Origin of the sequence: Corynebacterium sp. UMB10119B (assembly GCF_030228125.1) — a bacterium.
Taxonomy (GTDB): Bacteria; Actinomycetota; Actinomycetes; order Mycobacteriales; family Mycobacteriaceae; genus Corynebacterium; species Corynebacterium pseudogenitalium.
The window spans coordinates 1-51253 of record NZ_JASPBG010000014.1 but is presented as its reverse complement, the minus strand read 5'-3'; the positions used below and the strand labels follow the sequence as shown (position 1 = coordinate 51253).

General features: G+C 62.1%; 46 protein-coding genes. 26 read left to right on the top strand and 20 right to left on the bottom strand.

Annotated features, from left to right (window positions below; all coding sequences use genetic code 11):
• Window positions 1-366 precede the first annotated feature (366 nt).
• From QP802_RS09900 to QP802_RS09890, 3 genes are all read left to right on the top strand, one after another.
• Complete coding sequence (locus tag QP802_RS09900) at window positions 367-1068, top strand: DUF3800 domain-containing protein (protein ID WP_256021583.1); 702 nt, start codon at window positions 367-369, stop codon at window positions 1066-1068.
• A 713-nt stretch (window positions 1069-1781) separates the two neighbouring features.
• The gene (locus QP802_RS09895) at window positions 1782-8006 is read left to right on the top strand and encodes a G5 domain-containing protein (RefSeq protein WP_284818613.1); all 6225 of its coding nucleotides are present in this window, start codon (window positions 1782-1784) and stop codon (window positions 8004-8006) included.
• Window positions 8007-8210: 204 nt separating this feature from the next.
• On the top strand, window positions 8211-9773 hold the full coding sequence (locus QP802_RS09890; protein ID WP_284818611.1) for an alkaline phosphatase: 1563 nt from the start codon (window positions 8211-8213) through the stop codon (window positions 9771-9773).
• Between the two features lie 14 nt (window positions 9774-9787).
• Here QP802_RS09890 and QP802_RS09885 read toward each other — a convergent pair whose 3' ends face one another.
• Window positions 9788-10447, bottom strand: coding sequence for a hypothetical protein (locus QP802_RS09885; RefSeq protein ID WP_284818609.1), 660 nt, complete (start codon window positions 10445-10447; stop codon window positions 9788-9790).
• Window positions 10448-10865: 418 nt separating this feature from the next.
• Here QP802_RS09885 and QP802_RS09880 point away from each other — a divergent pair, with 418 nt between their 5' ends.
• Window positions 10866-11312, top strand: a complete 447-nt coding sequence (locus QP802_RS09880) for a Panacea domain-containing protein (protein ID WP_284818607.1) — start codon at window positions 10866-10868, stop codon at window positions 11310-11312.
• Window positions 11313-11760: 448 nt separating this feature from the next.
• Here QP802_RS09880 and QP802_RS09875 read toward each other — a convergent pair whose 3' ends face one another.
• Window positions 11761-13308, bottom strand: coding sequence for an AMP-binding protein (locus QP802_RS09875; protein ID WP_284818606.1), 1548 nt, complete (start codon window positions 13306-13308; stop codon window positions 11761-11763).
• Window positions 13309-13374: 66 nt separating this feature from the next.
• Between QP802_RS09875 and QP802_RS09870 the strand changes: the two genes are divergently transcribed.
• The gene (locus QP802_RS09870; RefSeq protein WP_284818604.1) at window positions 13375-14187 is read left to right on the top strand and encodes a GDSL-type esterase/lipase family protein; all 813 of its coding nucleotides are present in this window, start codon (window positions 13375-13377) and stop codon (window positions 14185-14187) included.
• 7 nt (window positions 14188-14194) lie between these two features.
• Here the strand turns inward: QP802_RS09870 and QP802_RS09865 are convergent, their stop codons facing one another.
• From QP802_RS09865 to QP802_RS09815, 11 genes are all read right to left on the bottom strand, one after another.
• Complete coding sequence (locus tag QP802_RS09865; RefSeq protein ID WP_256000698.1) at window positions 14195-14926, bottom strand: DsbA family protein; 732 nt, start codon at window positions 14924-14926, stop codon at window positions 14195-14197.
• Window positions 14919-15260 (bottom strand): DUF2304 domain-containing protein, encoded by a 342-nt coding sequence (locus QP802_RS09860; RefSeq protein WP_256060129.1) that lies wholly within the window; start codon window positions 15258-15260, stop codon window positions 14919-14921. The genes QP802_RS09865 and QP802_RS09860 overlap by 8 nt, the downstream gene beginning before the upstream one ends.
• The gene (locus QP802_RS09855; protein ID WP_256021601.1) at window positions 15257-15940 is read right to left on the bottom strand and encodes a glycosyltransferase family 2 protein; all 684 of its coding nucleotides are present in this window, start codon (window positions 15938-15940) and stop codon (window positions 15257-15259) included. Before QP802_RS09855 ends, QP802_RS09860 begins: the two co-directional genes overlap by 4 nt.
• Window positions 15941-15953: 13 nt before the next feature.
• Window positions 15954-16745 (bottom strand): glycosyltransferase, encoded by a 792-nt coding sequence (locus tag QP802_RS09850; protein WP_256021604.1) that lies wholly within the window; start codon window positions 16743-16745, stop codon window positions 15954-15956.
• Between the two features lie 11 nt (window positions 16746-16756).
• Window positions 16757-17605, bottom strand: a complete 849-nt coding sequence (gene rfbA, locus QP802_RS09845) for a glucose-1-phosphate thymidylyltransferase RfbA (RefSeq protein WP_070975181.1) — start codon at window positions 17603-17605, stop codon at window positions 16757-16759.
• Window positions 17606-17609: 4 nt separating this feature from the next.
• The gene (locus QP802_RS09840) at window positions 17610-17939 is read right to left on the bottom strand and encodes a hypothetical protein (protein ID WP_256021606.1); all 330 of its coding nucleotides are present in this window, start codon (window positions 17937-17939) and stop codon (window positions 17610-17612) included.
• Window positions 17940-17949: 10 nt separating this feature from the next.
• Window positions 17950-19242, bottom strand: a complete 1293-nt coding sequence (gene rfbD, locus QP802_RS09835; protein WP_252931926.1) for a dTDP-4-dehydrorhamnose reductase — start codon at window positions 19240-19242, stop codon at window positions 17950-17952.
• Complete coding sequence (rfbB, locus tag QP802_RS09830) at window positions 19242-20228, bottom strand: dTDP-glucose 4,6-dehydratase (protein ID WP_252931924.1); 987 nt, start codon at window positions 20226-20228, stop codon at window positions 19242-19244. Before rfbB ends, rfbD begins: the two co-directional genes overlap by 1 nt.
• Before the next feature lie 6 nt (window positions 20229-20234).
• Entirely contained in the window at window positions 20235-21416 is a 1182-nt protein-coding gene (locus tag QP802_RS09825) for a hypothetical protein (RefSeq protein WP_256021608.1), read from the bottom strand.
• 16 nt (window positions 21417-21432) lie between these two features.
• A complete protein-coding gene (locus QP802_RS09820) occupies window positions 21433-22572 on the bottom strand; it encodes an alpha/beta hydrolase (protein ID WP_284818601.1) in 1140 nt (379 codons plus the stop codon).
• A 604-nt stretch (window positions 22573-23176) separates the two neighbouring features.
• On the bottom strand, window positions 23177-24451 hold the full coding sequence (locus QP802_RS09815; RefSeq protein ID WP_252931920.1) for an alpha/beta hydrolase: 1275 nt from the start codon (window positions 24449-24451) through the stop codon (window positions 23177-23179).
• Between the two features lie 107 nt (window positions 24452-24558).
• On the opposite strand from QP802_RS09815, the gene lpdA reads away from it, so the two are divergent.
• From lpdA to QP802_RS09775, 8 genes are all read left to right on the top strand, one after another.
• Entirely contained in the window at window positions 24559-25971 is a 1413-nt protein-coding gene (gene lpdA, locus QP802_RS09810; protein ID WP_205634835.1) for a dihydrolipoyl dehydrogenase, read from the top strand.
• A gap of 541 nt (window positions 25972-26512) precedes the next feature.
• Complete coding sequence (locus QP802_RS09805; protein ID WP_070363223.1) at window positions 26513-27286, top strand: succinate dehydrogenase cytochrome b subunit; 774 nt, start codon at window positions 26513-26515, stop codon at window positions 27284-27286.
• A gap of 22 nt (window positions 27287-27308) precedes the next feature.
• Window positions 27309-29327, top strand: a complete 2019-nt coding sequence (locus tag QP802_RS09800; RefSeq protein ID WP_256007633.1) for a fumarate reductase/succinate dehydrogenase flavoprotein subunit — start codon at window positions 27309-27311, stop codon at window positions 29325-29327.
• Entirely contained in the window at window positions 29327-30076 is a 750-nt protein-coding gene (locus tag QP802_RS09795) for a succinate dehydrogenase/fumarate reductase iron-sulfur subunit (RefSeq protein WP_284818599.1), read from the top strand. The genes QP802_RS09800 and QP802_RS09795 overlap by 1 nt, the downstream gene beginning before the upstream one ends.
• A gap of 30 nt (window positions 30077-30106) precedes the next feature.
• The gene (locus QP802_RS09790) at window positions 30107-30475 is read left to right on the top strand and encodes a hypothetical protein (protein ID WP_256021612.1); all 369 of its coding nucleotides are present in this window, start codon (window positions 30107-30109) and stop codon (window positions 30473-30475) included.
• A 71-nt stretch (window positions 30476-30546) separates the two neighbouring features.
• The gene (locus tag QP802_RS09785) at window positions 30547-31827 is read left to right on the top strand and encodes a DUF445 domain-containing protein (protein WP_284818597.1); all 1281 of its coding nucleotides are present in this window, start codon (window positions 30547-30549) and stop codon (window positions 31825-31827) included.
• Window positions 31828-31840: 13 nt separating this feature from the next.
• Window positions 31841-32230 carry a CGLAU_01105 family protein gene (locus QP802_RS09780; protein WP_145945274.1) on the top strand — a complete coding sequence of 130 codons (390 nt, stop codon included), beginning with the start codon at window positions 31841-31843 and terminating at the stop codon, window positions 32228-32230.
• Entirely contained in the window at window positions 32230-32535 is a 306-nt protein-coding gene (locus QP802_RS09775) for a DUF2516 family protein (RefSeq protein ID WP_256472911.1), read from the top strand. Before QP802_RS09780 ends, QP802_RS09775 begins: the two co-directional genes overlap by 1 nt.
• A gap of 6 nt (window positions 32536-32541) precedes the next feature.
• Here QP802_RS09775 and QP802_RS09770 read toward each other — a convergent pair whose 3' ends face one another.
• The 3 genes from QP802_RS09770 to QP802_RS09760 are packed head-to-tail and all read right to left on the bottom strand — an operon-like array spanning window position 32542 to window position 34563.
• The gene (locus QP802_RS09770) at window positions 32542-33270 is read right to left on the bottom strand and encodes an LmeA family phospholipid-binding protein (RefSeq protein WP_256021616.1); all 729 of its coding nucleotides are present in this window, start codon (window positions 33268-33270) and stop codon (window positions 32542-32544) included.
• A gap of 5 nt (window positions 33271-33275) precedes the next feature.
• Complete coding sequence (locus QP802_RS09765; protein WP_071573648.1) at window positions 33276-34094, bottom strand: class I SAM-dependent methyltransferase; 819 nt, start codon at window positions 34092-34094, stop codon at window positions 33276-33278.
• Window positions 34087-34563 (bottom strand): DUF2505 domain-containing protein, encoded by a 477-nt coding sequence (locus tag QP802_RS09760; RefSeq protein ID WP_070975192.1) that lies wholly within the window; start codon window positions 34561-34563, stop codon window positions 34087-34089. Before QP802_RS09760 ends, QP802_RS09765 begins: the two co-directional genes overlap by 8 nt.
• Here QP802_RS09760 and QP802_RS09755 point away from each other — a divergent pair.
• Window positions 34525-35583 (top strand): UDP-N-acetylmuramate dehydrogenase, encoded by a 1059-nt coding sequence (locus tag QP802_RS09755; protein ID WP_284818592.1) that lies wholly within the window; start codon window positions 34525-34527, stop codon window positions 35581-35583. The two genes, QP802_RS09760 and QP802_RS09755, sit on opposite strands and share 39 nt — an antisense overlap.
• Before the next feature lie 4 nt (window positions 35584-35587).
• Here the strand turns inward: QP802_RS09755 and QP802_RS09750 are convergent, their stop codons facing one another.
• Window positions 35588-37303 carry a long-chain-fatty-acid--CoA ligase gene (locus tag QP802_RS09750; protein ID WP_370687326.1) on the bottom strand — a complete coding sequence of 572 codons (1716 nt, stop codon included), beginning with the start codon at window positions 37301-37303 and terminating at the stop codon, window positions 35588-35590.
• Between the two features lie 30 nt (window positions 37304-37333).
• On the bottom strand, window positions 37334-39031 hold the full coding sequence (locus tag QP802_RS09745) for a long-chain-fatty-acid--CoA ligase (protein ID WP_284818590.1): 1698 nt from the start codon (window positions 39029-39031) through the stop codon (window positions 37334-37336).
• Window positions 39032-39158: 127 nt separating this feature from the next.
• On the opposite strand from QP802_RS09745, the gene QP802_RS09740 reads away from it, so the two are divergent.
• From QP802_RS09740 to QP802_RS09725, 4 genes are all read left to right on the top strand, one after another.
• The gene (locus QP802_RS09740) at window positions 39159-40127 is read left to right on the top strand and encodes a MinD/ParA family ATP-binding protein (RefSeq protein ID WP_070363214.1); all 969 of its coding nucleotides are present in this window, start codon (window positions 39159-39161) and stop codon (window positions 40125-40127) included.
• A 13-nt stretch (window positions 40128-40140) separates the two neighbouring features.
• Window positions 40141-41406, top strand: a complete 1266-nt coding sequence (gene mshA, locus QP802_RS09735) for a D-inositol-3-phosphate glycosyltransferase (RefSeq protein WP_284818588.1) — start codon at window positions 40141-40143, stop codon at window positions 41404-41406.
• 226 nt (window positions 41407-41632) lie between these two features.
• Window positions 41633-42598: a S1 family peptidase gene (locus tag QP802_RS09730; RefSeq protein ID WP_256007640.1), complete on the top strand. Its 966-nt coding sequence runs from the start codon at window positions 41633-41635 to the stop codon at window positions 42596-42598.
• Window positions 42599-42630: 32 nt separating this feature from the next.
• Window positions 42631-43083, top strand: coding sequence for a hypothetical protein (locus QP802_RS09725; protein WP_143000818.1), 453 nt, complete (start codon window positions 42631-42633; stop codon window positions 43081-43083).
• 93 nt (window positions 43084-43176) lie between these two features.
• Here the strand turns inward: QP802_RS09725 and QP802_RS09720 are convergent, their stop codons facing one another.
• Window positions 43177-44292 (bottom strand): chymotrypsin family serine protease, encoded by a 1116-nt coding sequence (locus QP802_RS09720; RefSeq protein WP_284818585.1) that lies wholly within the window; start codon window positions 44290-44292, stop codon window positions 43177-43179.
• A 50-nt stretch (window positions 44293-44342) separates the two neighbouring features.
• Between QP802_RS09720 and QP802_RS09715 the strand changes: the two genes are divergently transcribed.
• Genes QP802_RS09715 through QP802_RS09705 form a run of 3 tightly spaced genes read left to right on the top strand, consistent with a single transcriptional unit; the run spans window position 44343 to window position 46962 of the window.
• Window positions 44343-45089, top strand: a complete 747-nt coding sequence (locus QP802_RS09715; protein WP_070363602.1) for a phosphoglyceromutase — start codon at window positions 44343-44345, stop codon at window positions 45087-45089.
• Window positions 45090-45098: 9 nt separating this feature from the next.
• The gene (locus tag QP802_RS09710; RefSeq protein WP_083290798.1) at window positions 45099-46238 is read left to right on the top strand and encodes a sensor histidine kinase; all 1140 of its coding nucleotides are present in this window, start codon (window positions 45099-45101) and stop codon (window positions 46236-46238) included.
• 25 nt (window positions 46239-46263) lie between these two features.
• Window positions 46264-46962: a response regulator transcription factor gene (locus tag QP802_RS09705; protein WP_070477372.1), complete on the top strand. Its 699-nt coding sequence runs from the start codon at window positions 46264-46266 to the stop codon at window positions 46960-46962.
• On the opposite strand, the gene QP802_RS09700 is transcribed toward QP802_RS09705, so the two are convergent.
• Entirely contained in the window at window positions 46944-47819 is an 876-nt protein-coding gene (locus tag QP802_RS09700) for a DUF3109 family protein (protein WP_070363207.1), read from the bottom strand. The two genes, QP802_RS09705 and QP802_RS09700, sit on opposite strands and share 19 nt — an antisense overlap.
• A 33-nt stretch (window positions 47820-47852) precedes the next feature.
• On the opposite strand from QP802_RS09700, the gene QP802_RS09695 reads away from it, so the two are divergent.
• The 5 genes from QP802_RS09695 (at window position 47853) to QP802_RS09675 (ending at window position 51019) form a co-directional block, all read left to right on the top strand.
• Complete coding sequence (locus QP802_RS09695) at window positions 47853-48809, top strand: Ppx/GppA family phosphatase (protein WP_284818582.1); 957 nt, start codon at window positions 47853-47855, stop codon at window positions 48807-48809.
• Window positions 48809-49540: a hypothetical protein gene (locus tag QP802_RS09690; RefSeq protein WP_284818580.1), complete on the top strand. Its 732-nt coding sequence runs from the start codon at window positions 48809-48811 to the stop codon at window positions 49538-49540. Before QP802_RS09695 ends, QP802_RS09690 begins: the two co-directional genes overlap by 1 nt.
• A 45-nt stretch (window positions 49541-49585) precedes the next feature.
• A complete protein-coding gene (gene proC / locus QP802_RS09685; RefSeq protein WP_256000721.1) occupies window positions 49586-50389 on the top strand; it encodes a pyrroline-5-carboxylate reductase in 804 nt (267 codons plus the stop codon).
• Window positions 50390-50598: 209 nt separating this feature from the next.
• Window positions 50599-50790: a helix-turn-helix domain-containing protein gene (locus tag QP802_RS09680; RefSeq protein WP_070363204.1), complete on the top strand. Its 192-nt coding sequence runs from the start codon at window positions 50599-50601 to the stop codon at window positions 50788-50790.
• 127 nt (window positions 50791-50917) lie between these two features.
• Window positions 50918-51019 carry a 30S ribosomal protein bS22 gene (locus QP802_RS09675; RefSeq protein WP_003855542.1) on the top strand — a complete coding sequence of 34 codons (102 nt, stop codon included), beginning with the start codon at window positions 50918-50920 and terminating at the stop codon, window positions 51017-51019.
• Window positions 51020-51253: the final 234 nt, after the last annotated feature.

The following is a 51253-nucleotide window of genomic DNA, read 5'->3' as shown; positions in this document are numbered from 1 at the left end:
ACGAGCACTTTCCCGCCGTAGGCCCAGGCAGGGCCGGGAATCCATATGCAAAAAGCACACATTTTGTCGCTTAACCCGTACACACCAGCTTGGATGGCGGGCTTCTCCGCGCCCCGTCAGAATAGTTCCCCGAGATTCGCGGTCGCCGGAACTATTTTAGGCGACCATTCCGACGACCTGGGGAAACACCGCAGTTGAGCGCCGAAAACCGGGGCTGAGGCCAAAGTAGTTCCCGAGCCCGGGAACTATCTCGGACGTGCACAGACAATCGACCACGTGCGTATTGTCAGGCGTAGACCGAGCACAGACCGAGCAGATTACGGCGCAGAAAGGGGACTAGCGTGACGGATTGCTAGGGTGATCCATGTGTTGCATGCATTTATTGATGAATCCGAGCACAAGGATAAATACTTCACCCTCACCGTCTTGATCGTGGAGGACGAAAACCTTTTACGCCTTGAGCAAGAATTGGATGCCTTGCTTGCGGACTATGCCGAGACCACCGGCTGCGTCAATATCGATGCTGAGTTGCATGGATACGACATGATGCAGCAAAAACGAGATTGGGATGGGGTTCCAATCAGAATCGCGAGATCGATTTATCTACGCGCTCTTGGGACAATAAACATGCTTGCATCTGCCATGTTCGTGGAGACCATTGACCGACATGAGCAAGCAAAGAAATATCGAAATGCTTACAATCCACGAACGGTAGCAATCGGCTACATATTGGAGCGCGTGAATGAGTATGCCTCAAAAAGAAACGAGATTGCGAAGTGTTACCTCGATGACCACTACACCGCTCCGGAAGGGCGTAAAGAATTCATCGAGTATAAAGCCAAGGGGACATTCGGCTACCGAAGCTCCAAACTTGCCAATATAGAAGAAATGGAATTCTATGACTCACGGTCGGAGCGGGGGTTACAAGCCGCTGACCTCTGCTGTTATGTTTATCAGCGGCGTCTCAACGTGAAAGTCGGTAACCCAAAAATGCTCGCAACCCAAGAAAAGATGTGGGGGGCGATTGAAAACATTGTTAAAAGCGGTAGGCAACGAATTTGGCCGTAGACGCACAAAAACCCCGCACGGCGGGGTTTCTGGCAATGTGGAGTTGCGCACGGCGCGCAATCTCTACAATCAAAATGCTAGCTAGTCGGTGATGGAAAAACAAGATTCAGCGCGGTAAAAGCACGCAAGATGTAAAAAACTGCCGGGTGTCTCGTAGAGCGGCGTTCAGCCTGCTAGCGCATTATGGGGTGGGGAGATTCAGCGAGCAGACGCTGGGGTGGGCATGCCTGTCGGTTCAGGACGAAACGGAGATCAACAAATGGGCACGTCGAAAGGGATCGTACAGGTTCCATGGCGAGCTGTGGCAATGAAGTAGCAGCTTCACGACGTCCCCGGTGAAAACTTAACTTCACTTATATTCATAAGGCGTAGGACGCAGGCAGCGCTTCACGATGCATCGCAGGGCCCGCCCCACTTATCGACGCCCACTTCGCCACACTCCCCGTTCCCACCACTACAGACGCGTGTTTGGCGAGCCAAACAAAACTCACCCCCGCCCGTGCAAAAACGCGAATACTCAGGGTGTTTTCCGGTCTCATGGGCGTTCGCGGTGGGGGTGCTGTGAACTCTATATCGACATGCGTTATACCAATTTACTAGAATAGACGCTTATCTGCTGCTTGAAATACCATGTCAGTGGCACTTTTACACCAAATTCAGGAACCTGGTTGTTTTTATCAGTTTCTTCTGAAGTATTTATGAGGAGTAAATTAATGGCCGAATCATCTCGGCGTTTACGTAAGTCAACGTCTACTAGCATCGCGGCAACATCTGCGATTGCGCTCGCGCTTGGTGGCCTGAGCGTCGTCGGACCGGGCCCGCTGGCACCGTACGCTGCGGCGGAAGAGAGCGCGGAAGGCGGCGATGGGACCACGTTCACCGGCGGTATTCGTGACAAGTCTGGCGCGGTGGAGAAGGACACCCAGAAAGCATCTGACCTGCCTGCCGGATCATGTGTTGTTTCAGAGGCCGACACCGCTGAACACAGCCAGGCTGGTTTCAGCTGGAACACCCACGAGCCGGGTACAGACAGCACCGACAAGACCTTGTGGGGGCTGAGCGTCTCCTTTGATAACTCGAAGGACCGCACGTTCGCCGATTGGTCCTTCACCAATGGGGGGAACCTTGGCAAGTTCTTGGGTACCGACAATGTGCCTTCCATGGAGGCCGGACAGACCTTCCTTGACGAGAGCGTCACGCACAAGGCTGACGAAAGCATCGACATTACTGGTTCTCGCGACCAACGAAACCTGAATCTCTACGCAGCGCTGACCGATGCGAAAGTCAAGCAGTTCGCTTCGGCCACTGCCGACAATCCCGTGCGCTATGCCTGGCAGGGCAACTACACGAAGGACCATACTTCGGGCCTGAGAGCCACGCGAGGTGGCAGCGCGGCATTCAGCGCTGTTGTAAACCCGTGGCCGAGCGAAAATATCGAATGTAACCCGATTACGGTGTCGTGGGAGAACTGGGAGAAGCACGTCATCGTCCCCGGGCCTGAGGGCGAAACCAAGGTCGGCAAGATCAACATCCCGACTGTGACCGGCCAGGGCACGGATGACTCCATGTCCCGCATGGTCGTGGAGGCCTACGACGGCAACGGCAAGTTCATCGGCACCACGGACCCGGCAGTCTCTGGCGGTGAGCAGCTCCTGCGCGTCGATAAAAAGACCGGTGAAATCTTCTTCACCTGGCCGGAGTACCGCGGTACTGACCTGGCGACCGACAAGAACGTCACCTTCTCCGTTCTGGCAAAGCCGCGTAGCGTGGATCAGCTCAAGGCTGCAGCTAAGAACAACAATGAGTACCTCGAACATGATGGAGCCTTCGACAGCTCCAACTCGTTGGATCGCTACAGCAAGGCGAACGTCATCGGCTCGAAGGCGTTCTCGCTGGACGACACCGAGTACCACGACCCGAAGTACGACAAGACGGACGCGTCGATCATCTCCGGCGTCGATAGTGCTACCGGTCCTCTTGCTACCGAGCCGCAGAAGGTCACCTTCACCCAGACCCCTGACCTGATCAAGGACCTGGCGAAGAAGAAGGATCAGAAGGGGTTCGAAGCCAAGGCCACTCTGGACGAGAAGTACGTCTACGAGGGCTGGAGTGTCGAGATGGACGAGGACTACAACGTCACCGTCACCGCTCCGGAGGAGCCACGCCCGGGCACCTTTGCGCGCCCTGTGGTGACGGTCGAGTACTCCAACGGCTCCACGGACGAGCTGGAACTCCTCGTGGTTGTCGACCCGAACAACACCCAGGTCACCGACCTGGTGCGTCCGGGTCTGACGAAGGGCACCATCGGTAAGGAGCTCACCGCCCAGGTGGGTACCAAGTCGATCATGAAGGGCCACAAGCCGGTTCACCCGGCTAAGTTCGAAATCGATGAGTCCACCGTGCCTGAAGGCTGGAAGGTGACGGTCGATGAGACCGGCAAGGTCACCGCGAAGGCGGACGACACTGTGGCGCCGGGCACCATCATCACCCCAACGGTGAAGGCGACGTACCCTGACCAGACCACGGATGAGATCGAGACCCAGTTCCAGGCGATCGTCGACATCAAGATCCCCGAGTACGACACGGTGACGAACAAGCCGAACGCTAAGGTCAGCCTTACGCCGAACGTCCCTGAGCGTGGTTTGAGCGGTAACACGACCGATGAGGCACCGGAGCGATACACCTTCGAGGACGAGAAGACCGAGATCACCCTCACGAGTAAAGAGGGCAAGACGTGGACCGTAAAGATCGACGAAAAGACCGGTAAGATCACCACGACGATCCCGAAGGATGCACCGGAAGGTGACATCCTTGACGTGCCGGTTCTCGCGCACTACGAGAATGCGGATAAGCCGCAGAACGTCAAAGGCACCGTCGTTGTGATCAAGGGCGACGTTGCTCCGGTGTATGACGTGCAGGTCACCGGCCCGAACCAGGCTATTGATCACCAGGTGACGGGTGCGCCGGAAGGCTCTACGTACTCCTTCGGTAACGACGAGGACGGCAATCCGGTCACGGAGCAGGAAGTCGACGGCTGGAAGTACACCATCGACCCGAAGACCGGTGTTGTGTCTTCCACCCCGCCGGCAACCGCTAAGCCGGGTGACAAGAAGACCATCACGGTTACGGTCCAGACTCCGGACGGTTCCCGCCCAGAGGTCCCCGTCACCACTGTGGTGAAGCACACCAACAGCTGGGAAGCTGAGCCGGTATACCCCGTGGAAACCGTCTACCCGGGTGAAGCTGCAACGTTGCCAGTTGATCTTCAAAAGCCGGAGGACGTCAACGTCGCGAAGGAAAACCCCTACAAGCTGGGCGATGTTCCGGCTGGTTGGAATGTCAGCATTGACGACAATGGCCGGATCACTGCAACCGCACCTGCGGATGCAAAGCCGGGCACGCAAGTCAAGATTCCGGTCACCGTGACTTACGAAGACGGTTCTACGGATATTGCATACGCTGTCGTCAATGTCCTCGGACTTCCGGAGCGTGAGGAACCGTTCGAGGTCGAGTACAAGTTCGACGAGTCCCTCCCTGCTGGTGAGTACAAGGTCGAAACCAAGGGTGAGCCGGGTGCAGCCAAGATGCACAAGGACGGTACCTGGGAGCGTACCAAGGCACCGAAGAACGAGGTCGTCGTTATCGGCACCAAGCCTGCCGAGAGCGCCAAGAACGTGACCTGGAAGTTCCCGATTCCGTACCCGACTGAGGTTCGCGAGAACCCGGAGCTCAAGCCTGGCGAGATGAAGACCGTCCAGGAAGGCGTGAACGGCGAGAAGATCTACACCGCTAAGTTCACCTCCAAGGGCTCTGAGGCTCAGGTTGCTGAGGATGAGACCATCAAGGAAGCCAAGCCGCGCATCATCGAGGTCGGCCCGGGCATCCCTGATCAGGAACTGACGAGCAAGAAGACCCAAGAGGTCCCGTTCGAGATCGAGTACGTCTACGACGACACCCTCGAGTCCGGCAAGCAAGTTGTCGACGAAGAGGGCGTCCCGGGTGAGCAGACGATCACCTCCACCCAGAAGATCAAGGACGGCAAGCCGGACGGCGAGCCGAGCATCAACATCGAGCAGACCAAGGCCCCGAAGAAGGCCAAGATTCGCATCGGTACCAAGACCGCCGGTGAAACCAAGAAGACCGTTGAGTCTGAGGTTCCGTTCGGCGTGAAGATCGAGTACGACCCGAACATGCCTGCTGGCACGTCCGAGGTTGTTACTGAGGGCAAGCCGGGTAAGAAGACCACCACGGTCACCCAGAAGGTCACCAACTCCCAGCCGGATGGCGAGGCCACCGTAGAGGAGAAGGTCACCGAGCAACCTGTCGATCAGGTGATCAAGGTCGGCACCAAGCCGTCCGAGACCTCTGAGAAGGTCGAGTGGAAGGCACCAGTTCCGTTCGAGGTTGAGACCCGTCCGAACAAGGATCTGAAGCCGGGTGAGATCAAGGTCGTCCAGAAGGGCGAGCCGGGTGAGAAGACCTACACGGCCAACTTCACCTCCAAGGGCGACGATTCTTCCGTGAAGCCTGAGGAGAAGCAGACCAAGGACCCGGTCAAGGAGATCATCGAGTACGGTCCGACCACTCCTGACCAGACGCTGACGTCGACAAAGACACGCGAGGTCAACTACGAGACCGAGTTCATCGTGGACAACACGGTGCCGGTCGGCCAGACCAAGGTCGAGCAGGAAGGCGAGAAGGGCGAGGAGCTGATCACCTCGACCCAGAAGATCAAGGATGGCAAGCCAGACGGCGAGCCGAACATCACCGTCGAGCAGACCAAGGCACCGAAGAAGAAGATCGTCCGTGTCGGTTCCATGACCAATGGCACGTACGAGCTGGAAGAGAAGCTGCCGATCCCGTTCGACACCGTCGTTGAGTACGACCCAGAGATTCCTGCTGGCGAGTACAAGATCGTCACCAAGGGCCAGCCTGGTGAGAAGACCACCAAGATCACCCAGAAGATCGAGAACAGCAAGGTTGTTGATGCCAAGCGCGGCGAGACGACCAACTCTGAGCCGGTCACCGAGGTCATCAAGGTCGGTACCAAGCAGGCAACTGCGTCCGACAAGGTCGAGTGGAAGGAACCAATTCCGTACCCGACGGAGCTGCGCCCGAACTTGAACCTTGCCCCGGGTGAGGTGCGAGTCGTCCAGCAGGGTAAGGACGGCGAGGCAACGTACACCGCGACATTCACCGGCACTAACGGCGAGGCCGCCAAGACGGAGGAGACGGCTCGCACCGAGCCGACTCCGCGGATCGTCGAGTTCGGCCCGGGCCTTGAGGACGACAGCGTCGTCTCCAAGACCACCCGCCTGGTCGAGTTCGAAACTGAAATCGTCGAAGACCCGAACCTTGAAGAAGGCAAGCAGGTCATCGAGCAGGGCGAGTTCGGCGAGGAGGTCGTCACCTCCACGCAGAAGCTTGTCGATGGCAAGCCATCCGGCGAGCCTGAGGTGAAGACCGAGCGCACGAAGGAGCCGAAGAAGGCGATCATCCGCGTTGGCACCAAGAAGCCTGCGGATCCAACTCCGCCGACGCCTCCGACCGATGAGCCGGAGCAACCGACGCCTCCGACCGATGAACCAGGGCCGTCGATCGATCCAAAGGAAGTCAAGCTTCCATTCACCACGAAGATCATCTACGACGAGACCCTCGAGCCTGGTCAGGAAATCGTGGACCAGGAAGGCGCAAACGGCAAGGTTGAGGTGACCGTCGAAAAGGGTCAGCCTTCCGTGAAGGTCGTCAAGGAGCCAGTCGAGAGGATCATCCGTGTTGGCACCAAGCCACCTGCGGATATCGAGTGGAACGAGCGAATCCCGTTCGAGGTGAAAGTCAAACTTGACCCAACCATCGAGGCTGGCAAGCACAAGGTCGAGCAGGAAGGCAAGCCAGGCCTGGTTCACCACAAGTCTGACGGCACCGAAGAAACGCTCGTAGAGAAGCAAGATCACGTCATCCTCATCGGCACCAAGAAGCCGGGCGATGATCCGGAGAACCCGGAGCAGCCTGAGCAGCCGACGCCTGGTGGCGACCTGGAGATCAAGGTCCGCTACACCACCCGGATTGTCTACGACCCGAACCTGAAGCCAGGCGAGGAAGTCGAAGACGTTGCGGGTAAGGACGGCCGCTACACCATCAAGGTTGTCGACGGCAGCCCCGTCGCCGAAATGGTAGAGAAGCCAGTTGAGCGCGTTGTTCGCGTTGGCACCAAGCCACCTGCGGGCACCAGCTGGACTGAGGAAGTCGCCTACGACTACGAGGTCGTTGAGGACCCGAACCTCGAATCGGGCAAGCACGAGGTTGTGCAGCCGGGTAAGCCTGGTCAGCGCATCCATAAGGAAGACGGCAGTGTCGTCGAGGTTGCTCCGCAGAAGCTGATCATCAAGGTCGGCACGAAGAAGAGCCCAGCTGACCCGACCGATCCGTCGAAGCCAACCGAGCCTTCGACGCCTGCTGAGCCAGGTGCCAACGGTTCCTCGGAGAAGGCAAAGCGCTGTGCGGCGAACGCGTTCGCGGTCAACAGCCCGTTGCTGTGGCTGCTGCCAATCGGCCTCCTTGCTGGTATTGGCTACGGCGTGAACGAAGCGTTCGGTCCGCAGCTGCAGCAGGCTGGCGCTGAGCTGAACGCCCGCTTCCAGGAGTCCATGCCGAAGCGTGACTGGGGCCACGGTCAGCAGGGTCGCCGGCACGAAGACCCAGAATGGGTCCGTGAGCTGCGCGTGAAGGCAGACGCCGTCAACCGCCAGTTCGCTGGCTACGGCGAGCAGCTGCGCCCGCTGGGTATCGCGCTCGGCGCGATTGCTGCGGTCAGCATGCTGGGCGTCCTGATCGCCCAGGCGTGTGAGGAGGACGGGTTCAATAATGGCCTGACCATCCTCGGTTCGTCGAAGGGCGACACGCCTGCCGACAAGGCCGGTTCTTCTGAGCAGAAGTAAACCGCGCAGAGCCGAATGAAAGGCGCCACCCACACCGGGTGGCGCCTTTTGGCGTTCCACAACCGTTGAGGGTTTGCTCAGCGTTCACCCAAAATTGCGCCAAACATAACCGGAATGTCTCCGGAAACTCACATTGCTTTCGCAGAATCGATACGTCGCCAACCCGGCGGCTCGAACCAAGTACTGAATCTGTGAAGGAAACTCATGGCTTTTACCAACCCACGTGTCGCCGCTGCAGCAACGTCCGCAGTGGTGGCGCTCGCTGTCGTCGCAACGCCTGCAAACGCCGCTGAACCAAAGGCACCGAAGAACATCATCTACATGGTCGGCGACGGCATGGGCTACAACCACGTCGCAGCAGCCAACCTGTGGCAGACTGGCCAGTCCAAGTGGATGCTCAACGGCGAAAACAGCATCAACAGCATCTCCAACGTCGACGGCAAACCAGTCCAGGCCTTCGAGCAGGAGGACAAGGGCTGGAAGCACACTTCCATGACCACCTTCCAGTACGGCAACGAGTACGACGAAATCAAGGCGTGGAGCGACCGCGACTGGATTAACAAGAACTTCACCGACTCCGCCGCAGCCGCCACCGCCATGGGCACCGGCGTCAAGACGGACAACGGCAAGATCGGCGTCGACCACAAGGGTGAGAAGCTGGAGAACACCTCCCAGCGCGCCGTGAAGCAGGGCAAGGCCGCCGGCGTCGTGTCCTCCGTGCCGTTCAACCACGCCACCCCGGCAGGCTGGGGCGGCCACAACGAGAACCGCAGCAACTACACCCAGCTCGCCGACGAAATGCTCGGGCCCGACAGCCCGCTGTCCGTGATCATGGGTGCTGGCCACCCACTCTACGACGACAACGCCCAAAAGACCGACAAGTTCAACCCGAAGTACATCACCGAGGAGACCTACAACAAGGTCGCCAACGGCGAAACCGACTGGAGCCTCGTCACCGACCAGGCGGACTTCGAGTCCCTCGCCAAAGCCGCCAACAAGGACGCCAAGAAGGTCTTCGGCCTCGCACCTGTGGCGAACACGCTGCAGCAGGGCCGCGCAGGCTCCGACGGCGAAGACAAGGCAAATGTCGGCCCGTACCTGACCGAGTTCAACAAGGGCGTGCCAACCCTGGCCACCATGTCGCTCGGCGCCCTGAACACCCTCAACCAGGACAAAGACGGCTTCCACCTCATGATCGAAGGCGGCGCCATCGACTGGACCGGCCACGCCAACACCATCGGACGCTCCATCGAAGAGACCATCGACTTCTTTGACGCGGTAGAGGCCGTCGAAAAGTGGGTCGAGGCGAACTCCTCCTGGGAAGACACCCTGCTCATCGTCACCGCCGACCACGAAACCGGCTACCTCGCAGGCCCGCAGGACCCGTCCAAGTACAGCGAGCTCAGCGGCGAAAAGGGCGCCAAGCCGGAGCACACCTACAACTCCGACAACCACACCAACCAGCTCGTCGGCTTCTGGTACAAGGGCGCAGGCTCCGACGACATCTACGAAGAGGCCACCAAGCACACCGACAAGATCCGCGGCTCCTACATCGACAACACCACCGTCGCCCGCCTCACCCTGGACAAGTGGTGGAACGGCGAAAAGCCAGCAGACAACAAGAAGCCTGCCGACGGCTCCTCCGCCGACTCCCCGTGGCTCATCGCCATCCTGTCCATCCTCGGAGTCGCCGGTCTGCTGGCTGTGATCGCACAGGCAGCACCATCCCTGGTGGACAACCTGCGCACGCAGCTGCCTAAGTTCTAGCAGCTACTACCTGTCTACATAGGAAGCATCGGCAACTTCACGCCGAGCTTCGGCAACGCGGCAATCAGGCCAATGATCGCGAGCACCGCCGCGATCACGCCACCAACAATCGCCGCCACGTTCAGCTCCGGCTCCGCCGTCGGGTACGCAACATCCGCCTGGGCGCCCTTCGCGCAGGCAGCGGCCGCGGCGGAGTCGGCGTCGTCAAGCATTGCCTGCTTCTCGGCGACCTTCCCAGCTGGCGTGGCGGCCCACGCCTTATACAGCGCCTCATCACTCTTCTCGACGCCAAACGGCACCTCAGCGCGCTTCATCTCCGGACCGACCTGGCGCTTGGCCGGGTCGATGCCCTCGAGCGTGCGTTCCTTCGTCGGCTTCGTCTCCTTCACCGTCTTCTGTGCCTCGGCGTACTTCTCGGCGAGCTTGGTTGGGCGCTTCGTGGCGTCCGGGTAAGCAGTATCCACGGCGGCCACGAAGTCGCGTGCCTGCTCATGCAGCCCAATCGCCTTCGACGCTTCGAACCAGGCCCTCACGAAGCGCTGCTCGGCGAGTGAAAGCTGCACCGTGCACATGCCGTCCTTGTCCTTCACGTTCACCGTCGCTGCGTGGGCAGGTGCGGCAATGGTGCCGAGCGCGATCGCGGTCGCTGCGGCACAGGTAACGATTCGTTTCATGGTGTCCTCCTTGAGGTCGAGTGGGTGTACTGGGCGTACGTGTTTAGTTTCCGACACCGCATGTTGCGACAGCGTTAACGTGGGAATCCGGGGGTAGGTGGGGGTGGTTTGCGGCTGGTCTCCGGGCGGTTCTCGCTCCGGTCGAGGTGTTCAAGGAGTGCGATGCAGGTCGCCCATTTTCGCGTCGCCTGGCTGATTTCCGGCGACCAGCATCGCACGCTTCTAAGACCTCGACCGGAACGAAAACAAAGCAAGTGAGTATCGAGATTGCAGGCGTGAGCGACTAGGATGAACGCAATTCTGAATTTGGACGCTGTAACGAGAACGGCCTGGTATTACTGGTCACCGTGTTCATGTCTGAACGCTGAGTACAGTTGATCAGTAATACAGTAATGACCAAGCTGTGAGGGGAACGAACGTGGGTACAAGGACAGCACTTGAGATCGCACACTGGTTTGTAGCGTGGGCAGAACAGATGGATGCGGATTTGTCGCAGCTCAAACTCCAGAAGCTCCTGTACTATGCGCAGGGCGAACACATCGGATCGACTGGTACCAAACTGTTTTCTGATGAGATCCAGGCATGGCAGCATGGTCCCGTCGTTGCTGACGTCTACAAGGCGACCAAGCAGTATGGGCGTAACCCCATTGATCCTGACGCGTTCATTCCTGAGGACTTTAATTGGGATGATTACGCTGATATCCAGGATGAGCTGGTAGCTGTGTGGCGCAAATACGGTATCTACTCTGCGTGGGCCTTGCGTGAAAAGACGCACTCGGAAAAACCTTGGCGCGAAGCGTTCTATGCTGGTAAAAATGTCGAGATTACCGAAGCTGCCCTGAAAGAATTCTTCAGCGCGGATTAAAGCAATGGGGAAGAAGAAAAAGCGGAGGGGGACGCCGCCAAAAGACAATCCTGGGATTCGGCCAAGTACTGCGCCAGAGAACCCCGGGTACCCGGCTCTTAGTCTCCGGTTACTTGAGCGTGGGTGGGGAATCGACACCATTTCTGCAGAGATGGCGCGTTCGTTCCTACAAAAATGGGAGAAGAGAAGCACTATGCTCTGGGACGAGCTACGAGGTGCTGACCGGCATGGGCTAGGATCCGAAAGCTTGCCTGCATCAGCGATCATCCCAGCGCTTCCGGCCTGGATGGATCCGGCTTCCAAGTTGATCGTCTTCCGACATCATGAACGCTTACCGCAGGTCGGGGTTCGTATTGCAAACACCTTTGAAGTGATCTGGATTGAGTCGAAGTTCAACACGCTGTATTCCCATGATGGGAAGAACAGGCGTTAGCCAACACCGCCTCCCTTACAGCTCCCGCGGCACCACTTTGCCGATGGCGTTGCGTGGCAGCGCGTCGACGAAGTGGACGTCGCGGGGGATGGAATGCTCGGCGAGGTGGTCGCGGACCCAAGCCTGGACGCTGGCAGCCGTCAACGCCTGGCCGTCTGGATCGTCAGCGCGGACGACCCAGACGGCGACGCGTTTGAACGTGTCGGGGTCGTCGACGCTGCCGACGTAGAGGTCGTCGATACCTGGCATGCGCTCGAGGACTGCTGCGACGGATTGGGGGTGGACGTTTTCTCCGCCGACGATGATCATGTCGTCGCTGCGGGACACCACGTGCAGGAGGCCGTGGGTGTCGAAGTACCCGAGGTCGCCCATTTCGATGAGGCCGTCGATAGTGACCATGGGCGTGTCGGGGTTGGTGTAGCCGCGCAGGGCGGTTTCGTTGTTGAGGAAGATGCGCCCGACGGTGCCGGTGGGGACTTCGCGGCCGGCGTCGTCGTAGATGCGCAGGGTGGTGCCGGGTGGGACGCGGCCGACGCAGGTTGGGTCGTTGGCGACGATGGTGGCGTCGGCGGCTGCGGCGAGGGCGAGTTCGGTGGAGCCGTAGATGTTGGCCACGATGGGGCCGAAGCGGTCGATGAGGCGTTCGGCGAGCAGCGGGGTCAGGGCGTTGCCGGCGGTGCCGATGAAGCGCAGCCGCGAGGTGTCGTAGTCCTCCTCCAGGTCAAGCATCTGTTTGAGGAAGATGGGGGAGGAGATGAGGCCGTCGCAACGGAAGTGCTCGAGTTGGCGGAAGGCGTTGGCAGGGTCGAAGACACGCTGCGTAACGATGGTGCCGCCGACCCCGAGCGTGATGTTGAGCGCTGACCAGCCCCAGGTGTGGAACATGGAGGCGGTCATCTGCACGGTGTCGCCGGCGCGAAACGGGATGGCTTCGAGGTAGCCGGCGGCGACGATGGGGAGGGCGGGCTCGGCGCGCAGGATGCCTTTGGGGATGCCGGAGGTGCCCGAGCTCATGAGCACGATGTCGCCGTGCTTCGGGAACAGCGGCAGCGTGGCGTCGCCCCCGCCCATACTTATCGACGCCAACTTCGCCCCATCAACCACCACCATGGCGGTGCCCATGTCTGGGATGCGGGGTAGGAATTCGTCGTCGGTGAAGAGGATGTTGATGTCGTTTTCCTCGATGCAGCCGCGGAGTTGTTCGGTGGAGGAGCCGACGTTGAGGAGGAAGATGGAGCCGCCGGTGTAGCCTTTAGCGCCGAGCGGAAGGATGATGCCGCGTCCGTTGCGGGCGATGACGCCGATGCGCGGCTGGTCGGTGACCGTAAGGATCCAGCGGGCCACGTTGCGCGCTTGGGTGCGGAGGTCGCGGTAGGTGAGGAGGCCGGCGTCGTCGATAAGGGCGGTGCGCTCGGGGGCGGCGAGGTAGCCCTGTTCGATAGCGCGGGCGGTGGTGAAGCGGAAGCGGAGCAGATTTGGTATAACCCATAGCGCTGCTTTCGGGCTGTTGCCGAGGCTGATCATTCCGGCGCGGTGGGTGGCCCTGAGGAAGCGGAGAAACATTGCTCTATTCTATGACATCTGGCAAAGTAGAGACATCTGCGTTACGGAAGTGAAAGAAGTGAGCTCATGTTTCGGAAAATAATGGCTGCAATCGTGGCCGCCGCGATCGCTATCGTGCCTGTTCAGGCGACTGCGCAGCCGAGGAACATGGTGATTTTCGGGGACTCGGTTGTCGCTGACCCGACGGTACGGGACTGGGCGGCCGGAAAGGTGGGCGCGACGCCCCAGGGTTCCTCCGACCCGAAAGTCTGGTGCCCGACGGGCCCGACGAGTTGGGGCAAGCAGGCGGCTGCGCGCCTCGGGCTGCGGGCAATGGACTACTCCTGTGCCGGCACCGTTTCAACCCGCGTTGGCCCGTATTTCTCCCTGCAGGTTGACCGCGCGTTGCGCGACCGCACCTTGTCGCCGGCGACGGCCCGCGTGGTCATCTCCACCGGCTTCAACGACACGTATTCGACCGGCGGCCGCTCCCCGGCGCAGGTGCGCCGTGCATTCGTCGACGCGATGGTGCCGCAGGTGAACCGTATCCGGGCGGCGGCGCCGAACGCGCGCATCCAGATCGTCGGCTACCCGAAGATCACGCAGGGGGATCGGGTGTGCCTGTTTCAGCTGGGCAACAACATGCACGACGCCACCCCGATGCCCTTCGTGCAAGCGTGGGAGGACACCGCGCAGTGGATGCAGGTGGACCTGGCGCGCGCAGCGGGTGTCGAATTTTTGGACCTGAAGCCGTCCACGTGGAACAACAACATGTGTGCCCCGGACCACATCCGGATGTGGGCCGGGCTGGTCGATTTCGGCCCTTCGCCACGCAACATGCCGCTGCACGTGAACCAGCGCGGCCACGCCCACGTCGCGGACGTCATCGCGCATTCCTAGAAACTAGCTACTTGGCCAGCGCGTCCTCGATGGCCTGCTCGAAGGCCTCGTAAGGCTGCGCGCCGATGATCTCCTGGCCGTTGACCAAGAAAGACGGGGTGGAGTTGAAGCCTGCGCGCTGCGCCAGGTTGTTAGCGTCCTGGAGTGCGGCGTCGTACTTGTCGCTGGCGGCGTCGGCCTTGAACTTCTCCATGTCCGGAATGCCTGCGGCTTCAGCGAAGCGGACGAAGTCCTCCATGGCGAAGTCGGGGTGGCCGTTCGCCTTGATGGCCTCTGCCATGTAGGCGTCCTGGTACTCGAAGAATTTGCCTTGGTCGGCGGCGGCGCGGCCCGCGCGGGCTGCTTCGACGGCGGCCTGGCCGTTGACTACGAAGTCGTTGAACTCGATGCGCACCTTGCCCTCATCGACGTAGTTCTTGATGATCTGCGGCATGATCTCAACGTTGGCCTTGATGCAGAATGGGCAGTCCCAGTCGGAGAACTCGGAGAGGACGACGGGGGCGTCGACATCGCCGAGGGCCATTGGGTCGTTGGCGTCGCGGCGCTCGATCTCGGCGGCGGCCTCGTTCATAGTCGGTTCGGCGGCAGGCTCTTCAGCGGCCTGAGACGGTGCAGTCTGGGCGGTCTCCGTGGCGGGTGTCGCGGAGTTCGCGCCGATGACGTAGCCGCCCACTCCGGTGCCGATTGCCAGTACTGCCGTAAACGCCCACATCAGTGGTGGGATCTTGGTATCACTCATTGTGCTCCTTTGGTTGTTCTGCGTTTTGTAATGCTACCGCCCGCGCCAACCTGGCGTAGCGCAGCTCCTGTTCACGGAACCTGGTCCAGGTCGAGATGGTGGTGAAGAAGAACGCGATGATCAGCACGTACAGCATCAGGTCCGTGCCGCGGGCAACGCCCAACCAGTTGGCAAGGATGGTGACGTCGTCGGGGCGCAGGATCGCCCAGATGGCGGCGATGAACATCGCGCCGAAGCCGATCTTCACCCAAGCTTTCGCGTTCGCCTTGCGGCGGTTAGCAAAGAAGTAGAGCGCCAACAGGACGGTGGCGCAGATCAGTGCGAACTGGATCATGGGAGCCTCCCTGCCACGATGTTGTCGGCCAGGATGTTGACGCCGTTAATGAGCGACTGGCCCTTGCTCATCGAGTACTCGGTGTACAGGATCTCCACGGGCTCCTCGGCGACGCGCCACTTATGCTGGTCGATCAGGGCGACGATCTCGGATGCGTGCGACATCCCGTTCATCCGCAGGTTCATCTCGTTGGCCACTTTGAGGTTGAAGGCGCGTAGGCCGTTGTGGGCGTCGCTAAGGCCGAGGCGACGAGTGCGCGGCGAGAGCATCACCACCGTGCGCAGCACCACGCGCTTGATCCACGGCACCTGCGAGCTATCTTGGCCGGCGAAGCGAGTGCCCACCACGATATCGAGCGGTTCGGTGCGCAGGCGCTGCACCATGCGCAGGACGTCCTTGACCTGGTGCTGGCCGTCGGCGTCGAAGGTGACAAAGTACTTCGCACCCGGCTGGGCGCGCGCGTACTCCACCCCGGTCTGGATCGCAGCGCCCTGGCCCAGGTTCACCGGGTGGTTCACCAGGTGGGCGCCGGAGGCGCGGATGGCGTCGGCCGAGTTGTCGCGGGAGCCGTCGTTGACGGCCACGATGTTCGGGAACGTTTCCCGCGCATGCTCAATGACCTGCTGGATAACGGGGCCTTCGTTATAGCAGGGGATGATGAGCCAGGTGTCGTCGTTCATGTTGCCCGAAATGTTACCCCGCGCGGTGGAAAAGCCGCGCATAAACGCGCTTCAGCAGTGGCTTCGGTAGCAGTCGGTAGAGGGTGCGCACTGCGACGTTCACCATCGCGCGCGTGCGGCCGATCAGGCCGTAGCGCACCAGTCGGATCTGCATGTCTACCTCCGAGGTGAACATGTCGCTGCCGGTGCGGCGGTCGAACTGCTCGTCGGTGACACGGAAGTAGGTGAGCGGCTCCTGCATGTTGTACAGCGTGTAGCCCTCGGCGATGAGGCGCGCGAAGAGGTCGTAGTCCTCCATGAGGTGCACGTCCTGGTACCCGCCCACAGCCTTGACGTCCGCGGTGCGGTACATCACGGAAGGGTGGTTCATCGGCGAGTTCATCTTGGCGTAGTGTGCGGGGTGCTCGGGCAGGCGCCGGATGCCGCCGGTGCGCTCACCGTCGAACTCCTGCACGGCGGTACCCACCACGGACACCTCGGGGTGCTGCCGCAAAAACTCGAGTTGTCGCTCAATGCGCTGGGGGAACGCCTTGTCGTCGGAGTCGAGCTGCGCCACGAACTCGCTGTCGATCGTCTCCAGCGCCGCCTGCAGCGCGGGGCCCGCACCGCGGTTTTCGTCACAGCGCACCACGCGCGCCCCATACTTCTCGACGACCCCTTCGACCCCTTCCGCCACCGGCCCATCAAAGACGACCACGACCTCGTCCGCGGGACGGGTCTGCTCAGCGAGGGATTGCAGCGCCTCAGCGAGCTGGTCAGGAACAGTGCCGTGGTAGGCAGACAGGAGCGCAGTAACGGTGGACATGGATACCGATACTAGTTGCGTGCGGCGTCGAGAAGAAATGTGCCGTAGCCCGACTTCACCATGGACTCACCTAGGCTGACCAGCCTGTCCACAGAGATGAACCCCTGCTCGTAGGCGGCGACCTCCGGCGAGCCAATCACCAGGCCGGTGCGCTTCTGCAGCACCTCCACGTAGGCGGAGGCCTCCGCCATCGAGTCGATCGTGCCGGTGTCCAGCCACACGTCACCCCTGTTCAGACGGTGGACCCGCAGCTGGTTCGCCTTCAGGTACGCCTCGTTCACGCTGGTGATCTCCAGCTCACCGCGGGCGCTCGGCGTAATCGTCTTCGCGATGTCCACGACTTGATTGTCGTAAAAGTACAGCCCGACCACGGCGAAGTTGGACTTCGGGTGCTCCGGCTTCTCCTCAATCGACGTGGCCACGCCATTCGCGTCGAAGTCCACCACGCCGTAGCGGTGCGGGTCGGAGACCTCGTAGGCGAAGATGGTGCCGCCGGTGCCGTCATGGCTTAAGTCCAGGGCGCCGTCGAAAATGTTGTCACCCAGCACGAGCGCCACCGAGTCATCCCCGATGAAGTCCTCGGCGATCAGGAACGCCTGGGCAAGGCCGTCGGGGGAGGGCTGGATGCCGTAGTGGAGCATGATGCCCCAGTCGGAGCCGTCGCCAAGCAGGCGCCGGAACGCGGGCGCGTCCTCCGGCGTGGTGATCACCATGATCTCCCGGATACCAGCGCTGATCAGCGTGGTCAGCGGGTAGTAGATCATGGGCTTGTCGTAAATCGGCATCAACTGCTTCGAAATACCCTTCGTAATCGGGTAGAGCCGGGTGCCGGACCCGCCGGCCAGAATGATGCCCTTCATCGACTTAGCGCTTCGGCAGGATCTTATCCAGCGGCAGCTTCTCGATCACAGCCAGCACCGTGGTCAGAATGCCCATGATGAACAGGACGAGCGCCGGGGTGGACACGTTCGACGTGTCACCGGCGGACAGCGCCATCGCCGGGTCCGTCGGAGCGGTGTTCGTCGTGGTGGTGGCCTCAACTGTCGGGGTGACCGTCGCCGTCACCGTCGGGGTGACGGTGACCGTGGTGGTTGCCGGGGCCGAAGGGGTAGAAGTTTGGGTGGAAGCGAACGCCGGGGTTGCCACCACCAGTGCCCCCGCCACCGCGAGAGCTGCAAGAGAAGTGCGATTCATGCAGTACAACCTACCCAAGATAGAGCGCCAACGCAGCTCTCCAGTTCATGGGGGCAAAGCCCGTCGCCTTAATCTTGTCCAGCGCAAGCGTCGATTCCGCAGGCCGTGGCGCCTTGTCCCCGTACTCCTTTGAGGTCACCGGGTGTACCTGCGCGGGGTCCTTGCCCATCCCGATGAATACCGCCATCGCGATCTCGTCACGCCCCACCGAATCCCCATCCGAGGTGATGTTGTACACACCGTACTCAGTTTCGTTGGCCAGCAGGTGGCGGATGCCCTTCGCCAGGTCCTCCGCTGACGTCGGCCGCCCGCGCTGATCCTTCACCACGCGCGGCTCCTTGCCCGTCTCCGCGAGTTGGCGCATCGTCGCCATGAAGTTTGCCCCATCGCCGAACACCCACGACGTCCGAATCACGTAGTGCCTGCGCGCCAGCTGCGCCGCCGTCTCCCCGGCAGCCTTCGACGCCCCGTAGCGGCTCAGCGGGCTCGGCAGCTCCTCCTCCGTGTGCACCTCCTGGGTGCCATCGAAGATGTAATCACTGGACACGTGCACCAACACCAAGTCGTGCTCGTTGGCCGCCCGCGCCAGCTGCGCTGGGGCCTCCGCGTTCACGCGCCACGCGCCCGCCGGGTCATCCTCCGCGCCGTTGACGTCGTTGTAGGCCGCGCAGTTGATCACCGCCCAGTACTTCGACCAGTCCACGCCCTCCAGGTTCGTGATGTCCAGCTGGTCCCGCCTGCAGAACTCCGCCTCATCCGGCCCGTAGAGCTCCTGCAGCGCGCGGCCCAGCTGCCCGTTCGCGCCCGTCACGAGGATTCTGCGCTGGGGGACGGGGGTGGCGTCGACAAGCATGGGGTGGGTGAGGTCAGCCTCCGAAAGCTCCGTGGGCTCCATCGGCCACTCGACCTCCTTGTAGGAGCAGTAGGCGTAGCGCGCGCCGGGCTGGTATCGCTCGTTGACCAGGTAAATGTACGTCGTGTCGTCCTCGAGCGCCTGGAAACCGTTGGCCACCCCGCGCGGCACAAATACTGCCGTCTCCGGGCCGATCTCGCAGCTGAACGTCTCCCCGAACGTCGCGGAGCCCTCCCGCATGTCCACCCACGCCCCGAACACGCGGCCCGACGCCACCGACACCCACTTATCCCACGGCTCAGCGTGCATGCCGCGAGTCGCCCCGCGCCGCGCGTTGAAGCTCACATTCTGCTGCACCGGCACCAACTTCTGCCCCGCCCAGTTCTCCTTGAACCAGCCGCGGTTGTCGCGGTGCACCGCAAGCTCGTGGACTTCCAACCCAGCAATCATTACTGTCCTCTCGCCTCATAACGCTTCTCGACGTCCCCCTTCGCCCCTTCCCACCACCAGCGGTTCTCGCGATACCACTCGATGGTTTGCTGCAGCCCGTCGCGCAGATCCTTCGTGTAACGCGGCCGCCACCCAAGCTCGGTAGTGAGCTTCGTGGAGTCCATCGCGTAGCGCTGATCGTGCCCGGGGCGGTCGTTGACGTGCTCGTACTCGCCACCCATCAGCTCGCAGATCATCTCGATGACCTGCTTGTTCGTGGTGTGGTCGTTGTCCGCGCCGATGTTATACGTCTCACCCAGCTTGCCGCGTTCCAGGATGGTCAGCACGGCGTCGTTGTGGTCGTCGACGTGGATCCAGTCACGCACCTGCGCGCCCGTGCCGTACAGCTTCGCGGGCTGCCCGCACAGGATGTTCGTGATCTGGCGCGGGATGAACTTCTCCACGTGCTGGTACGGCCCATAGTTGTTGGAGCAGTTCGAAATCGTCGCCTGAATACCAAAACTGCGGATCCAGGCCCGCACCAAATGATCCGAGCCGGCCTTCGTCGCCGAATACGGACTCGACGGCTTATACGGCGTCGCCTCCGTGAACTTCTCGTTGCCCGTCAGCGGCAGGTCTCCGAACACCTCGTCCGTGGAAATGTGGTGCAGCCGCGCCCCGTGCCTGCGCACTGCCTCCAACAACACATACGTGCCGATCAAATTCGAGTGAATAAACGGCGACGGGTCCTCCAACGAATTATCGTTATGCGACTCCGCCGCGAAATGCACCACCACATCCGACGCCCCCACCAAGTCACCCACCAGCGCCTCATTAGCGACGTCCCCCTCCACCAACTCCACGTCCAACCCCCGCAGATTCGCCGGGTTGCCCGCGTACGTCAGCTTGTCCAGGACCGTGACCTTGTAGTCAGTGCGCTCGGTGACCATCCGCACGAAATTCGCGCCGATGAAGCCCGCACCACCAGTGACCAGCATTGTTCCCATGGGCTTCTACCTTAGCCGGAGCGCCACCAAATGTACCGCCGCCCCCGCCAGCGGGCCCGCGAACAAGGCCGTGAGCACGACGGAGTGGACGTCGACATCCACGAGCCGCGGCATCACCCCCAGCACCGCGAACGCCACCGCCGTCGCCGTCAGCCACCCCGCGACGTACCAGCCGTGCCGCTCCAGCGACAGCACCGCCACCCCCGTAATAATCAGCGCGCCCATAAACGCCGACGCGAACGTGAGCACCCCAAGCGTCAACCCATCGACGTAAAACTCCGGGTCAAACGCCAGTTTTAGAATCCAGGGGCCCACCGCCCACGCCGCGGCGAAGCCCACAACGCCCAGTCCGAGCACCGCAGCCACCGGCTGCACCAACGCCGCAAACAACGCTTCTCGACGCTCCACAAACCTCACCACCAGCGCCGACTGGAAACGCTGCAACGGCACCAACACCGGCGCCCGCGTCAAAATCACCGCGTTCATAATCGCCGCCACCGACGCCTGCGGGAACGCCGCGTTCACCGCCGTCGGGAAGCCCGTGATCAGCGCCGCCGACGCCCCCGACGCCACCATCGCCGTCAACACCCGGCGCACGAACACCCCACGATGCACATCCAGCGGCACCCGCAAATGCTCCCGGCGCAACACCACCAGCCAGCTCAACGCGCCGACCACCGTAATCACCAAAAACGCAGGCAGGCCCCACCCCAGCGCCCACGCCAGAAGCGCCAATACCAGCCGCACACCCGAATCCAGCGCCACCAGCGCCGCGTAGCGCTCCCACAACTGCGCCCCCGATAGCACCCCGCCCAGCACCGCCTGGAACACGTACATCACCAGGCCAACCTGCAGCAGGGCAGTGGCCGTCAGCGTACTTCCGGGAACAGCAGTGCCGATGAACAGCGCGCCCGCCACCGCCGCCACAACGACCACCACCAGCGCCGTCCACGCCCCCAACCGCCACGGATTCGCCGAACCCCGCCGGCCATCCTCGCGCGCCGCCGCGACGGCACGCGTGGTCTCGTGGGTGAGGCCGTCGATAAGCCCGGTGGACGCGAAGAACAACCCCCAGTACGCAGCGAAGTAGCGGTAGGCCGTGTCGGCGTCGAGTGCTTTCGACGCCACCCACAACACCACAAAGCCGCTGACCGCCGCGAACAGCGTGGCAAAAGAAAGGTGCTTCACCTGGCGTTACATCGCCTTACATTCCGAACGACGGCGCGATCGTGGTAAACCACGCCTTGTGCAGATCCTCGCGCCAGTACGGCCACGAGTGCGTCCCCGCATTCCGGAACTCATACTGCGCTGGAATATTCAGGCCTTCCAGCTTCGCTCGCAAATCATGCGAACACTTATTAATCGCAGCCTCAATCACGCCGCCTTCAACCTGCAGAATCGCCGAACCGACACTCGCCGCAGGTTGCGGAAGCCCCTGGCCAACCAAGTAACTCACCTGATCCTGGCGGCCCGCCAGGCCCGTGCCCGTCGAAATATACAAGCGGGTCCCGCGCAGCTTCTCCGCATTCACAAGCGCATCGTTGTAGCGGTTATTCGGGCTGCCCATCGGGCCCCACATCATCTCCGGGGTCACCGTCCGGTAATCCAACGTTCCCGACGCCCGGTTCACCGTAATCCGGCCGAACTGGTACGCCTCAGGCGTCGACGTCGCCGCACACCCCGAGAAGGACGCCGCAGACTTATAGAACCCGGGGTAGTGCGTCGGCAACACCAGAGACGTGGTCCCCGACATCGAGAATCCCACAATCGAACGGCGATTCTTGTCCGCCCCCAGCAGCCCCTCAATCGGCCCCGGCAACTCCTTGACCAGGAACGTCTCCCACTTCTGTGGGCCGTTAATGTAGCGCGAGCGCACATTGTCACTCACCCAGTCCGTGTAGTACGAAAACGCGCCCTCCTGCGGAATCACAACATTGACGCTCTTGCCTGCGAAGAACTCGCGAGCATCACTCATGCTCAACCAGTCCTGGTGCTGCTCCGCACCACCAGCGCCGTTCAGCAGGTAGATCGTCGGAGCGTTCTGCACGCGCTGCCCCGCAGCATTCGTCGCAGGCAACACCGCCACCGGGATATCCCGACGCATCGACGGCGAATACACCAAGAAGCTCAACACCTGCTTATGGTCAACCTTCTCGACCCACTTCTGCGGCTTCCCGTCCGTCTTCGCCAACGGTGGATTCGCAATTGCGTTCCAGGGCTTCACCGTACCCACGGGCTGGGCCGATGCTGCTGGCGTAACTGCTGGGACCGCCTGGAGTGCCGACAAAGGAATGGCTACAGCCATCGCTGTAGCCACAACCGAACGAGTGATGCGCTTCAACATGGAAGCCATCCTACTTTACAGATGTGGCAATTGGGGCTTCTGGTGTCACTTTGTTCGGCGTTTCGTGCAAGAATGTGGGAAGTATTTCGTTCTTACAGAATTTCTCTTTGAAAGAAGGTAGTTGCAATGAACCCGATCGAGTCCATGCAGGTCGCCATCAACAACGTCCTCGGTGAGCTGATCCACTTCGGCTCCTCGACGTCTTCCACCATCGCATACGGCATGGGCCTGTTCTAGGGGCTTCGCCCGCTTGAACCCGTCGCGCCACCTGTTGTTGGGTGGGCGGCGGGTTTTTGTGGTTCGTGCAGGGCGCTGCGCACCAAATTCCTTAATTTTTTGGGGGCAGGTTTGTGTTTCCCCAGGTCGCCGAGTGGGCGTGAGGGAATTTGGTGTCTTGTGGAAACGCTGGAGTGCCAAAGGGCGCAACCTTATTTAGGCTAGACATTCAAACCTGCAGGTGAGAAAAGCGCTAGATGTTAAGGGTTGCGTCCTTTGGCACTGGTCGACCAGGGGGCGCACCAAATCCCTAGTTTTCGGCGGGATGGTTTGCGTTTCCCCAGGTCGCCGAAGGGAGCGTGAAGGAATTTGGTGTCTGGGGCGGGAGTTAGAGCCCAAGCGCCGGCTTGATGGTCTGCTTCCAGGACAGCTCCAAGTCCTCCTTCCAGATGCGCCATGAGTGGGTGCCGGTGGCGCGCAGGTTGGCGTTGTATGGGATGTCGTTGGCCTTGAGCTTGACCAGCAGGTCGTGGGTGCAGGCGTTCATGGCGGCTTCGATCACGCCGCCCTCGACGATGAGGGTTTGGGCGTTCGCGGAGGCCTGGACGAAGTCCATGTCGCGGGTCTTGCGGAGGAAGCCGACGGTGTCACTTTCGGCGAAAAGGCCCGTTGCGCTGGAGATGTACAGCTTGGTGCCCTTGAGCTTCTCGGCGTTGACGAGGGCGTCGTTGTGTCGGTTGTACTCGCTGCCGGCGCGGCCCCACATCTCCTCGGGCTTGGCGCCGCCGCGGTTGACGGTGAGGTTGACCCAGCCGTTCGGGATGCCCGTCGAGGTAGCGGCGCAGCCGGAGAAGGAGCCGACGGCGGCGTAGCGTCCAGGGTTGTGCTCGGCAAGGAGGAGTGCTGAGGTGGCGGACATGGAGAACCCGACGACGGCGCGCTTGTCGTTGGCCTCGAGGTAGGGCTCGATGGCGTCGGGAAGCTCGGAGCCCAGGAACGTGGACCACAGCTGTTTGCCCTGCAGGTAGCGGGAGTTCGGCTCGTAGAGCCAGTCGATGTAGTAGGAGAACGCACCCGCCATCGGGATGACGACGTTGACCGGCTCGTCTTCGAAGACCTTCTTCACCACGGTGCCCGCTTGCGCGATCCAGTCAGTATCCTGCTCGGAGCCACCGGCGCCGTTGAGGAGGTAGACGGTGGGTGCGTCGGGTACGCCCGCGCGGATCACACCGACTGGGATGTCGCGTTCCATGGCGGGGGAGTAGACGCTGAGCTTCTCGGAGCCCTTGATGCCGTCGATGTTGGTGAACCAATACTGATCGCCGCCGCTGGGTTTTTGCGGTGCGGTTTCCAGCTTCTTTACGCGCGCGATGGCATCGTTTGTGGTTTCGGCACCCTCGGCTGTGGGGATGTCGGCGTCATCAAGCGTGGGTTCGGTGCTGTCTTCCTCTACGACTTCGACGACCGTCGTTTCCTCAACCTTGGTTGTGGTCGTGGTGGTCTTCGAGGAAGAGGTCGTCGTCGCCTCACTTATCGACGTCTCCTCTACGCTCTGGGCGGCAGAAATAGTCGTTGCCTGTTCGGATGGTGCAACGGCATACCAGCCTCCTGCAGCGATCGCGACGGCGGCGGCTCCGGCGATAGCTGGACGCGCAATATTCACGGGGTGCTCCTCAACTATTTGTAGGTGGTGAAGGTGGTCCTTCAAGCATTCTATTAAAGTGTCCGATATTGAAGCGAAAACGTTACAAGCAACGTATTCTATGGGGCGTGACTAAAGAGCATTATGACGTTGTTGTCCTCGGCGCTGGCCCTGGTGGCTATGTCGCCGCCATCCGAGCAGCGCAGCTGGGCCTGAAGGTTGCGGTCATTGAGAAGCAGTACTGGGGAGGTGTGTGCCTCAACGTTGGGTGTATCCCGTCGAAGTCGTTGATTAAGAACGCGGAGATCGCCCACATCTTCAACCATGAAGCGAAGACGTTCGGCATCAAGGGTGATGTCGAGTTTGATTACGAAGACGCCCACAAGCGCTCCCGCAAGGTCTCCGAGAAGATCGTTGGTGGCGTGCATTACTTGATGAAGAAGAACAAGATCCAGGAAATCCACGGTCTTGGCTCCTTCACCGATTCCAACACGATCGAGATCACCGAAGGCGATGACAAGGGCAAGACCGTCACCTTCGACAACTGCATCATCGCGACGGGCTCCGTCGTGCGCACTCTGCCAGGCATCGAGCTGAGCAAAAACGTTGTGTCCTTCGAGGAGCAGATCCTCAACGAGGATGCGCCGAAGTCCATGGTCATCGTGGGTGCCGGTGCTATCGGCATGGAGTTTGCGTACGTGCTGTCCAACTACGGCGTGGATGTCACCGTTATCGAATACATGGACCGCGTTCTGCCGAACGAGGACAAGGACGTGTCCAAGGAGATCGCGAAGGCGTACAAGAAGCTCGGCGTCAAGCTCATGACCGGCCACGCAACCACCGCGGTGCGGGACAACGGTGACTCGGTCGAGGTGGACGTCAAGAAGAATGGCACCGACAAGACTGAAACGCTCACCGTTGAGCGCGTCATGATCTCTGTCGGCTTCGCCCCGCGCGTCGAGGGCTACGGCCTGGACAAGGCTGGTGTCGAGCTCACCGAGCGTGGCGCCATCGCTATCGACGACCGCATGCGCACCAACGTAGACGGCATTTACGCCATCGGCGACGTCACCGCGAAGCTGCAGCTCGCGCACGTTGCGGAGGCGCAGGGCATCATCGCCGCCGAGACCATCGCGGGTGCCGAAACCCTCGAAATCGAGGACTACATGATGACGCCGCGCGCCACCTTCTGCAACCCTCAGGTCGCCTCCATGGGCTACACCGAGGAGCAGGCGAAGGAGAAGTGGCCCGACCGCGAGATCAAGGTTGCGACCTTCCCGTTCTCTGCGAACGGCAAGGCAGTCGGCCTGGCTGAGACCGCGGGCTTCGGCAAGATCGTCGCCGACGCCGAATACGGCGAGATCCTCGGCGCACACCTGGTTGGCGCCAACGTTGCCGAGCTGCTGCCGGAGGTCGTCCTCGCCCAGCGCTTCGACCTCACCGCTGGCGAAATCGCCCGCTCTATCCACATTCACCCAACCCTGTCTGAGGTGCTGAAGGAAGCGGCCCACGGCATCGAAGGCCACATGATCAACCTGTAGCCTTTTTCTTCTCGACGCCCGGTCCCGCCTGTTGGTGGGACCGGGTTTTGCGCTGTGTGGGTGGGGTTCTCGCTCAGTTGCCCTGCCTTCGCGCCTTCTTACATTGCTCCGGTCGAGGAGTTAAAGGAGTGCGATGCTGGTCGCCTCTTTTGGCCAACCCCGTCCGATTTTTACCGACCTGCATCGCACGCTTCTAAGCGCACGCTTCGAACGTTTTGGGGCGCGCTGACGGGGTAGTAAAAGGACCGCTCACCCTCCCATTTCCCGATGTTTGAAGCAGACTCTTGACTACCGACCTTTGGGGGTAGTTCGAAGATTTTATAGACGTTACGCGCAGGTCGTGAGTAACATCACAAATTAGGTTTACCTTGGTTTGTTCTCATACTGAATATGTGCAGGGTGTCGCCATGCTTAAAATTTCGAAAATTTGCCAAGCGCGTCCGGGCGGTGAATTTTGGGTGAAAATCAGGCGAAAGAAACATGCTCTGACTAGGCAATAGTGAAGAATGGTGCCTAAAGTGGTTGTGACACTGGAGGTGCCATGACTGTACAAAAAACAGACCGTGAAGCAATTCGTCACGGAAAAATTACTGAGAAGCCGCTACGAGAGCGGCCAGGGTTCCCAACATGGGCAGTAAAGCTCGAGATGGCCATCACTGGCCTCATCTTCTCGCTCTTCCTTCTTGTTCACATGGTGGGCAACCTGAAGATTTTCATGCCGCTTAAGGCTGATGGCGGCGCACACATTGATGACTACGGCGAGTGGTTCCGCACGTTTGGTGAGCCACTGTTCCCGCGCGGGGGATTCCTGTGGATTCTCCGTATCGTCCTGCTGACCTGCCTGATCCTGCACGTGTATGGTGCGTTCACTCTGAAGAAGCGTTCCGCCGAGTCGCGCGGTACGTTCAAGCGCACGAACCTGATGGGAGGCTGGCAGTCCACCGCTACGCGTTGGATGCTGGTGACCGGCGTCATCCTGCTGCTGTTCATCATCTTCCACATCCTGGATCTGACCGCGGGCACGGTTGTTGCTTCTGAGCAGTTCGTTCATGGCAATGTTCGTGACAACCTGATTGCAACCTTCGCTCCTGAGCGTTGGTACGTGACCCTGTTCTACCTGGTTGCCATGCTGGCGCTGCTGCTGCACCTGACGCACGGTGTGTACTTGGCAGTTTCTGACCTTGGATGGCTCGGCGAGCGTGGGCGCGGCGTAATGGTCGTGTTGGGGTACGTACTGCCGTTCATCGTTGTTCTTGGAAACGTCATCATGCCACTGGCCATCATGGCTGGTCTTATCCCGGGGTACACCCGCTAACGGCTGATTAGGAGAAACTTTAATGACTACCTCTTTGAACCAGACGCAGGACGAGGTGTTCCGCCAGCCGGAGTCCTCGGCTCCTGGCGTCACCATTGGCCGCATTCTTGATAATGCAATGCCGGACCGCCACAAGGTCCGGATGAAGGACATGTGGGAGTACCAGAAGGACCACATGCAGCTGGTGTCCCCACTGAACCGTCGCAAGTTCAAGGTGCTCGTTGTGGGCACGGGCTTGGCTGCCGGTGCTTCTGCCGCCGCATTGGGCGAGCTGGGCTACCAGGTACAGGTCTTCACGTACCATGACGCTCCTCGTCGTGCACACTCCATTGCAGCGCAGGGTGGCGTCAACGCTGCTCGCGGCAAGAAGGTTGATAACGACGGCGCGTACCGCCACGTGAAGGACACTGTCAAGGGTGGCGACTACCGCTGCCGTGAGGCTGACTGCTGGCGCCTGGCCGTCGAGTCGGTCCGCGTGATTGACCACATGAACGCGATTGGTGCTCCGTTCGCGCGTGAGTACGGTGGCTCCCTGGCTACCCGTTCCTTCGGTGGTGTGCAGGTCTCCCGTACCTACTACACCCGTGGCCAAACGGGCCAGCAGCTGCAGCTGTCCACCGCTTCGGCGCTGCAGCGTCAGATCCACTTGGGCAACGTTGAGATCTTCACGCACAACGACCTGATCGATCTGATCATTACTGAGGAAGACGGCAAGAAGCGTTGCCGCGGTATTGTTACCCGCAACCTGATTGACGGCTCCCTGACCCCGTTCACCGGCCATGCTGTTGTGCTGGGTACCGGTGGTTACGGCAACGTGTACCACAAGACCACGTTGGCGAAGAACTCGAACTCCTCCGCGATGATGCGTGCGCACGAGCTTGGTGCGTACCTGGCGTCGCCGGCGTTCATTCAGTTCCACCCGACCGGCCTGCCGCTGAACGCGAGCTGGCAGTCGAAGACGACGCTGATGTCCGAGTCCCTGCGTAACGACGGCCGCATTTGGACCCCGAAGGAAAAGGGTGACGACCGCGACCCGAACACCATTCCAGAGGACGAGCGCGATTACTTCCTGGAGCGTCGTTACCCGGCGTTCGGTAACCTCGTGCCGCGTGACGTTGCGTCTCGTGCTATTTCGCAGCAGCTTAACGCCGGTTTCGGTGTTGGCCCGCTGCACAACTCGGCGTACCTGGACTTCAAGGATTCCATCGAGCGCCTCGGTGAGGACACTATCCGTGAGCGTTACGGCAACCTCTTCGAGATGTACGAGGACTCCACCGGCGAGAACCCATACAAGGCTCCGATGCGTATTGCGCCGACGGTGCACTTCTCCATGGGTGGCCTGTGGACCGACTTCAACGAGATGACGTCTATCGACGGCCTCTTCGCAGCCGGTGAGTGCTCCTGGACCTACCACGGTGCGAACCGCCTGGGCGCGAACTCGCTGCTGTCCGCATCGGTCGACGGCTGGTTCACCATTCCGTTCACGGTGCCGAACTACCTGGCGGATCACCTGAACGAGCCGGTGTACGGCGAGGACGCTCCGGCATCCGTCGAAGCCGTTGAGCGTGCGCAGAAGCGCATTGACAGCCTGATGAACATCAAGGGCTCCGACCCGCACGGTCCGGAGTACTACCACGTCAAGCTGGGCGAGATCCTCTACCTGCACTGTGGCGTGGCACGTACCGCGGACAGCCTGCGTGAGGGCATCGACAAGATCCGCGCACTGCGCGATGACTTCTGGGCGAACCTCCACATCCCAGGCCGCGCTGATGAGATGAACCAGGTCCTCGAGGCTGCGCTTCGACTGGTTGACTACATCAACCTCGGCGAGCTGATGTGCATCGACGCACTTGACCGCGACGAGTCCTGTGGCGCTCACTACCGCATGGACCACCTCACCGAAGACGGCGAGGCCCGCCGTGACGACGAGAACTGGTGCTTCGTTTCCGCATGGGAGACCGTGGGCAACGACCAGTTCGTGCGTCACGCCGAGCCACTGTACTTCGATTCGATCCCACTGATGACGAGGAACTACAAGTAATGAAACTGACACTTGAGATCTGGCGTCAGGCCGGACCCGATACTGAAGGCCACTTCGAGACCGTCGAGGTGCCGGACGCAGTTGAGCAGATGTCCATCCTGGAGCTGCTCGACCACGTCAACAACCAATTTGTTGAGGAAGGCAAGGAGCCTTTCACCTACGCTTCTGACTGCCGCGAGGGCATCTGCGGTACCTGTGGCCTGACCATCAACGGTCGCCCGCACGGTGCGGACCAGAACGTCCCTGCATGTCTGCAGCGCCTGGTGAACTACAACGACGGCGACACCCTCAAGATTGAGCCGTTCCGCTCCGCTGTGTTCCCGGTAATCAAGGACCTCGTGGTTGACCGCTCCGCGCTCGACCGCGTGATGCAGCAGGGTGGCTACATCTCCGTCTTCCCGGGTACCGCCCCGGACGCAGACACCCTGTCCGTCAACCACCACGACTCCGAGCTTGCGCTCGACTACGCAGCCTGCATCGGCTGTGGCGCTTGTGTGGCTGCGTGCCCGAATGGCGCCGCGCACCTGTTCACTGGTGCTAAGCTGAAGCACTTGAAGCTGCTGCCACTGGGCAAGCTGGAGCGCAGCCGTCGTGCACGCAAGATGATCGACGAGTTGGAAACCAACTTCGGTCCTTGCTCCCTGTACGGCGAGTGCGCAGACGTCTGCCCTGCAGGCATTCCGCTGGACGCGGTCGGCGCGATTAACGCCGAGCGTGCTCGCGCGGCTGTCCGTGGCGGCGACGACTAAACAGAGAATAAAACGAGGAAGGAAACAACGATGGCGTCCCAACATGCTGTAGCTGATATCCGCAGTGAATCGTTCCCTGAGTACGAGGGCAAGATTCAGGACCTGTACGTCGAAGGCTACGACCCGGTGTCGTACTCCGCGCCGCACTCTTCGCTGCTGCGCTACTCCACGTGGGTAGCGATGGGCCTGATCTTGGCGTCACTGTTCGGTATGGGGCTTGCCATCTGGGGCGCAACTGTTGGCACGTACGGGTATGGTGCGTCTGCTGAGGTCAGCAGCCAGCTCATCCTGTACGGCCTCGTAGAGGCGGTTGTGACGTTAGCACTCGGCGCGTTCCTCATCGTGAAGGGTCGCGCGGCCTACCGTCAGTACCGCGAGCAAACCGGTCGCGTCAACTAGCGGCTACCTCCAGGTCTCCCCGTCACCACGCTCAATATGGTGGCGGGGAGATTTTTGCTTTAATCAAGTGCATGGCTACACACGCGTTAATGGAGCTCACCGAGGCGGACGAACAGCGCCGCAGGACACTGCGGAAGTACAAGATCGGGGTGACGGCCCTGCTTGGGCTGATGGCCGTGATCTTCCTGACGTGTTCGTGGTGGCAGTCGCAGGGTACCGCGCCGTTGTGGGTGGGGTACGTGCGCGCGGCGGCGGAGGCCGGGATGGTTGGCGGGCTGGCGGACTGGTTCGCGGTCGCGGCGATCTTTAAGCATCCGATGGGGCTGCCTATCCCGCACACGGCCCTGGTGCCGAACAAGAAGGACCAGGTGGCTGACGCGCTGAGTGACTTCGTGAGTGAGAACTTCCTCAACGCGGAGACCATCACCGAGAAGGTGATGGCGGCGGGCATCCCGGAGCGTGCCGGAAGGTGGTTGTCGCTTGAGAAGAACGCGAAGCGGGTGTCGGAGGAGGTCGGCAAGTTTACGGTCAAGGCCGTCGAGGCGGTCGACCCTGCGGAGGCTGAGGAGTTCCTCAACTCGCAGGTCATTGACCGGTTCGCGGAACCGATCTGGGGCCCGCCGATCGGGCGCGCGCTGGAGGGCTTCATCGCGGACGGCAAGATCGAGCCGGTGGTCGACGACATCGTCGCCTGGGGCAACGAGCGCCTCGTCGGCATGGAGGACGCCATCGTCCGCACCATCGATGAGCGCATGCCCGCTTGGGCGCCGAAGTTCGCCAAGGACCTGGTCGGTGCGAAAGTTTATAACGAGCTGGTGGCGTTCATGACGGACGTCGATAAGGACAAGGACCACGAGGCTCGCCGAGCTATTCGACGCCAAATCAACCAGTTCGCGCAGGACCTGCAGTTCGACGGCGCCATGATCACACGCGTGGAGGAGCTGAAGGCGGACGTGATGGCGTCGAATGCGGTGCAGAACGCGGCCGCCGGGCTGTGGGGGCAGGTGTCGGCGGCGATTATTGAGTCGGCGTCGGACCCGGAGAGCATGGTGCGTCGAAAGATAGCGCTGACGGTGCACGAGTGGGGCGAGAAGCTTGTCAACGAACCCGAGACACGGCAGGCGGCCGAGCGCAACCTGCAGAAGTGGACGCACTTCGCGGCGGAGAACGGCGCGGGGCAGATCGTCGGCATTATTTCGGAGACGATTCAGAAGTGGGACGGGCAGGAAGCGGCCGACAAGATTGAGCTGATGGTGGGCAAGGACCTGCAGTACATTCGTGTCAACGGCACCATCGTAGGTGCATTAGCTGGACTTGTTATATACGCTGTGTCACAGTTGCTGTTTTTCTAAAAGGAGAAGGATTATGTCTGAGAACAATTCTGGTCTGCGCGATATTGCGGATGCGTTGCTGGTTGCTGGGCAGTCGGTCGGAGAGGCCGTCGGCAAGCTGGGCGGCGATGTGACTGAGCAGCTGAAGCAGGCTGTGGACAACGCTCGTAGCACGTTTGACGGTGCGGGCGACGACAAGGAGCTCAAGGACGCAGTGTCCTCCTTTGCGAGCGACGCCGAGTCCATCGTGCGCAACATCGGCGACTCCGCCGAGGCCGGCGAGGCTAAGGATGCGTTCAAGCTGGTCGCTGAGGAGATCCGCGACGCGTTCGGCAACATCGACGCTGATGACGCGAAGCAGCGCATCGAGTCCGTGGTTGCGCGTGTGCAGGAGCGCGTCGCTGACCTTGGCGGCAAGAAGTAATGTCCCTCACTGCTGAGCAGTTGATCATGTCGCTGCCCGTGATGGCGAACGCGCTGCTGTTTTGGGTGCTGGCCATCGCGGGCATTGTGGCGGCGGTGATGGCGGCGTCGACGCGCCCGGACGCGTTTGAGGCGGCGGGGCGTCAGTCGAAGGGCACGTGGGTGGCCATTCTGGCCGGTTCCGCGTTTGCCTGCATGCTGTCGTTGCCGTTCGTGGCGTGGATTGGCGCGGTCGCTATCGGTGTGTACTACTTCGATGTGCGGCCGCAGATCAACAACATTTTGCGGGGGAATTACGGCTGGTAAGCAGGCCTACTGCTGGTAGGCCTGAAGTTCGGCGAAGTCCACGTTGTGGCCCTGCATGGTAACGCGGAGGCCGCCGGGGACGACGTCGAAGCCGGTGATGCGCATCGTCTGGTCGGTGTACTCGGCCACGCCGTTGGTGAGGGCCTCGGTAATCGCGGAGGAGATCTCATCCGGCAGCGTGTTGCCGAACAGCGAGGTGTCGACGGCCTGGACGGAGAACCCTCCGGCGTCGTCAATTTCGGGGTGAAGTGAAACCGCAGCGGCGCCACCGCTGAACTCGACGGTGAAGGTGCCGTCCTCGGGGGAGGTGGTCACCTCGGACACGTTGATGAGCGCGGAGAGGAAATCGCTGCCGATGTTCTGCTGCAGCTGCGTGTTCAGCATCGCGCGCACGAACTCACTCGGGACCTCGGTAGTTGCGGTTAGGGTGTCCGCGACGGACTTGCCGCTGGCGTCAACCTTGATGGAGTCCATCTCCACAGTGGAGGCTGGCTGGCCGGTGGTTTCGTCGCCGTTGACCACCAGTGTGGATGGCGTGGTCACCGTGACGTGCGGGATGGTGCCGCGCAGCATGCCCAGCGTCAGGGGGGAAGCGCCGAAGGAAACCTCGGTGCCCTCCGGGGCTTGATCGCGCATCTGGCTGCCGATGTAGGCGCGTGAGCCGGCCTCGGCGGCGATGAACAGGACCAGGATGGCGGCGAGGATGCCGATCAGGACTTTCCAGACGGTTTTCATGCGCACTAGTGTAGCGACTCACCTTTGGGCGCCACAGCCGCCCAGTCGACGGTGACGGTGTTGTCGCTGAGCCGACGGCGCACCGGGGTGATCGGCCAGTCGCGGGCAAGGGCCTCGCGGGCGTGGCGCCACCGCACCCGGGGGCCGTGCGGCTCCCAGCCGGCGGCGTGTTCCCAGGCGGAGTCGGCGTCGCGAAGAAAGTCGTGGATGGGCTCGCCCGGGACGTTGCGGTGGATGAGCGCCTTCGGTAGGCGTTCGGCGAGGTCGCTGGGCGTCGAAATGTCGAATGGGTCCCAGGACAGGGTGAGCGTTTGGGGGCCGGTGGCGTCGAGAAGCACCCAGGTGCTGCGGCGGCCGAGCTCGTCACAGGTGCCCTCGATGAAGAGACCGCCGGGGGCGAGCTTAGAGGTGACGGTGCGCCACACGTCGGGGACTTCCGCGACGTCGTACTGGCGCAGCACGTTGAACGCGCGCACAAGCTGCGGTTGGTAACCGGCGAGCTCGAAGCCGCCGAGCTCGAAGCGGACGCCGTCGCGCGGCGGAAGTACCCGCTCGGGGTTGATCTCCAGGCCCACGACCTCGACGTTGGGGTTGATGCGCCGCAGCCAACCCGCCCACTCACAGGTGGTGGTGTGGGAGGCGCCGTAGCCGACGTCGAGCGCTAGTGGGGTTCCTTCGCGCAAAAGCGAAATGACCCGCGCGTTGTGGCGGGTCCATCGATCGCAGCGTCGCAGCCGGTTGATGCCGGTCGTGCCCCGGGTGATCACCCCGTAGGGCTGCCCGTGGCCCGCCTGCGAGCGCAGATTGTGGTGATGCTTAGAGATTGTTGGTGATCCATTCCTCGGTGAGCTTCGCCTCGTTCTCGACGATCTCCTCGAGCGCCTCAGCAACCTTCGGCTCCAGCGCAGCGCCCATGAACGGGATGTCTACCTTTGCCTCGTTGTCGTAGGCCAGGGAGGTGGTGTCGCCGTTGTCGGTCAGCGTGATCTCGCCGCCGAAGTCGACCGGGGTGCCCTTGACGTCACCGGTGAAGGTGATCGGGTCCGTGCCGGTGTTGACGGTGCGCTTCAGCTTCAGGTCCTGCGAAATCATGGCCTGCGCTGCCTCAGGCAGGATGGACTTCGGCAGGATCTCGAAGAGGACGGCAGTGGAGCCGTCGAACTCGTGGAGCTCGCCCGGTTCGGGGGAGAGCTTCTCCGCGATGAACGCCCAGTAATCCTTGCTTGCGAAGGCGTCGCGCACCTTCTGGGCAGGATGGTTGATGGTTACGGTGATTTCACTACGTGCAGTCATAGTGAACAGACTACCGTTGATGGGGTGTCTGATACATCTTTTGCCTCAATGACAACTCTGCGCGTCGGCGGCACCCCCGCTGATGTGATCCGCTGCGACACCGCCGAGGACCTCGCTGCGACGGTCGCGCGTCTCGACGCCGCAGGCGCGCCGCTGCTCGTCGTGGGCGGCGGCTCCAACTTGGTGGTCGCCGACGGCCCGCAGGCAGTCACTGCTGTGCTCGTGCGCAACGCCGGCATCGAACTTATCGACGCCACCACCCTCCGCGTCGGCGCCGGCACCGTGTGGGACGACGTGGCTGCGTACGCCGTCGAGCACGGCCTGGCGGGCATTGAGGCCCTGTCCGGCATCCCGGGCTCCGCGGGTGCCACGCCGGTACAGAACGTGGGGGCCTACGGCGCCGAGATCGCTGACGTGCTGCACCGCGTCCGCCTGTGGAACCGAGAGACCGGCGTGGACGAGTGGGTTACCCCGGAGTCGTTGGAGCTGGCATACCGCTACTCCAACCTGAAGTTCACCCACCGCGCCGTGGTCCTCGAGATCGAGCTGAAACTGACGAAGTCGGACCTGTCGGCGCCGCTGCGCCACCTCGGCGGCAAGCGGGTCCCACTCGCGGAGGCACGCGCATCCGTCCTGGAGACGCGCCGGGCGAAGGGCATGGTGCTCGACTCAGCCGACCACGACACCTGGTCCGCGGGCTCCTTCTTCACCAACCCGGTGGTGGACGCCTCGGTCGCAGATGTGATCGGTATTGAGGGGATGCCGCGCTACCCACAGGAGGACGGGCGTGTGAAGCTCTCCGCCGCCTGGCTCATCGAGCGCGCCGGGTTCCCCCGCGGCTACCCCGGCGAGCACGCCCCGGCCCGCCTGTCCACCAAGCACACCCTGGCGCTCACCAACCGGGGCAACGCGAAGGCCGACGACATCGTGGCGCTCGCCCGCGACGTGCAGGCCGGCGTGGAACGCGCCTTCGGCGTCCGGCTGGTGCCGGAGCCGGTGTGGGTCGGGATGTCGATTTAGTCACCTACAAGCGGGACAGTAGCTCCTCCTGCACCTTGCGGCGCGACAGCTTGCCCAGCTGGTCCTTCGGCAGTTCCTCGAAGTGGTAGAAGGTACGCGGCACCTTGTAGCGGGTGAGGTTCTTGCGCGCGAAGTCCTTCAGGCCCTCCGGGTCGAGTGGGGCGCCGTCGCGAAGCGTGACGCAGGCGACGACGTCCTCTGAGCCGTCCTCGCGTGGGCGGCCGACGACGGCGACGTCGACAACATCGGGGTGGGTGCGCATGACGGTTTCCACCTCGGCGGGGTAGACGTTGAAGCCGCCGGTGATGATGAGCTCCTTGAGGCGGGAGACGAGCTTGATGAAGCCGTCCTCCTCCATGACGCCGAGGTCGCCGGTGCAGAACCAGCCGTCGTGGAAGGCCTGCTCGGTGGCTTCCTTGTTGTTGAGGTAGCCGGAGAAGACCTGCGGGCCGCGGGCGAGGATCTCGCCGGGCTCGCCGTAGGGCATGTCCTCGTCCAGGTTGTCGGGGTTGACGATGCGGATCTCGGTGTCTGGGAAGGGGATACCGATGTAGCCCGCGCGGCGGTCCGCGGTGCCTGGGTTGCCGATCAGGATCGGGGAGGTCTCGGTCAGGCCGTAGCCTTCGACGAGGTGTCCGCCGGTGACGCGTTCCCACGCCTCGATGGTTTCCACAGGCAGGGAGGCCGCGCCGGAAAAGCCGGTGTTGACGCCCTCGATGTTGAGGCCTTCGTTGTTGGCGGCGTCGATAATTCGCTCGAACACGGTGGGCACGCCGGGGATGAAGGTGGGCTTGAACTTCTTGATGGAGCTCATGACAAGGTCCATCTTTGGCGCCGGGAGCAGGTCCACTTCGGAGCCGATGAGCACCGTGAGCGTGAGCGAGAAGGTCAGGCCGTAGGCGTGGAAGAACGGGAGGGTGGCCAGCATGCGCTGCTGCTGCGTGGACTGCAGGTCCTTGACCCAGGCGACGCCCTGCCACGCGTTGGCGTGCAGATTCTTGTGCGTGAGCACCGCGCCCTTGGGCTCTCCAGTGGTGCCGGAGGTGTAGAGGATGAGCGCTGGGTCGTCGGGGGCGATGTCGGCCTCGGTGGCCAGATCGTCGCCCTCGCCGCCGATGGCGGAGCCGAGCAGCGTCTCCCACGGCACCGTCTTGAGTACGGTGTTGGAGCTTTGCACGGTGAGCTGCTCGCGGGCGTTGCGGATCTTCGCAATCGGGATGCGCAGCGCGAGCTGCTGCAGCTTCGGCATCGCCTTGGTCATGTCGACGGAGATGACCGTCTCCAGGTCTGTGGTGGCGCGCAGCGTTTCGAGGGTGTCGGCCGCCTTGTCCCAGGCGATGGCCACGCGGGCACCGTGGTTCTGGAACTGTGGGCGAAGCTCGTTCGCGGTGTAGAGCGGGTTGTGCTCGACGACGACGCCCCCAAGCTTCTGCACCGCGAAGAACGCGATGACGTGCTGCGGGCAGTTCGGCAGCAGGATGGCTACGCGGTCACCCTTGCGCACGCCGAAGGCCTTGAGCCCGGCGGCGGCGCGACGGACTTCCTTGTCCAGCTCGGCATAGGTCATGGAGCGGCCGAAGAACCTGGTTGCCGGTTTGTCTGCGTTGCGTTCCAGGTTGTCGTCGTAGATGCCTGGCAGTGTAGTGAACCCGTACTCGAGCGAGTGCGCGGTCCACTCGGGGTAGTACTGCAGCCATGGCTTTGTGGTGTTTGCGTCCAAGGTCATGGCCCTACCCTACGCTACCGTAACCTATTGTGTGGACTGCAGCATGGCGACCAGTTCCTGCTGGACCGCGCGGCGTCGGACCTTGCCGGTCTGGTCCCGGTTCAAGTCCTCGAAATGGTAGAAGGTGCGCGGCACTTTGTAGCGGGTCAGACGCTGGCGAGCGTGCTCCTTCAGGCCTTCCGGATCGAGCGGGGCGCCGTCGCGAAGTGTGACGCACGCAACGACGTCCTCGGAGCCGTCCTCGCGCGGGCGGCCGACGACGGCGACGTCCTCGACGTCCGGGTGGGTGCGCACGGCCTCCTCGACCTCGTCCGGGTACACGTTGAAGCCGCCCGTAATGATGATTTCCTTGATGCGGGCCACCAGGCGGATGAAGCCGTCGGGCTCCATGACGGCCATGTCGCCGGTGCGGAACCAACCGTCGTGGAAGGCCTGCTCGGTGGCCTCTGGGTTGTTGAGGTAGCCGGAGAACACCTGCGGGCCGCGCGCGAGCAGCTCGCCGGGCGCGCCGTCGGGCATGGTCTCGCTGGGGTTGTCCGGGTTGGCAATGCGGATGTCGGTGTTCGGAAACGGCACGCCGATGTAGCCGGGGCGCCGGTTGCCGTCGAGGGGGTTGCCGCACAGGATCGGGGAGGTCTCGGTCAGACCGTAGCCCTCGATGAGCTGCCCGCCGGTGACGCGTTCCCACAGCTCAATGGTGCTTTGCGGCAGGGTTGCGGCGCCGGAGATCGCGCTGTGGAAGGAGGAGAGGTCCACATTCTTTTCGACGGCCCACTGCGCAATCCGCTCGTATAGCAACGGCACGCCGGGCAGGAGGGTCGGGCGAGTCTTCAGAATGGCCTGCTGGTAGAGCTTCGGCTTCGGCGCCGGGACGAGCACGATCTGGCCTGCGACGGTCAGTGGGAACCCGTAGTTCAGGGCCAGGCCGTAGATGTGGAACATTGGCAAGATGGCGAGCACCTTCTCGTTGACGGCGCCCCAGTCCTTGACCCACTGTGCGCCGGCGACCAGGACGGAGAGCACGTTGGCGTGCGTCAGCGGCACGCCCTTGGGGGTGCCGGTGGTGCCGGAGGTGTACAGGATGAACGCGGTGTCGGACTGTGCGATGGTCGGCAGGTTCGTTGGTGTGGCGGGCTTCGCCACGAGGGATTCCCACGCGATCGCCTTCGGCGCTGGTGTGTGCAGTTCCTCGCGCTGGGCGCGCACCGACCCGAGCGGGACCTTGAGTGCGAGCTGCAGGTGGCGGGGCATGGCGTCGATAAGGTTGACGGCGATGACCGTCTCGAGCGCCGTCGTTTCCTGCAGCGTGTGGAAGGTCTCGGCCTCCCGGTCGAACACGATGGCCACGCGCGCGCCGTGGTCCAGGAACTGTTTCTCCAGCTCGTAGGCGGTGTAGAGCGGGTTGTGCTCGATGGCGACGGCCCCGATGCGCAGGATCGCGGTGATGGCGATGACGTGCTGCGGGCAGTTCGGCAGTGCGATAACAACGCGGTCGCCGGGTGCCACGCCGAGGCGCTGCAGGGCGGCAGCGAGGCGGTTGACCTGCTCGTTGAGGGCTTGGTAGGTGAGTGTTTTGCCCATGAACCAGGTGGCGGTGCGGCCCGGGTGGGTGGTTGCGGCGGTATTGAACAGGCTGACGAGGGTGTCGCTGCCGACGATCGGGTTCGGGTCGGTCCATTCGGGGTAGTGTGCGAGCCAGGCTTTGGTTTCGTAGGCGCCCATGAACACTCCTTTGTTAGCTAGTCGAAAGTAGGTGAGGGAAAGTATAACCTACGGGTTGGTAGGTTTTGCTAGTTTTCCACATCAGGTACGCTCGTGAGCCATTGGGGAAACACAAGGGGGGATTCCATTGACCACATTTTTCGACGCCACCACTGACCTCACACCGCCAACCGGCCTCGACCAAAGCAACCTGGTCGATCCCGTGAAAGCACCGCCGAAACAGGGCTGGCGCAAACTTGTCCACAGCGCCAGCCGCGGCCGCATCAACCCGGGGCGCTCCCGCGCCCAAGCCGAACGCGACGAACTCATCGACGCCATCCGTGCACCCCTGCGCGGCGACTACCGGATTGCCGTCATGTCGCTGAAAGGGGGCGTCGGCAAGACAACAACAACCATTGCTCTCGGCGGCGTCTTCGCCGAAACCCGTGGCGACCGCGTCATCGCTATCGACGCCAACCCGGACCTCGGCACGCTCGCGCAACGCGCCACCGCCAACTCACCCGCCACCATCCGTGACCTCCTGCTCGCGCAGGACACCTCGCGGTACCCGCAGGTCCGGGCATTTACCAACCAGGCCAGCTCACGCCTCGAAGTCATCGGCTCCGAACGCGACCCGGCCGTTAGCGAAGCCTTCTCCGAACTTGATTACCGCAAGGCCATCGACATCCTGCAACACCACTACAACGTCATCCTCACCGACTGCGGCACCGGCCTCATGCACTCCGCCATGGCCGGCGTCCTCGACCTGGCCAACGCGCTCGTCCTGGTCACCTCGCCAGCCCTCGACGGCGCCCAGTCCGCCGCAGCTACCCTCGACTGGCTCAGCCTCCACGGCTACGACCAGCTCGCCTCCAATGCGGTCGTCGTCATTAGCGCGGGCGCGCCGGGCAAACCCACCATTGATATGGAGCGGCTCACCGAACACTTCGCTGCCCGCACCCGCGCCGTCCACGCCATCCCATACGACCGCCACCTCGCCGAAGGTGCCGTCGTCGATATGGACCGCCTCGCACCCGACACCCTGCGCGCCTACCAGCAGCTCGCCGCGACCGTCGCAGCCGACTTCGGGTCGTGGCACCGCCACGCCGTGATGTAATACGCTGGCGAGCATGCGCGTCGCCATGATTTCAATGCACACCTCGCCCCTCGAGCAGCCCGGCATCGGGGACGCCGGGGGGATGAACGTGTACATCCTCAACATCGCCCAGCAGCTCGCGCGCCAGGGCATCGAAGTCGACGTGTTCACCCGCGCCACGCGCCCCAGCCAGCCACAAATCGCCGAGGTCGAGCCCGGCTTCCGGGTCATCCACATCGTCGCCGGCCCCTACGAAGGCCTGCCCAAAGAGGAACTGCCCACGCAGCTCGCCACGTTCGCCGGCGGCATCGTACAGTTCTGCCGAATTTACGACGCCCACTACGACATCATCCACGCCCACTACTGGCTCTCCGGCCAGGTCGGCTGGCTCCTCGCCGAACTTAGCGACGTCCCCCTCATCTACACCGGCCACACCTGGGCCGCCGTCAAAAACGCCTACGCATCCGGTGCCGAAAGCTCCGAAAGCGAAGCCCGCCGCATCTGCGAACAACAACTCGTGGACAACGCCGACCGCCTCGTGGTCAACACCGAAGACGAAATCACCGAACTGTCCCGCCACTACGACGTCGACGCGGGCAAAATTGCCGTGGTCACTCCCGGCGCCGACACCGAGCTCTACACCCCCGGCACCAACCGCAACACCGAAATGTCGCGCCGCCATCTCGGCATCCCCGTCCACGCCAAAGTGGTCGCCTTCGTCGGCCGCCTCCAAGAATTCAAGGGGCCGCAGGTGCTCATCCGGGCCATCGGCAAACTGGTTCGCGACGGCGTCGACTACCCCCTGCGTGTCCTCATCTGTGGAGGCGCCTCGGGGGGCGGGGTGAGCGTCGATACGTACCAGCGCCTCGCCGAGGAAGAAGGCGTGGGCCACATCGTGCGCTTCCTCGGGCCGCGGCCGCCCCAAGAACTCGTGAACGTCTACCAAGCCGCCGACATCGTCGCCGTGCCCAGCTACAACGAGTCCTTCGGCCTCGTCGCCGTCGAAGCCCAGGCCACAGGCACCCCCGTGGTCGCCGCGGCCGTCGGCGGCCTGCCGATCGTCGTCGCCGACGGCCAAACCGGCACCCTCGTCCCCAGCCACGACCCCGCCGACTGGGCCAACGCCATCGGCACCCTCCTCCGCGACGACGACACCCGCATCGCCATGGGCCAAGCCGCCGTCGCCCAAGCCAGCAAGTTCAGCTGGCGCGAAAGTGCCCACGCCCTCACCGGCATCTACCAGGACACCCTCGACCACTTCGACCGCGGCCTCTGCGACCGGAAGGCCATCGGGAGCTAACTGCATGTTTGGGGGAGCCCGGTTTGGGCTGCGGCCAAGAGATTTTAATAACGTTCTGGTCGAGGTACTGGAAGCGTGTGATGCTGGTGGTTATTCAAAATAGGCATCGGGTCGGGTGAAATGTATTCAGAGTATGTAGCACCAATTATGACGTAAATACTGGTGGGACTGTGCTACGATCAAATCGAAAAGGATCGGACCGTTAATCTTTCGTTAAGGAGCTACTGTGCGGTATCGAGTTTTGGTTGAGGGTCTTCTGCTTGTCTTCGCTTTTGGCGCTGTAGGGACGCCGGTGAGTGTTGTGCAGGCTCAAGAGGCTGGAGAGCAGGTCAATGAGTTATATGAAGGTGGTGAGGAACAACATTGGGTGGATGAGTCTGATGGAAATGAACCGTACGATGAGGGGTTGGACTGGTTCACTACCAATAAAACTCCTACATACGACAATAGGATCGGTGCCTTATATTTCTCTGACGGATTAAAATCGGAGCGAACATGTACAGCCAACTATATTGGAGATTATTACTGGCTGACGGCTCGGCACTGTGTTGAGGATGAATTGAATTCAATTGGATTTATCCAGCAGTCTGATGGTGAATTTGCCGGGATTGAGTTAATTGAAATGGCTCCCGACCCGGAGCACGATCTTGCGCTCATACGTGTGGGAACTGGAATTAATGCTAGAAAATTTGAGTTGAGTGCGAGGCCGCCACGAGTGGGTGACGGCGTTCGAGTAATTGGCTATTCGGGGCAGGTTGGGCAGCGCAATAATTTTTCGTCGGCAGCAGACTTTCGTGTGGGGGTAGTTGATTACCTGGTTCATACCACCAGGGGAGACGTTTACTCCGATCAAGTGCGTTTAGACCCAACCGGCGACGCCAATTTGTGTCACGGTGACTCTGGTGCAGCGGTTTTTGCCGGGAATGAGATAGTTGGGGTTGCTTCGACTACTGAAATCCAGAATGATAGCTCTGGGCGGAAGCAGTGCATTGGGTCTGGATCGGCTGCAAAAATCGACTCGAATTTGGGTTGGATACAAAAAACGGTACAAAATCAAAGCTTGACTCAAGCTCAGAAGCACCGAGCTTGGCGGGGCGGTGTTACGGCGAAATTTAATCGTAAGTCCCTTGGTGTCCATGAGCGTTCGAAGCTCCCAGGCAGTTCTTGTGGGGGATCGTCGTGCGGAAAGTAAAGAAGATGCAGCGAAGATTTCTAGTGTGTGGCATGACTGCGTTGGTTACAGTTGTGCCTGGGGTTACCCACGGTGTTGGTGCAGCGGTTTCGGTTGACCAAACTGTGGGAGCAACAGTGGCGTCGAGCAAAACAGACAACGTGTTCGATTTCGCTGATGCTATGTGGTATGTATTCAAGCATCGTGAGGAGTCTGAAGAGATGAGCGAGGCGATGCGCTGGGGGGTGACATCAGAAGAAGAAGCAGCGAAGTGTCGTGAGCTGAAGAAGTCTCCAGTCCAGCCTGCAATTGGTGGCCCAATTTGTCCATCTCAGGCATATACGTCGGCAGACGTGGCCCTAGCGAAGTATGCCTCCACGTTTGCCAAAGGGTCGCCTATTTTGGCCTTGCGGATAGCTCTAGCGGTCTTGGCCGTTCTTGGTGGGGCTGCCTATGCGGTAGGTCCACATTTATCGAATTGGGGTGTTCCAGTCCCCTGGCTGTGATGACGTAAAAACCAACAGACTTAAAGGTTTTCGTACAACACCTCACAAAGATAAAGATGATGCCTTAACCGATCGCCACCGCACCGCCCCGGACTACCGCCCGATCGCCTCCACCGCCGCGGCGGCACCCCACTTGCCGAGCTGCTGCGCGTGGTGATCGACCGCACCTGAGACGTCGGCGGCGAGGCGTTGTGCCTGCTCAACAGTGCGGACCTGGCCGGCGCGCTGGGCGGCAACTTCGGCGTCACGTTGGGCGGCGGTGACGGCCTCGTCGAAGCCTTGCTTGCCGGTCTTGCTCGGTTTCAGTTCGGGGTTGTCCTGCATGATCTGGCCCATCAACGCCCCTTGCTCCTGGTTGAGTGGGGTGAAGTCGCCGTGGGGCGCGGTGGAATCGGGGAGTGCGAAGGCTTCGTTGACTTTGCCGTCGGGGACGTTGAAGGCGTCTTCGATGATGCGGTCGGCACGCTGGGCTTTGCCGAGGGGTCCTATGCCCATGGAGCTGACGCCGAGGACGGCGCCGTCGCGGGGGTCGTAGTTGATGCCGCCGGAGTCGCCGTGTTCGTAGCGCAGGCCCCAGGAGTAGATGCTGTTGCGGGAACGCGCGAGTTGGTGGCCGCAGGTGCGGCCGGTGGTGGCGCCGTCTTTGCAGATGGGCTGGCCGAAGTTGGAGGTGTCGAAATAGTTGTAGGGCAGGTTGCGGGTGTCCTGGATGTAGCGCAGTTCGCGGGGTGCGCCGTGGGCGTGGCCGTTGGCGTCGCGGGAAAAGGACATGCGGGTGGCTGGGGTGTCGGGGGCGGCGGTGACGACGCCCCAATCCGGGGTGTTGACGGTGTCCCAGAAGAACTGTGAGGGGAGGTAGACGTCGGCGTAGTCGGTGGAGGGTTTGAGGTTGGTTGGGGTGCCGATGGGGCGGTAGCTGGCGTCGATAGGCACTTCGACGCGGTGGGTGCGCATGACGTCGGTGGGCTCGTTGTCGACACCCTCGGAGAGGTCGAAGCAGTGGCCGGCGGTGAGCATGACGAGCTGGCCGTTGATGGTGCCGCTGAAGCCTTGGGAGCAGGACGCGGCGCTGGCGTGTTCGGGGATGGAAATTGTGTGATTGCCCACTCGCATTGTGGTCGGCGGCTGCTCCGGGAGGACGCGAAATGGCGCTCCAGGTGCGAGAAGTGCGGCAGTGAGCGCGGCGGCGACGGCGTTGGCGTGGATCATGAGACCCAACCTTAAAGAAAAATCATACGATTCGTGGCATGATTGGTGCCATGACGAATGGAAAGTTGATTCTTGTCCGTCACGGACAAAGTGAATGGAACAAGTCCAACCAGTTCACCGGCTGGGTCGATGTCAATCTGACCGAGCAGGGTGAGCAGGAAGCCGTCAACGCCGGTAAGTTGATGGCAGAAAAGGGCGTGCTGCCGGACATCGTGTTCACGTCGCTGCTGCGTCGTGCGATCCGCACCGCGAACATCGCGCTGAACGCTGCGGACCGTCACTGGATCCCAGTTGTGCGTAACTGGCGCCTCAACGAGCGTCACTACGGCAAGCTGCAGGGCCTGAACAAGGCCGAGATCCGTGAGAAGTACGGCGAGGACCAGTTCATGAGCTGGCGCCGTTCCTACGACACTCCGCCACCAGAAATCGACGCCGACAACGAGTACTCCCAGACCGACGACGTGCGTTACGCGTTCCTCCCAGAGGTGCCACGCACGGAGTGCCTGAAGGACGTTGTGGAGCGCTTCCTGCCGTACTACATCGACGTCATCCTGCCTGAGGTTCTCGACGGCAAGACGGTCATGCTGGCTGCGCACGGTAACTCGCTGCGCGCGCTGGTGAAGTACCTGGACAACATCTCCGACGATGACATCGCTGCCCTGAACATCCCGACCGGCATGCCGTTGGTCTACGAGATTGACAGCAAGGGCAAGGTGCTCAACCCAGGCGGCACGTACCTCGATCCGGAGGCGGCTGCGGCAGGTGCTGCTGCGGTTGCTAACCAGGGCCAGAAGTAAGTAGCCACATTGTCCCCGCTACTGGCGTTTTTAGGGGGCGTAGTTCTCGCAGCGCTTGCTGCACCGTTGGTGCGGCGGGCGCTGCGTTGGCGTTTACGCAACCGGGTTGATGGTGGTTCGGATTCCCGTAGGGCGGCCACGATTAGTGAGGTGCTGCAGCTGGCGGTGCAGGGCTCGCCGACGGGGATTGCGGTGATGAACCAGGAGGGCAAGGTGTTGCTCTCGAACGCGAGGGCGCACGATATGTCGCTGGTGTATGACCGCACGGTGCAGCCGGAGGTGTGGGACACCGCTCAGCAGGTCTTTGAGGATCAGGAGACGCACGTCCTTGACCTTGACCTGCCGATTCGCGCGACGGGGTCCCGCATTCGGAACGTGCGCGTGGTGGTCAAACCGCTGACGCTGACGGAGAACTCCTACGTGATTGCTTACAGCACGGACGAGTCGGAGAACGTGCGGATGGAGCACGCGCGCCGCGACTTCGTGGCGAACGTCTCGCACGAGCTGAAGACGCCGGTGGGTGGGATGGCGCTGCTCGCGGAGGCACTGCTGCAGGACCCGGATGACCCGGAGATGGTGGACTACTTCGGCACGAAGGTGCTGAAGGAGGCCCACCGGATGGGCGACATGATCACGGACCTGATTTCGCTGTCGAAGCTGCAGGGTGCGGAGGCGTTGCCTGAGATGTCGCCGGTGAGCCTCGACGAGGTGATTGACGACGCCATCACCCGCAACCACGTCACCGCCGAGGGCCGCAACATCGACCTGATCCGTGGGGAACCCACCGGGATTACGGTGATGGGGGACCAGTCGCTGCTGACGTCCGCGGTGAGCAACCTGGTGTCGAACGCCATTAACTACTCGCCGGACGGCCAGCCGGTGAGTATTACGCAGCAGGTGCGTATGTCCGGGAAGCAGAAGGTGGCGCTTGTGCGCGTCACTGACCGCGGGATCGGGATTGCACTGGAGGATCAGAAGCGCGTGTTTGAGCGTTTTTACCGCGTCGATAAGGCGAGGTCGCGCTCGACTGGGGGGACTGGCTTGGGTTTGGCCATCGTGAAGCATGTGGCGCAAAACCACGGGGGTACTATCAGAGTGTGGTCGCGCCCGGGGACCGGGTCGACTTTCACGCTCGAGTTGCCGATGTAGCTTTTGCAGGAGGGTTTCCCTAACCGTGTCTACGAAGATCCTGATCGTTGAAGATGAAGAGTCCCTGGCGGATCCGCTGTCGTATCTGCTGGAAAAGGAGGGCTTTTCCACGGTGTGGGCGGCCGACGGCCCCGCGGCGCTTGAGGCGTTCGAGGCCAACGACGTCGACCTTGTCCTGTTGGACCTGATGCTGCCGGGCATGAGCGGCACGGATGTGTGCCGGAAGCTGCGCGCGAGTTCGTCGGTGCCGATCATTATGGTCACGGCGCGCGATTCGGAGATCGATAAGGTGGTGGGCCTCGAGCTCGGCGCGGATGACTACGTGACCAAGCCGTACTCGACTCGCGAGCTCATTGCGCGCATCCGGGCGGTGCTGCGCCGCGGCGGGGAGTCGGCGGCGGAGGAAAAGGACGAGCCGAGCCGCGACGTACTCATCGGCGGCCGCGTCACTATGGACGTCGAGCGCCACAGCGTGCTTGTCGACGGCCAACCAGTCCGCATGCCGCTCAAGGAGTTCGACCTGCTGGAGTACCTGATGCGCAACGCCGGCCGGGTGCTTACGCGTTCCCAGCTCATCGACATGATCTGGGGCGCTGACTACGTCGGCGACACCAAGACCCTGGATGTGCACGTCAAACGGCTGCGTTCGAAGATTGAGGAGGAGCCGTCGAAGCCGAAGCAGCTGGTGACGGTGCGCGGCCTGGGCTACAAGTTCGAGGCCTGATCGCTGGCCGGGTGCGTGGTCTTCGCCTCACGGGGGAGTTTCGCGCGGGCGGCGCAGTGCGCGGCGAGGACCTCGTAGGGTTTCTCGCCGATGAGCTGCTGTAGCTCCTGCTTCATCGACTGCCACACGGGTGTACCGCCGGTGTGGCAGGCGGGCGCGTCGGTGCACCACCAGTCGAAGTCTTCGCCGCCGCCACCCCACTGGCGACGGTCGTACTCGCCGATGGTGGTGCGCAGGATCTCTTGGCCGTCGGCGCGTTCCTCCCAGGAGTCCTCTCGGGAAAACGGGACCTGCCAGCACACTTCCGGTTTGGAGCCGATGATGTTGCGGCCCTCCGCCATCGCCCACTGGTGCAGGGAGCAGCCCGGGCCGGTCTCGGCGCCGTTGCGGTTGGCGAAGATGCAGGCGCCATCCACCACGCGCGTCTTGATGTGTGGGCCGTCGTCCTCTTCTTCGGTGTCGTCCCATTCCAGCCAGGGCTCCAGGATGGTGGGGTCGGCGGCCGCGATGTAGGAATCGACGTCGCGGGGGCGCAGCTGCCAGTACTTCGCAGGCATCTCGGCGACCGCATTATAGAGGTCGTCGCGGTCCGTTTCGTCGGAGAGGTACGCGCCGTGGATGCAGCAGCCGACAACGGAGAAGTCCTCATCAATCCCGTGGCATTGCGGTGTGCCGAACCGGCAGGACCAGGTGGATTCCACCCACGTCAGGTCGATGCTGAAGTAGTGCAGCGGGTCCTCCGGGTGCATGAACACGAACCATTCGCGGGGGAAGTCGGTGGGCACTTCGCGTCCCGCGAGGATCGAGCGGCCGGCGGGGGATTCGGCGGGGAATCCGAGAAAAACTGGTTGATTCACACCAACACACCGTAGACGCACTACGCTGAGGGTGTGCGATTAGGTGTATTAGACGTAGGCAGTAATACGGTGCATCTCGTGGGGGTAGATGCCCGCAGCGGTGGCCGCCCCACCCCGATGAGTGACTGGAAGCAGCCGCTCCGGCTCGTCGAACTCCTCGACGACGAGGGCAATATTGAACCTCGGGGCGTCGACAAGCTTGTCGACGCCGTGGGGGAAGCCGCAGGTCTAAGCAGCAAGCTGAAGTGCGAAGAGTTCCTCGCCTTTGCGACGTCCGCCGTGCGCTCGGCAACGAACTCCGAGGAAGTGCTCAAGAAGGTTGAGAAGAAAACCGGCGTGCGCCTCGAAGTCCTCTCCGGCGAGGAGGAGGCGCGGCTGACGTTCCTCGCGGTGCGCCGCTGGTACGGGTGGTCCGCCGGGCGCATCACCAACCTGGACATCGGCGGCGGCTCCCTGGAGATGTCCACCGGCACCGAAGAAAGCCCCGACCTGGCCGTGTCCCTCGACCTGGGCGCCGGGCGGCTCACCCACGAGTGGTTCGAATCCGACCCGCCCGAGCGCAAAAAGATCAACCTTTTGCGCGACTACATCGACGCTGAACTCGCCGGGCCCGCCCGCGAGTTCCACGGGCTGGGGGAGGCGGGGCTGGCCGTCGGCACCTCGAAGACGTTTCGCTCCCTCGCTCGGCTAACCGGCGCTGCACCCTCCTCAGCTGGGCCTTTCGTGAAGCGAACCCTCACCGCGCCGGGCCTGCGCCAGCTCATCGCGTTCATCTCCCGCATGACCGCAGCCGACCGCGCGGAGCTCGAAGGCATCAGCGCTGACCGCTCCCACCAGATCGTTGCGGGTGCCCTAGTTGCAGAGGCTGCCATGCGAGCGCTTAAGCTTGATAAGTTAGAGATCTGTCCATGGGCGCTACGAGAAGGCGTGATCCTCCGTTGGATCGACCAAGGGCATGACTTAGGAGATGACGAAGGAGACAACGACTGATGTCTGAGGACAAGCAGCTGACGGTTGCGGAGCTCCTCGCCCGGGCCCAGAAAACCAACCCGGACGTGGGCAAGCGTCCCCGCCGACGCCGCAGCTTGGAGGAAGGCGGCGTCTCGGTCGCGGAGCTGACCGGCTCCTTCAAGGCTGTCGACGCCCGCCCGGCCGAAGCGAAGCACTCCAGCGTGCCACTCGACGCACCAGCCGAACCCGCACCGGCGAAGCCTGCTGCTGAAAAGGCAGAGCCCGCGGCTGCAAAGCCTGCGGCCGAGAAGCCGGTTGACCCGCCCGCGGCTGCCGCGAAGGCCAGCCCTTCCGAGGACGAAACGACGCAGATCCGCGTCGTGGAGGACACCAAGGAGCCAGCGCAGCGCACCAAGGCTGAGCCTGCTGAGAAACCCGCTGAGGAAGACAGCCTCGACCTCTTCGACGACGACCATGTAGAGGATGTGGACGTCGAAAAGGTGGAGCCTGAAGCCGACGACGGCGCCGTCAACCCCATCATGCTGGTGCTCTTCGTGTTCATCGGCGTGGTTCTGGGCGTGCTCGGGTTCATGCTGTTCAGCTGGATCTGGGCGAACCTGGCAACCGCACTCGCAGCCATCCTGGGCGCCGCCGCTGTTGCGGGCGTCGTCTTCGGTGTGCGCGCGATGCACACTGGCCGCGATGGTCTGACCATGACGCTCGCGGGCGTTGCCGCCCTGGTCATGGCGTTCGGCCCGGCCCTGCTCTAAGGGCGTTTTCCACCACAGTGCCCCCGTGGCGCTAGTGTGTGGTGCATGGAAAAAATCGCAATCATTGGCGTTGGCAATATCGGCGAGGCCCTGCTGCAGGGGCTGATCGCCTCAAAGGTTGAACCGCACCACCTCATTGCCACCTGCCGCTCCGAAGAGCGCGTGGCGGCGCTCGCCGAGCGCTACGCCATCCAGGCCACGACGGACAACGTCGAGGCCGCCGCCGACGCCGACGTTGTCTTCCTGTGCGTCAAACCCAACCAGATCATTGACGTTATCGGGGAGATCGCGGAGACCGTCGCGAGCAACTCGGTGCCCACCGTGCTCGTCTCGATGGCAGCCGGCGTCGACATCGCCGACATGGAAGAGGCCATCTCGTCCGCGGGCACTCCGATCATGCGCGTGATGCCCAACACCCCGATGCTCGTGGGCAAGGGCGTGCTCGCCGTCTCCGCCGGCCGCTACGTGGAAGACGAGCAGCGGGAGGCCGTCGAAAAGCTGTTGACGTCCGCGGGCCGCGTCGTCGCCGTCCCAGAAAAGGCGATGCACGCCGTCACCGCGCTCTCGGGCTCGGGGCCCGCCTACTACTTCCTGCTCACCGAAGCACTTATCGACGCCGGCGTTGCCCTCGGACTGCCCCGGGACCTCGCTACGGAACTGGCCACCCAAACCTGCGCCGGCGCCGGAGCGCTCCTGGACCAGCACCCCGACCCTGTCGGCCTGCGCGCCGCCGTCTCCTCACCAGGCGGCACCACCGTCGCCGCGATCCGCGAACTCGAGGAGTCCGGCCTACGCGCAGCGATCTACCGCGCCACCGACGCCTGCGCGACGCGCTCCGAAGCTTACTGAGCCGATTGCGCCGGTTGCGCCGGTTGCGCCACAGCAGTCACCGCTTTCACACCAGATACGGGGTGTTTCTCCAGGCACTTTGAAAAATTATCGGCACATGAGTCGCATTAGGCCCAGTGTTCACGATAAGGTTGTTTGAAGCACGTGCGTGTTTCGTCCTGCAGGAGGGGAAGCCTGCAGCGCGACCGTGCTGAAGGGTTTATGAATTAATGGCAAATGAAGATAAAGGCAAGTTCTTAACCGTCGCTGAAGTCGCCGAAATTATGCGCGTCTCCAAGATGACGGTCTACCGCTTGTTGCACTCGGGTGAGCTGCCGGCAGTACGCGTCGGCCGTTCCTTCCGCGTCAACGAAACGGCGGTCAGTGAGTACCTTGAATCCTCCGTGTACGACGTCGGATAAATAGCACTCACCTTGCCCGAACCTTTTTGAGTGCCAAACACCTTGGTTGTATGCTTACACCCATTGCGTGCACCCCGGGTGGATGCCGGCACGTCAAGAACGTACTACGAAGAAACGAGGAAGCCTTATGGGTTCAGTGATTAAGAAGCGCCGCAAGCGTATGTCCAAGAAGAAGCACCGCAAGATGCTTCGTCGCACGCGTGTTCAGCGTCGTAAGCTTGGCAAGTAAGCTTTTGCAGCGCCCGCACCACATGGTTGGAGCGGGCGTTTTTTCATGCGTGTGGCTCGCGCTCCATACCGGTGAGCGAGCGAATTAGCCTGGGGAAATGCGGTTGTGGGCGTGGCTAAAACCCAAATGGTAGTAACAGGATTGTAGTAATCCCCGTTTGGGAGCGCGGACATTTCGTTGGAGTGTTGAGGGCTGGAAGGTATTCCGATGCCCGCAAAGTTCCCCGACACCGTC

Bases quoted from the DNA above. Each gene is read 5' to 3' on its own strand.
- QP802_RS09745 (WP_284818590.1), bottom strand. From the start codon at position 39,031: ATGGGCGCCTACGAAACCAAAGCCTGGCTCGCACACTACCCCGAATGG.
- QP802_RS09800 (WP_256007633.1), top strand. From the start codon at position 27,309: ATGACTACCTCTTTGAACCAGACGCAGGACGAGGTGTTCCGCCAGCCG.
- QP802_RS09755 (WP_284818592.1), top strand. From the start codon at position 34,525: ATGGTTGATGGTTACGGTGATTTCACTACGTGCAGTCATAGTGAACAG.
- QP802_RS09680 (WP_070363204.1), top strand. From the start codon at position 50,599: ATGGCAAATGAAGATAAAGGCAAGTTCTTAACCGTCGCTGAAGTCGCC.
- QP802_RS09805 (WP_070363223.1), top strand. From the start codon at position 26,513: ATGACTGTACAAAAAACAGACCGTGAAGCAATTCGTCACGGAAAAATT.
- QP802_RS09870 (WP_284818604.1), top strand. From the start codon at position 13,375: ATGTTTCGGAAAATAATGGCTGCAATCGTGGCCGCCGCGATCGCTATC.
- mshA (WP_284818588.1), top strand. From the start codon at position 40,141: ATGCGCGTCGCCATGATTTCAATGCACACCTCGCCCCTCGAGCAGCCC.
- QP802_RS09855 (WP_256021601.1), bottom strand. From the start codon at position 15,940: ATGAACGACGACACCTGGCTCATCATCCCCTGCTATAACGAAGGCCCC.
- QP802_RS09780 (WP_145945274.1), top strand. From the start codon at position 31,841: ATGTCTGAGAACAATTCTGGTCTGCGCGATATTGCGGATGCGTTGCTG.
- QP802_RS09820 (WP_284818601.1), bottom strand. From the start codon at position 22,572: ATGTTGAAGCGCATCACTCGTTCGGTTGTGGCTACAGCGATGGCTGTA.
- rfbD (WP_252931926.1), bottom strand. From the start codon at position 19,242: ATGATTGCTGGGTTGGAAGTCCACGAGCTTGCGGTGCACCGCGACAAC.
- QP802_RS09715 (WP_070363602.1), top strand. From the start codon at position 44,343: ATGACGAATGGAAAGTTGATTCTTGTCCGTCACGGACAAAGTGAATGG.
- proC (WP_256000721.1), top strand. From the start codon at position 49,586: ATGGAAAAAATCGCAATCATTGGCGTTGGCAATATCGGCGAGGCCCTG.
- QP802_RS09795 (WP_284818599.1), top strand. From the start codon at position 29,327: ATGAAACTGACACTTGAGATCTGGCGTCAGGCCGGACCCGATACTGAA.
- QP802_RS09760 (WP_070975192.1), bottom strand. From the start codon at position 34,563: ATGACTGCACGTAGTGAAATCACCGTAACCATCAACCATCCTGCCCAG.
- rfbB (WP_252931924.1), bottom strand. From the start codon at position 20,228: ATGGGAACAATGCTGGTCACTGGTGGTGCGGGCTTCATCGGCGCGAAT.
- QP802_RS09840 (WP_256021606.1), bottom strand. From the start codon at position 17,939: ATGAATCGCACTTCTCTTGCAGCTCTCGCGGTGGCGGGGGCACTGGTG.
- QP802_RS09770 (WP_256021616.1), bottom strand. From the start codon at position 33,270: ATGAAAACCGTCTGGAAAGTCCTGATCGGCATCCTCGCCGCCATCCTG.
- QP802_RS09885 (WP_284818609.1), bottom strand. From the start codon at position 10,447: ATGAAACGAATCGTTACCTGTGCCGCAGCGACCGCGATCGCGCTCGGC.
- QP802_RS09890 (WP_284818611.1), top strand. From the start codon at position 8,211: ATGGCTTTTACCAACCCACGTGTCGCCGCTGCAGCAACGTCCGCAGTG.
- QP802_RS09790 (WP_256021612.1), top strand. From the start codon at position 30,107: ATGGCGTCCCAACATGCTGTAGCTGATATCCGCAGTGAATCGTTCCCT.
- QP802_RS09875 (WP_284818606.1), bottom strand. From the start codon at position 13,308: ATGTTTCTCCGCTTCCTCAGGGCCACCCACCGCGCCGGAATGATCAGC.
- QP802_RS09675 (WP_003855542.1), top strand. From the start codon at position 50,918: ATGGGTTCAGTGATTAAGAAGCGCCGCAAGCGTATGTCCAAGAAGAAG.
- QP802_RS09725 (WP_143000818.1), top strand. From the start codon at position 42,631: ATGACTGCGTTGGTTACAGTTGTGCCTGGGGTTACCCACGGTGTTGGT.
- rfbA (WP_070975181.1), bottom strand. From the start codon at position 17,605: ATGAAGGGCATCATTCTGGCCGGCGGGTCCGGCACCCGGCTCTACCCG.
- QP802_RS09895 (WP_284818613.1), top strand. From the start codon at position 1,782: ATGGCCGAATCATCTCGGCGTTTACGTAAGTCAACGTCTACTAGCATC.
- QP802_RS09690 (WP_284818580.1), top strand. From the start codon at position 48,809: ATGTCTGAGGACAAGCAGCTGACGGTTGCGGAGCTCCTCGCCCGGGCC.
- QP802_RS09865 (WP_256000698.1), bottom strand. From the start codon at position 14,926: ATGAGTGATACCAAGATCCCACCACTGATGTGGGCGTTTACGGCAGTA.
- QP802_RS09860 (WP_256060129.1), bottom strand. From the start codon at position 15,260: ATGATCCAGTTCGCACTGATCTGCGCCACCGTCCTGTTGGCGCTCTAC.
- QP802_RS09785 (WP_284818597.1), top strand. From the start codon at position 30,547: ATGGCTACACACGCGTTAATGGAGCTCACCGAGGCGGACGAACAGCGC.
- QP802_RS09850 (WP_256021604.1), bottom strand. From the start codon at position 16,745: ATGTCCACCGTTACTGCGCTCCTGTCTGCCTACCACGGCACTGTTCCT.
- QP802_RS09775 (WP_256472911.1), top strand. From the start codon at position 32,230: ATGTCCCTCACTGCTGAGCAGTTGATCATGTCGCTGCCCGTGATGGCG.
- QP802_RS09720 (WP_284818585.1), bottom strand. From the start codon at position 44,292: ATGATCCACGCCAACGCCGTCGCCGCCGCGCTCACTGCCGCACTTCTC.